This is a genomic window from Pseudarthrobacter sp. NCCP-2145 (genome assembly GCF_023708005.1).
GTDB lineage: Bacteria > Actinomycetota > Actinomycetes > Actinomycetales > Micrococcaceae > Arthrobacter > Arthrobacter oxydans.
Window position 1 is genome coordinate 1 of the sequence record NZ_BRCG01000023.1, and the last position, 56,623, is coordinate 56,623.

At 66.3% G+C, this 56,623-nt stretch carries 55 protein-coding genes and 1 tRNA gene (1 of these 56 cut by a window edge); 14 read left to right on the top strand and 42 right to left on the bottom strand.

Features of this window, described 5'->3' with window-relative positions:
- Positions 1-116 precede the first annotated feature (116 nt).
- A complete protein-coding gene (locus tag NFU08_RS17180; protein WP_174179199.1) occupies positions 117-1,127 on the bottom strand; it encodes an exonuclease domain-containing protein in 1,011 nt (336 codons plus the stop codon).
- 82 nt (positions 1,128-1,209) lie between these two features.
- Here NFU08_RS17180 and NFU08_RS17185 point away from each other — a divergent pair, with 82 nt between their 5' ends.
- Positions 1,210-1,986, top strand: a complete 777-nt coding sequence (locus NFU08_RS17185) for a VTT domain-containing protein (RefSeq protein ID WP_174179209.1) — start codon at positions 1,210-1,212, stop codon at positions 1,984-1,986.
- A gap of 89 nt (positions 1,987-2,075) precedes the next feature.
- On the opposite strand, the gene rdgB is transcribed toward NFU08_RS17185, so the two are convergent.
- The 6 genes from rdgB to clpS all read right to left on the bottom strand — a co-directional run bounded on the left by rdgB (position 2,076) and on the right by clpS (position 6,411).
- Positions 2,076-2,735: an RdgB/HAM1 family non-canonical purine NTP pyrophosphatase gene (rdgB, locus tag NFU08_RS17190; RefSeq protein WP_251424871.1), complete on the bottom strand. Its 660-nt coding sequence runs from the start codon at positions 2,733-2,735 to the stop codon at positions 2,076-2,078.
- Positions 2,732-3,490, bottom strand: coding sequence for a ribonuclease PH (gene rph / locus NFU08_RS17195; protein ID WP_104184889.1), 759 nt, complete (start codon positions 3,488-3,490; stop codon positions 2,732-2,734). The genes rdgB and rph overlap by 4 nt, the downstream gene beginning before the upstream one ends.
- A gap of 74 nt (positions 3,491-3,564) precedes the next feature.
- On the bottom strand, positions 3,565-4,362 hold the full coding sequence (locus NFU08_RS17200; protein ID WP_174179195.1) for an MBL fold metallo-hydrolase: 798 nt from the start codon (positions 4,360-4,362) through the stop codon (positions 3,565-3,567).
- Entirely contained in the window at positions 4,359-5,357 is a 999-nt protein-coding gene (murI, locus tag NFU08_RS17205) for a glutamate racemase (RefSeq protein ID WP_174179193.1), read from the bottom strand. The genes NFU08_RS17200 and murI overlap by 4 nt, the downstream gene beginning before the upstream one ends.
- Before the next feature lie 123 nt (positions 5,358-5,480).
- A complete protein-coding gene (locus NFU08_RS17210) occupies positions 5,481-6,047 on the bottom strand; it encodes a DUF2017 domain-containing protein (protein WP_174179191.1) in 567 nt (188 codons plus the stop codon).
- Positions 6,040-6,411, bottom strand: a complete 372-nt coding sequence (gene clpS, locus NFU08_RS17215; RefSeq protein WP_251424873.1) for an ATP-dependent Clp protease adapter ClpS — start codon at positions 6,409-6,411, stop codon at positions 6,040-6,042. The genes NFU08_RS17210 and clpS overlap by 8 nt, the downstream gene beginning before the upstream one ends.
- 171 nt (positions 6,412-6,582) lie before the next feature.
- On the opposite strand from clpS, the gene NFU08_RS17220 reads away from it, so the two are divergent.
- From NFU08_RS17220 to NFU08_RS17230, 3 genes are all read left to right on the top strand, one after another.
- Positions 6,583-7,911, top strand: a complete 1,329-nt coding sequence (locus NFU08_RS17220; RefSeq protein WP_174179189.1) for a nicotinate phosphoribosyltransferase — start codon at positions 6,583-6,585, stop codon at positions 7,909-7,911.
- A gap of 9 nt (positions 7,912-7,920) precedes the next feature.
- Positions 7,921-8,559, top strand: a complete 639-nt coding sequence (locus NFU08_RS17225) for an isochorismatase family protein (protein ID WP_174179187.1) — start codon at positions 7,921-7,923, stop codon at positions 8,557-8,559.
- A 106-nt stretch (positions 8,560-8,665) separates the two neighbouring features.
- Positions 8,666-9,700 carry an AAA family ATPase gene (locus NFU08_RS17230; RefSeq protein ID WP_251424875.1) on the top strand — a complete coding sequence of 345 codons (1,035 nt, stop codon included), beginning with the start codon at positions 8,666-8,668 and terminating at the stop codon, positions 9,698-9,700.
- Positions 9,701-9,778: 78 nt separating this feature from the next.
- Here NFU08_RS17230 and NFU08_RS17235 read toward each other — a convergent pair whose 3' ends face one another.
- From NFU08_RS17235 to NFU08_RS17275, 9 genes are all read right to left on the bottom strand, one after another.
- Complete coding sequence (locus NFU08_RS17235) at positions 9,779-11,560, bottom strand: DEAD/DEAH box helicase (protein ID WP_251424877.1); 1,782 nt, start codon at positions 11,558-11,560, stop codon at positions 9,779-9,781.
- Entirely contained in the window at positions 11,560-11,901 is a 342-nt protein-coding gene (locus NFU08_RS17240) for a DUF3039 domain-containing protein (protein WP_174179181.1), read from the bottom strand. The genes NFU08_RS17235 and NFU08_RS17240 overlap by 1 nt, the downstream gene beginning before the upstream one ends.
- A 97-nt stretch (positions 11,902-11,998) precedes the next feature.
- A complete protein-coding gene (gene nagB, locus NFU08_RS17245) occupies positions 11,999-12,781 on the bottom strand; it encodes a glucosamine-6-phosphate deaminase (protein WP_251424879.1) in 783 nt (260 codons plus the stop codon).
- A 22-nt stretch (positions 12,782-12,803) separates the two neighbouring features.
- The gene (locus NFU08_RS17250) at positions 12,804-14,375 is read right to left on the bottom strand and encodes a transporter (protein WP_251424881.1); all 1,572 of its coding nucleotides are present in this window, start codon (positions 14,373-14,375) and stop codon (positions 12,804-12,806) included.
- On the bottom strand, positions 14,357-15,232 hold the full coding sequence (locus NFU08_RS17255; RefSeq protein WP_174179175.1) for an ABC transporter ATP-binding protein: 876 nt from the start codon (positions 15,230-15,232) through the stop codon (positions 14,357-14,359). Before NFU08_RS17255 ends, NFU08_RS17250 begins: the two co-directional genes overlap by 19 nt.
- 114 nt (positions 15,233-15,346) lie before the next feature.
- Complete coding sequence (locus tag NFU08_RS17260) at positions 15,347-15,682, bottom strand: DUF3253 domain-containing protein (protein ID WP_251424883.1); 336 nt, start codon at positions 15,680-15,682, stop codon at positions 15,347-15,349.
- A 10-nt stretch (positions 15,683-15,692) separates the two neighbouring features.
- Positions 15,693-16,790, bottom strand: a complete 1,098-nt coding sequence (locus NFU08_RS17265; RefSeq protein WP_174179171.1) for an NADH:flavin oxidoreductase/NADH oxidase — start codon at positions 16,788-16,790, stop codon at positions 15,693-15,695.
- Complete coding sequence (locus NFU08_RS17270; RefSeq protein ID WP_251424885.1) at positions 16,790-17,776, bottom strand: tetratricopeptide repeat protein; 987 nt, start codon at positions 17,774-17,776, stop codon at positions 16,790-16,792. The genes NFU08_RS17265 and NFU08_RS17270 overlap by 1 nt, the downstream gene beginning before the upstream one ends.
- A 52-nt stretch (positions 17,777-17,828) precedes the next feature.
- On the bottom strand, positions 17,829-19,535 hold the full coding sequence (locus NFU08_RS17275) for a hypothetical protein (RefSeq protein ID WP_251424887.1): 1,707 nt from the start codon (positions 19,533-19,535) through the stop codon (positions 17,829-17,831).
- A gap of 191 nt (positions 19,536-19,726) precedes the next feature.
- Here NFU08_RS17275 and NFU08_RS17280 point away from each other — a divergent pair, with 191 nt between their 5' ends.
- Positions 19,727-21,061 (top strand): AI-2E family transporter, encoded by a 1,335-nt coding sequence (locus NFU08_RS17280; RefSeq protein ID WP_251424889.1) that lies wholly within the window; start codon positions 19,727-19,729, stop codon positions 21,059-21,061.
- A gap of 75 nt (positions 21,062-21,136) precedes the next feature.
- Here NFU08_RS17280 and NFU08_RS17285 read toward each other — a convergent pair whose 3' ends face one another.
- A complete protein-coding gene (locus NFU08_RS17285; protein WP_174179163.1) occupies positions 21,137-21,937 on the bottom strand; it encodes an alpha/beta hydrolase in 801 nt (266 codons plus the stop codon).
- Positions 21,938-21,980: 43 nt separating this feature from the next.
- Entirely contained in the window at positions 21,981-22,337 is a 357-nt protein-coding gene (locus NFU08_RS17290; protein WP_174179161.1) for an ATP/GTP-binding protein, read from the bottom strand.
- Between the two features lie 104 nt (positions 22,338-22,441).
- On the opposite strand from NFU08_RS17290, the gene nucS reads away from it, so the two are divergent.
- Together nucS and NFU08_RS17300 are read left to right on the top strand one after the other, a co-directional pair.
- Positions 22,442-23,137 carry an endonuclease NucS gene (gene nucS / locus NFU08_RS17295; protein ID WP_174179159.1) on the top strand — a complete coding sequence of 232 codons (696 nt, stop codon included), beginning with the start codon at positions 22,442-22,444 and terminating at the stop codon, positions 23,135-23,137.
- A gap of 301 nt (positions 23,138-23,438) precedes the next feature.
- Positions 23,439-23,642 carry a cold-shock protein gene (locus NFU08_RS17300; RefSeq protein WP_011692441.1) on the top strand — a complete coding sequence of 68 codons (204 nt, stop codon included), beginning with the start codon at positions 23,439-23,441 and terminating at the stop codon, positions 23,640-23,642.
- Positions 23,643-23,808: 166 nt separating this feature from the next.
- On the opposite strand, the gene NFU08_RS17305 is transcribed toward NFU08_RS17300, so the two are convergent.
- The 14 genes from NFU08_RS17305 to NFU08_RS17370 all read right to left on the bottom strand — a co-directional run bounded on the left by NFU08_RS17305 (position 23,809) and on the right by NFU08_RS17370 (position 37,264).
- The gene (locus tag NFU08_RS17305) at positions 23,809-26,346 is read right to left on the bottom strand and encodes a DUF2156 domain-containing protein (protein ID WP_251424891.1); all 2,538 of its coding nucleotides are present in this window, start codon (positions 26,344-26,346) and stop codon (positions 23,809-23,811) included.
- Positions 26,343-27,653 (bottom strand): alpha/beta hydrolase family protein, encoded by a 1,311-nt coding sequence (locus NFU08_RS17310; RefSeq protein WP_251424893.1) that lies wholly within the window; start codon positions 27,651-27,653, stop codon positions 26,343-26,345. Before NFU08_RS17310 ends, NFU08_RS17305 begins: the two co-directional genes overlap by 4 nt.
- A gap of 5 nt (positions 27,654-27,658) precedes the next feature.
- Entirely contained in the window at positions 27,659-28,090 is a 432-nt protein-coding gene (locus NFU08_RS17315) for a DUF2550 domain-containing protein (RefSeq protein WP_174179153.1), read from the bottom strand.
- Between the two features lie 10 nt (positions 28,091-28,100).
- Positions 28,101-28,385, bottom strand: a complete 285-nt coding sequence (locus NFU08_RS17320) for a F0F1 ATP synthase subunit epsilon (RefSeq protein WP_174179151.1) — start codon at positions 28,383-28,385, stop codon at positions 28,101-28,103.
- A 1-nt stretch (position 28,386) separates the two neighbouring features.
- Positions 28,387-29,841: a F0F1 ATP synthase subunit beta gene (gene atpD, locus NFU08_RS17325; protein WP_104184908.1), complete on the bottom strand. Its 1,455-nt coding sequence runs from the start codon at positions 29,839-29,841 to the stop codon at positions 28,387-28,389.
- An 83-nt stretch (positions 29,842-29,924) separates the two neighbouring features.
- Complete coding sequence (locus NFU08_RS17330) at positions 29,925-30,815, bottom strand: F0F1 ATP synthase subunit gamma (RefSeq protein WP_104184909.1); 891 nt, start codon at positions 30,813-30,815, stop codon at positions 29,925-29,927.
- A gap of 73 nt (positions 30,816-30,888) precedes the next feature.
- Positions 30,889-32,526, bottom strand: a complete 1,638-nt coding sequence (atpA, locus tag NFU08_RS17335) for a F0F1 ATP synthase subunit alpha (RefSeq protein ID WP_066277086.1) — start codon at positions 32,524-32,526, stop codon at positions 30,889-30,891.
- Positions 32,527-32,605: 79 nt separating this feature from the next.
- Positions 32,606-33,433 carry a F0F1 ATP synthase subunit delta gene (locus NFU08_RS17340; RefSeq protein WP_174179149.1) on the bottom strand — a complete coding sequence of 276 codons (828 nt, stop codon included), beginning with the start codon at positions 33,431-33,433 and terminating at the stop codon, positions 32,606-32,608.
- Positions 33,433-33,984 carry a F0F1 ATP synthase subunit B gene (locus NFU08_RS17345; protein WP_066277091.1) on the bottom strand — a complete coding sequence of 184 codons (552 nt, stop codon included), beginning with the start codon at positions 33,982-33,984 and terminating at the stop codon, positions 33,433-33,435. Before NFU08_RS17345 ends, NFU08_RS17340 begins: the two co-directional genes overlap by 1 nt.
- A 52-nt stretch (positions 33,985-34,036) precedes the next feature.
- On the bottom strand, positions 34,037-34,240 hold the full coding sequence (atpE, locus tag NFU08_RS17350) for an ATP synthase F0 subunit C (RefSeq protein ID WP_009356484.1): 204 nt from the start codon (positions 34,238-34,240) through the stop codon (positions 34,037-34,039).
- 107 nt (positions 34,241-34,347) lie between these two features.
- The gene (gene atpB, locus NFU08_RS17355) at positions 34,348-35,148 is read right to left on the bottom strand and encodes a F0F1 ATP synthase subunit A (protein ID WP_174179147.1); all 801 of its coding nucleotides are present in this window, start codon (positions 35,146-35,148) and stop codon (positions 34,348-34,350) included.
- 81 nt (positions 35,149-35,229) lie between these two features.
- Positions 35,230-35,568 (bottom strand): hypothetical protein, encoded by a 339-nt coding sequence (locus NFU08_RS17360; RefSeq protein ID WP_174179145.1) that lies wholly within the window; start codon positions 35,566-35,568, stop codon positions 35,230-35,232.
- Positions 35,561-36,043, bottom strand: a complete 483-nt coding sequence (locus NFU08_RS17365) for a hypothetical protein (protein ID WP_251424895.1) — start codon at positions 36,041-36,043, stop codon at positions 35,561-35,563. Before NFU08_RS17365 ends, NFU08_RS17360 begins: the two co-directional genes overlap by 8 nt.
- A gap of 108 nt (positions 36,044-36,151) precedes the next feature.
- On the bottom strand, positions 36,152-37,264 hold the full coding sequence (locus tag NFU08_RS17370; protein ID WP_251424897.1) for an MraY family glycosyltransferase: 1,113 nt from the start codon (positions 37,262-37,264) through the stop codon (positions 36,152-36,154).
- Positions 37,265-37,548: 284 nt separating this feature from the next.
- Between NFU08_RS17370 and NFU08_RS17375 the strand changes: the two genes are divergently transcribed.
- Positions 37,549-38,445: a glycosyltransferase gene (locus NFU08_RS17375; protein WP_174179139.1), complete on the top strand. Its 897-nt coding sequence runs from the start codon at positions 37,549-37,551 to the stop codon at positions 38,443-38,445.
- A 25-nt stretch (positions 38,446-38,470) separates the two neighbouring features.
- Here NFU08_RS17375 and NFU08_RS17380 read toward each other — a convergent pair whose 3' ends face one another.
- The 10 genes from NFU08_RS17380 to argS form a co-directional block, all read right to left on the bottom strand.
- Positions 38,471-39,244: a WecB/TagA/CpsF family glycosyltransferase gene (locus tag NFU08_RS17380; RefSeq protein ID WP_174179137.1), complete on the bottom strand. Its 774-nt coding sequence runs from the start codon at positions 39,242-39,244 to the stop codon at positions 38,471-38,473.
- Entirely contained in the window at positions 39,244-40,125 is an 882-nt protein-coding gene (locus tag NFU08_RS17385; RefSeq protein WP_251424899.1) for an L-threonylcarbamoyladenylate synthase, read from the bottom strand. Before NFU08_RS17385 ends, NFU08_RS17380 begins: the two co-directional genes overlap by 1 nt.
- A 12-nt stretch (positions 40,126-40,137) precedes the next feature.
- A complete protein-coding gene (prmC, locus tag NFU08_RS17390; RefSeq protein ID WP_251424902.1) occupies positions 40,138-41,010 on the bottom strand; it encodes a peptide chain release factor N(5)-glutamine methyltransferase in 873 nt (290 codons plus the stop codon).
- A gap of 21 nt (positions 41,011-41,031) precedes the next feature.
- The gene (prfA, locus tag NFU08_RS17395) at positions 41,032-42,105 is read right to left on the bottom strand and encodes a peptide chain release factor 1 (RefSeq protein ID WP_174179130.1); all 1,074 of its coding nucleotides are present in this window, start codon (positions 42,103-42,105) and stop codon (positions 41,032-41,034) included.
- Between the two features lie 223 nt (positions 42,106-42,328).
- Complete coding sequence (gene rho / locus NFU08_RS17400) at positions 42,329-44,506, bottom strand: transcription termination factor Rho (RefSeq protein WP_251424904.1); 2,178 nt, start codon at positions 44,504-44,506, stop codon at positions 42,329-42,331.
- Between the two features lie 296 nt (positions 44,507-44,802).
- A complete protein-coding gene (gene thrB / locus NFU08_RS17405; protein WP_251424906.1) occupies positions 44,803-45,777 on the bottom strand; it encodes a homoserine kinase in 975 nt (324 codons plus the stop codon).
- A 2-nt stretch (positions 45,778-45,779) separates the two neighbouring features.
- Positions 45,780-46,886 (bottom strand): threonine synthase, encoded by a 1,107-nt coding sequence (thrC, locus tag NFU08_RS17410; RefSeq protein WP_174179124.1) that lies wholly within the window; start codon positions 46,884-46,886, stop codon positions 45,780-45,782.
- Positions 46,887-48,215 (bottom strand): homoserine dehydrogenase, encoded by a 1,329-nt coding sequence (locus NFU08_RS17415; RefSeq protein ID WP_174179122.1) that lies wholly within the window; start codon positions 48,213-48,215, stop codon positions 46,887-46,889.
- Positions 48,216-49,697, bottom strand: a complete 1,482-nt coding sequence (gene lysA, locus NFU08_RS17420; RefSeq protein ID WP_251424908.1) for a diaminopimelate decarboxylase — start codon at positions 49,695-49,697, stop codon at positions 48,216-48,218.
- A 5-nt stretch (positions 49,698-49,702) separates the two neighbouring features.
- Complete coding sequence (argS, locus tag NFU08_RS17425) at positions 49,703-51,367, bottom strand: arginine--tRNA ligase (protein ID WP_251424910.1); 1,665 nt, start codon at positions 51,365-51,367, stop codon at positions 49,703-49,705.
- Positions 51,368-51,547: 180 nt separating this feature from the next.
- Between argS and NFU08_RS17430 the strand changes: the two genes are divergently transcribed.
- The 6 genes from NFU08_RS17430 to NFU08_RS17455 form a co-directional block, all read left to right on the top strand.
- A complete protein-coding gene (locus NFU08_RS17430; protein WP_251424912.1) occupies positions 51,548-52,021 on the top strand; it encodes an FMN-binding protein in 474 nt (157 codons plus the stop codon).
- A gap of 3 nt (positions 52,022-52,024) precedes the next feature.
- The gene (locus tag NFU08_RS17435) at positions 52,025-52,897 is read left to right on the top strand and encodes an FAD:protein FMN transferase (RefSeq protein WP_251424914.1); all 873 of its coding nucleotides are present in this window, start codon (positions 52,025-52,027) and stop codon (positions 52,895-52,897) included.
- Positions 52,894-54,438, top strand: a complete 1,545-nt coding sequence (locus NFU08_RS17440) for a ferredoxin--NADP reductase (protein WP_251424916.1) — start codon at positions 52,894-52,896, stop codon at positions 54,436-54,438. The genes NFU08_RS17435 and NFU08_RS17440 overlap by 4 nt, the downstream gene beginning before the upstream one ends.
- A gap of 115 nt (positions 54,439-54,553) precedes the next feature.
- A tRNA-Arg gene (locus NFU08_RS17445) sits at positions 54,554-54,629 on the top strand.
- A 335-nt stretch (positions 54,630-54,964) separates the two neighbouring features.
- Positions 54,965-55,693 carry a hypothetical protein gene (locus tag NFU08_RS17450; RefSeq protein ID WP_251424919.1) on the top strand — a complete coding sequence of 243 codons (729 nt, stop codon included), beginning with the start codon at positions 54,965-54,967 and terminating at the stop codon, positions 55,691-55,693.
- A gap of 123 nt (positions 55,694-55,816) precedes the next feature.
- Positions 55,817-56,623, top strand: partial view of a M4 family metallopeptidase gene (locus tag NFU08_RS17455; protein ID WP_251424921.1) — the 5' portion only. The gene runs 246 nt beyond the window's last position; the window shows 807 of its 1,053 coding nt (coding positions 1-807); the start codon lies at positions 55,817-55,819; its stop codon lies beyond the right edge, outside the window.

Here is a 56,623-nt window from a genome sequence, read left to right on the forward strand (position 1 = left end):
TCCACATCCAAATACCCGCGTTGCGCGTCCTCGCGTCCCTGCATAAGACCAGTCTTAACCACCAGCCTCACCAGTCCAGCCGACGCGCCTAAACCAGCGGATATTTCAGCAGTCTCCTAGGCGATGGCTGCTGCCGCGAAGTCGCCCACCATCTGCAGGAACTCACCTTCGGACAGCACTTCGATGGGCTGGCCGCGGTCATGGAGCTCCAGGACGCGCCGGGCTTTGCCGGTCAGCCGGCCGGAGCGGAGGTCGGAGGCAACAAAGCCGTCCCCCACCACCAGGACGGTGGTGCGCCCGGTCACCCGGCTCTCCGGCCGGGCGCCGACGTCGGCAGAGCGCCTTTTGGCTTCCGGGCGCCCTATGGACAGCGCCCCGGTGAAGACGACGGTCTGGCCGTACAGTGGGTGGCCCGGCTCGGCATCGGGGTTGGGAAGCGGGTTGGCTCCCTCCTCCGGCCAGCCCGACTGGAAAGGCCGTAGCGGCGCAGCCGTGCCGCTGCCGGCAGCGGCAAGGGCCGCGATGCTGGACTTGGACAGCCCGTCCGTGGCCGGGTCGAAGGCCTGCTGGCGCGGCATCACCAGCCCCAGCGAAAGGTAGAGTTCGCCGATGCTGTTGGCCTGGTTCCGCCGGGCTATGTCGATCAGGATTCCCGCGCAGGCCCGGGCGTCCTCAGCGGCGTCGTGGTGCTTCACCAACGGCACGCCGGCTTCCTCGGCGGCGAACGGCAGGGAGTTGGACACCAGCGAGTAGCACCGCCGGGAAAGCATGACGGTGCACACATAGTCGTAGGCGGGCCCCGGCAGGCCGGAGACCTCCAGGCCCGACCGGATCACTCCCAGGTCGAAGGCGGCATTGTGCGCCGCGAGGATGTCATCACCAATGAAGGCGCCGATTTCGGGGAAGAGTTCCCCGAAGCGGGGGTGCCCGGCCACGTCGTCAGCCCGGATGCCGTGGATCCGCACGTTGTGGTAGTCGAAGTGGTCGTGGTTCGGCGGGGGCCGCATCAGCCATGAAGCCTCGTCCACGATCTGCCCGCCCCGTACCTTCGTCAGGCCCACCGCGCAGGGAGAGCCCCGGAAGCCGTTCGCAGTTTCAAAGTCGATCGCCGTAAAGTCCAAACCCACGGCCCAACCTTACCGCCGGAATGCTGCTCCTCCATGCAGGCACGGCTCTGTCAAGTACCCTTGAGAGGTGAACTTTCCTGTGATGAATGACCTCGCCGTGTCCATGCTGGGCGGCGCAGGACCGGTGCAGCCCCAGCTGGCCTCCTTCCTGCCCGACTGGCTGAACCCCCAGGTCTTCCTGGCTGATCCCGCCCTGGCGCCGTGGGTGGTGCTGCTGGTCTGCGGCATCGTCTTCGCGGAGACCGGCCTGCTGGTGGGCTTCTTCCTGCCCGGTGATTCCATGCTGTTCACAGCTGGCCTCCTGGTGGCCACGGACACCATCAAGTTCAACGTGTGGGTCTTCGCGCTGCTGATCATCATTTCGGCCATCGTGGGCAACCAGACCGGCTACCTCATCGGGTCGAAAGCCGGGCCCGCCATCTTCAACAAACCCAACTCGCGCCTGTTCAAGCGGGAAAACGTGGAGAACGCGCACGCCTTCTTCGAAAAGCACGGCGGCAAGGCATTGATCCTGGCACGCTTCGTCCCCATCATCAGGACTTTCGTCCCCGTCATCGTGGGCGTCGCCCAGATGAACAAAAAGAAGTTCTTCCTCTTCAACGTCATCGGCGCAGTGCTGTGGGGCGGCGGCGTGACGCTGCTGGGATACCTGCTGGGCGACCGTATCCCGTGGGTCCGTGACAACCTGGACATCATTTTCATCGCGATCGTCCTGGTGTCCGTCCTGCCCATCGGCGTGGAGGTCCTCCGCGGCCTGTCCGCCAAGCGCCAGGCGAAGGCCTACGGCACCGACCCCGTGGAGGAGTTCATCGAGGAGCACGCCCCCGAGGACGAGCAGAAGACCCCCCGCCTTCCGTAAGTGCCCGTAAACCAGGGAAGGTGTGTTCCCCGCCGCGGCGGGGAACACACCTTTTTGGTTAACCGGCAACTGTGGGGCCTTGCGTCCCGTCAGGCCTCTGCCCGGCGCAGCGCCTCGACGATGGCCGGCAGCAGCGCGCGGAAGGCCTTGCCACGGTGGCTGATGGCGTTCTTTTCCTCTGCGGACAGCTCTGCGCAACTGCGGTCCTCCCCCGCCGGCTGCAGCACGGGATCGTAGCCGAAGCCCCCGCTGCCCCGCGGCTCGCGGAGCAGCACGCCCTCCAGCTGTCCGTATTCCACCACCTCGTGGCCGGGCCTGCCGTCCGTGTCCGGCACAGCCAGCGCCGCCGCGCAGACGAAGGCCGCACCCCGGTGGATGTCCGGCACGTCGGAGAGCTGGCTGAGCAGGAGCCGCAGGTTGGCGGCGTCGTCGCCGTGGGTGCCGGCCCACCGGGCCGAAAAGATCCCGGGCGCTCCGCCCATCACGTCCACCGCAAGGCCGGAGTCGTCGGCAATGGCCGCCAGGCCGGTGGCTTCCGCAACGGCACGCGCCTTCAGCAGCGAATTCTCGGCAAACGTCACACCGGTTTCGACGACGTCAGGGGCACCTGCCGCTGCCGCGTCCACCACCTGGGTGTCGACGTCGAGCCCCGGGACCTGTCCCCGCAGCAGCTCGCGGAGCTCCCGCACCTTGCCCTTGTTGTGGGTTGCCAGGACCAGGCGGGGAGCATCTCCGCCGGCCGGGTTCACAGCGTGTCCGCCAGGGTCTCCCGCTGGATGGCGGCGAGCTGGGTGGTGCCCAGCAGTGCCAGGTCCAGGAGCTGGTCCAGCTCGGCCCGGTCAAAGGGTGCGCCCTCGGCCGTTCCCTGCACTTCCACGAACTTTCCCGAGCCGGTGACCACAACGTTCATGTCGGTTTCTGCCCGGACGTCCTCGACGTACGGCAGGTCCAGCATGGGCACGCCGTCGATGATGCCCACGGACACAGCGGCAATGGTGTCGATCAGGGGCTGGGCATTTTTTGCGATCAGCTTGTTGTCGCGGGCGAAGCGGATGGCGTCTGCGAGCGCGACGTAGGCGCCGGTGATGGCTGCCGTGCGGGTGCCGCCGTCCGCCTGGAGAACGTCGCAGTCCAGCACGATTGTGTTTTCGCCCAGGGCCTTGGTGTCGATGATCGAGCGCAGCGAACGTCCGATGAGCCGGGAGATTTCGTGGGTGCGGCCGCCGATCTTGCCTTTGACGGATTCGCGGTCGGAGCGGGTGTTGGTGGCCCGGGGCAGCATGGCGTACTCGGCGGTGACCCAGCCGCGGCCTTCCCCCTTGAGCCAGCGCGGCACGCCTGCGGTCAGGGATGCGGTGCACAGGACCCGGGTGTTGCCGAACTCGATCAGGGCGGATCCCTCGGCCTGGGTGGACCATCCGCGGGTGATGCTGATGGGCCGGAGCTGGTCGGGGGCGCGGCCGTCGGCGCGCACGATGGGTACTGCAGTTGCTTCAGAAGTCATGTCTTTAGCTTATCGACTGCACGCCCGGCCGATGCCGGTCCCCTGGTCGAAGCCGTGGCAGGGACCCCGGGGGGCTAGATGGTGTAGTGCACTCCGGCAACCGCTACCGCCACGTCGCCGCCGAACACCGGGCGGGCTTCGGCCATCACCGTGGTCTGTGATGTCCACACGGGAATGTGCGTGAGCAGGAGCCGGCGGGCCCCCGCAGCCGCAGCGGCTTCCCCGGCGCGCTTTCCGGTCAGGTGGACGTCCTTGATGCCGTCGTCGCGGCCTTCCTCGAAGGCTGCCTCGCACAGGAACAGGTCGGCGTCCTTGGCTGCTTCCTCAAGCCCGGCACAGGAATCGGTATCACCGGAATAGGTCAGGGTCCGGGAAACAGGCGTACCGTCCTTGTCCGGTTCCACCACTTCCACCCGCAGGGCGTAGGCCTCCTCCACGGGGTGGTTGACGGCGAAGGGTGTCACGGTGAACGGCCCCACGGTCACGGACTCGCGTTCCGCCCAGTTAGTGAAGTCGAATTCCTCGTGCATTCCGGGGTCCAGCTCCAGGCCGTACGCCGTGGCCATCCGGTCTGCCGTGGCCGCAGGCCCCCAGACGGGGATCCGGCCGCGGCCCCAGCCGCCGGGCTTCCACCGGACCGCCACGTGCAGGCCGCACAGGTCCATGCAGTGGTCGGGGTGCAGGTGGGTGAGGAAGATCGCGTCGATATCCTCCAGGTCGGTGTACCGCTGGATGGCACCCAGCGCCCCGCTGCCCAGGTCCATGACCACTTTCCAGGTCCGCTCGCCGTCGTTCGCGGTCAGGAGGTAGCACGACGCCGGTGACCCGGGGCCGGGAAAGGACCCCGTGCAGCCTACGATGGTGAGCTTCACTGGCCGCTGCCCCCGGTCGCTGAAGTGCCCACGAAGTTGGAGATCCGCGGCCGCGCCGCAGCGTTCTGGGCGGCGGCGATCATTTCCGGGGTGATCCTGGCGAGGCTTCCCGTGGGGTACTGGGCGGACACGTGGTCCACGTGCCGGACGGAGAGGACCTCGGGCCCCAGGAACCGCCGGGCCAGCGCCTCGAACTGGCCGGCGTCCCCGGTGGCCACGAAGTGGTGCTCCGGCGGCGTTGCGTCCGTGCGCTGCAGGTTGTGGGTGGCCAGGGCGCGGTAGACGTCCTTGGCGGTTTCCTCGGCGCTGGACACCAGGGTCACGTCCGCCCCCATGACGTAGGAGATGACGCCGGTGAGCAGCGGGTAGTGCGTGCAGCCCAGGACCACCGTGTCCACGCCGGCCGCCTTGAGCGGGGCGAGGTATTCCTCGGCGACGGCCAGCAGCGCCGGACCGGTGGTGATCCCTGCTTCGACGTAGCTGACGAATTCCGGGCACGCCACGGAGGTGATCGCCAGGTCCGGCGCCGCGGCGAACGTATCCTCGTAGGCCCGGGAGCCGATCGTGGCGGAGGTGCCGATCACGCCCACCAGCCCGCTGCGGGTTGCCGCCACTGCCCGCCGCACCGCCGGCTGGATGACTTCGATAACCGGGATGCCGTACTTGGCCGTGTACCGCTCGCGGGCGTCCCGCAGGACAGCGGCCGACGCCGAGTTGCAGGCTATGGTGAGCAGCTTGACGCCGGAGTCCACCAGTTCGTCCATCACGCCCAGGGCGTTGGCCCGCACCTCTGCGATGGGCAGGGGGCCGTACGGTCCGTGCGCCGTGTCCCCCACATAGAGGATTGACTCGTTGGGAAGCTGGTCGATGATGGAGCGGGCCACCGTGAGGCCGCCAACTCCGGAGTCGAATACGCCGATGGGCCGCGACTCCAAGGCGGCGGCGGGCAGGTCGCTGGCGTCGGACCCCGTGGCAGCGCCGGCTGACGGATCCATGCTTGAGGCTCTACTCATGATTATTCGAGGATAGGTCTTCCCCGCGGCTCCAGTCATGAACCTGTGGCCGGGAGCTCATGTCTGGTGTGTCACAGCGCAGGGACGGGGGGCGGTCCGCGCCGCTCACCGGCGCGACTCCATGGACTGCAGCATGGCCTGGACCAGTGACTCCTGGAGCCACGTGGCGAAGTTGTAGACCAGGGCCAGGTAGCTCTCCACGTCCTCGGCCTGGGACCAGTCCTGCATCAGGTGGACGTGCTCGGCGTCCTCCTCGTCCTGGATATCCAGCCGCTCGGCAAGGACCAGCCGGACATCGTTCAAAGCCATGGACCAGTGCCGTGCCGCGTCGGGCGTCAGCACGATCTCGTCCTTGTCCAGGTCCAGGGCCGCGGCCCGCAGGGCGCCGATCTTAGTTTCCCGCAGCGAGCGTTCGGTGAGCTGGCGGAACTCCAGGGAGGCGCCGGCGTCGTCCTTCATGACATTGGGGAGCAGGCGCTTGACGGCGCGGTCGGAAGGCTCTGCCACGTCCATGTCCAGGCCGATCAGGGCGGCCAGCGGATCCTGGCCGTCACGGTCCTCCGGCTGGAGCATTGAGATGACGTCATGGATCAGGCTGCGCAACAGGTCGCGTTCCGCGGGCTCAAGGTAGCCGGTGATGCCTTTGAGTCCGTACTTGAATGCCTTAGCCACGTTTCCCCTTGCCCTGGCCTCCGCCGGAGTTGCCGTTGTTTCCACCGCTGGCTTTTTCCACGGTGGCCCACAGCCCGAACCCGTGCATGGCGACGGCATGGCGTTCCACCTGTTCCTTGCTGCCCGAGGCAACAATGGAGCGGCCCTTCTTGTGGACCTCCATCATGAGCTTGTTCGCCTTGCTCTCGGAGTAGCCGAAATAGCTTTGGAAAACATAGCTCACGTAGCTCATGAGGTTGACGGGATCGTTCCAGATCACCAGGTTCCAGGGGATGTCCGGCGCGGTCAGGGAATCTGTGGATTCCGCTGTTCCGGTCCGGGTGCCCTCCTGTGTATCAGGGCCGAGCGCAACGCCTAAGGTCATCTGTCCATTCTATGGGGATGCCGGGCCACCGCCGGATCGGGCCCACGCCGGCGAGGGGCCCGCGGCGAAGCGAAGCGAGACGTGGGAGCCGGCGGGTGGGCCCACGCCGGCGAGGGGCCCGCGGCGAAGCGAAGCGAGACGTGGGAGCCGGCGGGGACTAGAGTGATTTTCGTGAGTACCTCCGCTGGCTGGGAGCATCCCCGCACCTCTTTTTACACCGACCACTACGAGCTGACGATGCTGCAGGCATCGCTGCATTCGGGGGCCGCGCACCGCAAGTCGGTGTTCGAGGCTTTTGCCCGGCGGCTGCCGGATGGCCGGCGCTACGGCATCGTGGCCGGCACGGGACGGCTGCTGGAGGGCATCGCCAATTTCCGCTTCGGGGATGCCGAGCTTGAGTTCCTGGAACGCACCAAGGTGGTCAACGCGCAGACGCTGGAGTACCTGGCGTCCTACCGGTTTTCCGGCGACATCTGGGGCTACCCCGAAGGCGAGGCGTACTTCCCGAACTCCCCCATCCTGATTGTCGAGGCCACGTTCGCGGAGGCCTGCATGCTGGAGACCTACCTTCTGTCCGTGTTGAACCATGACAGCGCCATCGCCTCGGCTGCTTCCCGGATGGTCACCGCGGCCGGCGGCCGGCCCTGCATTGAGATGGGCTCCCGGCGCACCCATGAGGAAGCAGCCACCGCTTCCGCCCGGGCAGCAATCATCGCCGGGTTCGACAGCACCTCCAACCTCGAGGCTGGAATCCGCTACGGGATCAAGACGGTGGGCACCGCCGCCCATTCCTTCACGCTCCTGCACGACACCGAGCGGGACGCGTTCGAGGCCCAGATTGCCTCGCTCGGGGACCATACGTCCCTGCTGGTGGACACGTACGACGTCGAAGCGGCCGTCCGCACGGCCGTGGACCTTGCGGGTCCGCGCCTGGGGGCGGTCCGGCTGGACTCCGGCGACCTTGTGGCGCAGGCGCAGTGGGTGCGCAGGCTCCTTGACGACCTCGGCAACGAAAACACCAAGATCGTGGTCACGTCAGACCTCGATGAGTACGCCATCGCCGCCCTGCAGTCCGCCCCCGTGGATTCCTACGGCGTGGGCACGTCCCTGGTCACCGGCTCTGGCGCCCCGACGGCCAGCATGGTGTACAAGCTGGTCAGCCGCACGGACGACGACGGAACGTTCGTCTCCGTGGCCAAGGCGGCCAAGAACAAGGCCAGCGTGGGCGGCCGCAAGTACGCGCTGCGCAAGTTGAACGAGCGCGGCATTGCAACTGCCGAGGTGGTGGGCGTCGGCCACCGGCCGGAGGATGACGGCAATGACCGGCCCCTCCTGCAGCAGTTCATGAAGAACGGGGAGCTGCTGCCGGGCTGGACCGGCCACGAGGGCGTGCTCCGGGCCCGCCAGCGCCATGCGGATTCCATGGCGGAGCTGCCGCCGGTGGTCAACCGCCTGCAGCGCGGGGAGGCCGCCATCCCGACTCTCTATGAAGAAAACTGAGGAGAACCGATGTCCCGGGCACTGATCATCGTCGACGTCCAGAACGATTTCTGCGAGGGCGGTTCTCTGGCCGTTTCCGGCGGCGCGGATGTGGCCGGCGCCATCAGCGAATATGTGGACGCCCACCACGGCGAGTTCGACCACATCGTTGCCACCCAGGACTGGCACATCGATCCCGGAGAGCATTTCTCGGACATGCCGGACTTCAAGGACAGCTGGCCGCCGCACTGCGTGGCGGGCACCCCCGGGGCTGAACTGCATCCCGACCTGGACACCGAATACATCCAGGCCTACTTCCAGAAAGGGCAGTTCTCCGCCGCCTACTCCGGCTTCGAGGGCCTGCTGGCCCCCGAAGATGCGGTGCCCACCGGAGAACGGCAGCCCGGGGCCCTGCCCGGTCCCGCGGACGCCGGGAGGTTCGCTCCGGACGAAGACGCGATCGGGCTGGACGACTGGCTGCAGAGCCATGACGTGGAGGACGTCGTCGTTGTGGGAATCGCCACGGATTACTGCGTGATGGCAACGGCCCTGGACGCAGTCCAGGCCGGCTACTCCGTCACGGTCCTCCGCTCCCTGACGGCCGGGATCGCCGAGGACCTGGAGGAAGCAGTGGCCGAAATGGAACTCGGCGGCGTGGACGTAGCCTAGGGCACCACCGGGTGGGGCCCGGCGCCGATGATCAGCAGGCCCTTCGCCGTTTCACCCGCCCCTTGATCCCAGGGCAGGAACGGGACCCGGGTACTACAGTGGAGGCATGGCTGCCAGTCGCAATCCGCTCGACGACCTGCGCGAGACCATCGGCCGCCTTGCCGACCAGCTCAAGCTGCCCGGCTCGGAACGCGTCGACGACCTGGTCGGCGATCTCGTGGGTCCGAGGCCCGGGCCGGCCCGGCCACTGTCCGAGGTGCAGGCCGAGCTCGACGCGCTGGTCGGCCTGGAGACAGTGAAGGAACAGGTGCGGGCGCTCGTGGCACTTCTCCAGGTCCAGGCCCGCCGTAAGGCGCACGGTCTGCCGGAGGTGGCCACCTCCCAGCATCTGGTCTTCCTCGGAAACCCGGGCACGGGCAAGACCACCGTGGCGCGGCTCCTGGCCGAGATGTACCGCGCGGTCGGCCTGCTGCAGAAAGGCCACCTGGTCGAGGTCGACCGTTCGGGCCTGGTGGGGCAGTACGTCGGCACGACCGCCATCAAGACGGACAGGGTGATCCGGCGTGCGCTGGACGGCGTCCTGTTCATCGACGAGGCCTACGCGCTGGCACCGGAGGACGGCCGGATGGACTTCGGCCCCGAGGCGATCGAGGTCCTTCTCAAACGGATGGAGGACCACCGCCACCGCCTGGTCGTGATCGTGGCCGGGTATCCGCGGCTGATGGAGGCATTCCTGCTCTCGAACCCCGGACTGCGCTCCCGGTTCGCCCGCGAGATCACGTTCCCCGACTACTCCGTCGACGCACTCCAGACGATCTTCCACCGGATGCTTTCCCAGCACGAGTACAGGCTGGAGCCGGATGCGGACCAGATGCTGCGACGCATCTTCACAGGGCTTCACGCGGGCGAGGACTCCGGCAACGCACGGTTCGCCCGCACGCTGTTCGAGCAGGCGCTCAACCGCCAGGCGCTGCGGCTGTCGCTCGACGAGGAACACAGTCTTGATGCCCTCGATCGTGAGGCCGTCATGACGCTGACCGCGGACGACCTCGTCGAGGCCGCGCTGGCGCTGGGCGAGGAACCGGAGCCGGAACCGGCGCCCGAACCGGAGCAGTCACGCTGGTGGCGCTGGCTGGCCTGACCGGATCTGCGGCGGCTGCCGGGCGGACGTTCGGGGAGCAGTCCGCAAAGCACCGGGCCGGCTTTGTCACCATCGCCGCTATTTCCGGCCGATGAACCAGTCCTGGAGTTTCCGCAGGCGCGACTGCAGCTGCTCCTCGTTCGCCTGGGCCACGGGCGGTCCGCCGCACACTGTCCGCAGCTTGGTGTGCACCACCCCGTGGGGGGTCCCCGTGCGGGCAGACCAGGCAGCCACGTTTTTGGCCAGCTCGTTGCGGAGGTCCATCAGCATCCGGTGGTCCGGGACGGCCGGTGCCGGGGTTTCCGCCGCCGCAGGAGCCTTCCGGTTCTTGCGGTTCAGCTGCTCATGCTGGCGCTGCCGCAACAACGTGCCCACCTGCTCAGCGTCCAGCAGCCCGGGAATGCCCAGGAAGTCCATCTCGTCGTCGGACCCCACCTCGCCACCGGTGCCGAACTCGCCGCCGTCGAACAGCACACGGTCAAAGGATGCCTGTGAATCCAATGCCTCGAACTTGCCCTTGGTGAGGCTGTCCGACGCCTTGTCCTCGCGGTTGGCCTCTGCCATCAGCGAGTCCTCGGGATTGAACAGGCCGTCCGCGTCTTCCTTCTCCGGGCGGTCCAGGGCGTGGTCCCGTTCCGCCTCCATGGAGTTGGCAAGGGCCATCAGCTGCGGCACCGAGGGCAGGAAGACCGATGCCGTTTCGCCCCGCTTGCGGGCACGCACGAAGCGGCCCACCGCCTGGGCGAAGAACAGGGGGGTCGAGGTTGACGTGGCATACACGCCGACGGAAAGCCGCGGCACGTCCACACCCTCGGACACCATCCGGACGGCCACCATCCAGCGTTTCTCGCTGGCGGTGAATTCCTCGATCTTGCTCGAGGCCTTCGCGTCATCAGAAAGGATGACCGTGGGCGACTCCCCCGTGATCCTCTTGAGCTGTCCGGCATACGCACGGGCATCCTCGTGATCCGTGGCTATCACCAGGCCGCCGGCATCGGGAACGGTGCGGCGCACCTCGCTGAGGCGCTTGTCCGCGCCCGCAAGCACAGCCGGAATCCACTCGCCTGCGGGGTTCAGGGCGGTACGCCAGGCGTGGGATGTGATGTCCTTGGTCACCGCGGCCTCACCCAGCGACGCCGCCATCTCCTCGCCGGCACTGGTCCGCCACCGCATCTGCCCGGAATAGGCCATGAACATCACCGGGCGGACCACGTGGTCGCGCAGCGCATTGCCGTACCCGTAGGTGTAGTCGGCCTTGGAGCGGCGGATGCCGTCCCGGTCCTGGCCATACTCGACGAAGGGAATGGGAGAGGTGTCGGAACGGAACGGCGTTCCCGTCAGCGAAAGCCGCCTGACCGCGGGGTCGAAGGCTTCACGCAGCCCGTCGCCCCAGGACAGTGCCTCGCCGCCGTGGTGGATCTCGTCAAGAATCACCAGCGTGCGCGCAGCTTCCGTCTTGGCGCGGTGGAGCAGCGGCTTGCTGGCCACCTGCGCATAGGTGACGGCAACGCCGATGAAGCCGCGGCCGTGCTGGCCGTCGGAGTTCTTGAAGTTGGGGTCGATGGCGATGCCCACCTTTGCCGCCGCATCCGCCCACTGCCGCTTCAGGTGGTCGGTGGGCGCCACGATGGTCACCCTGTTAACGGCGCCGGAGTCGATGAGCGTGGACGCCACCCTCAGCGCGAAGGTGGTCTTGCCGGCGCCGGGCGTTGCCACGGCGAGGAAGTCGCGCGGGCTGTTGCGCAGGTACAGGTCCAGGGCTTCCTGCTGCCAGGCACGGAGTTTCGGGGCGGTTCCCCAGGCTGCACGTTCCGGATAGGCCGGAGGCAGGGTGGGGCCGCCAAAGAGCGTCTCCGTCACTATTTGTTGTTGCCCGAGTCCCCTCCGGGACCCTTGCCGCCGTCGTTGCCCGGGCGGAGGCCTTCATAGACCTCTTTGCACATCGGGCAGACCGGGAACTTCTGCGGATCCCGTCCCGGCGTCCAGACCTTGCCGCACAACGCGATGACGGGTTCCCCGGTCAGCGCGGACTCCATGATCTTTTCCTTGCGCACGTAGTGCGAAAAGCGTTCCCGGTCCCCGGGCTCCACTTCCTGGCGCAGTTCCTCGCGCTCAATGGTGGCTGTGGACGTTCCAGCCCCGGAAAGCTCGCGCATCGGGTCGTTTTCGAGAGGGTCCGTCGTGCTAGTCATGCCAACCATCTTAGCTGTTCCACCGCCTGGACGTTCGACGGCGGCGCGCCCCCGCCAGCCGCCGTCGGACTTTGCGGCGGCGTGCGCCGGCAGCGGGCGGGTCGGGCTAAATCCCCTGCCAGGAGGGCTTGTGGTCGTAGGTGTGGCGGTAGAAATCCGCCAGTTTCAGTGCCGACGCCGCGGCCTCGTCCAGCAGGACGGTGGCGTGCGGGTGGAACTGCAGGATCGACGCCGGGCAGATGGCGGCGACGGGGCCCTCCACGAAATCCCGCACAGCCTGGGCCTTCCGCGCGCCGGTTGCCAGCAGGATGACGTGCCGTGCGTCCATGATGGTTCCCAGCCCCTGGGTGAGGACGTGGTGCGGGACATCCGCCAGGCTGGAGAAGAACCGGGCATTGTCCCTGCGGGTCTGTTCGAGGAGGCTCTTGATGCGGGTCCTGGAAGCGAAGGAGGATCCCGGTTCGTTGAAGGCGATGTGGCCGTCCGTTCCCACCCCGAGGATCTGCAGGTCCACTCCGCCGGCAGCCGCGATCGCCTCCTCGTAGGCGCGGCAGGCAGCCGGGATGTCCGCGGCGGCACCGTCCGGTCCGTGGACGTTCTCAGGCCGGATGTTGACCCGGTTGGTGAACTCCCGGCGGACCACTTCCCGGTAGGACTCGGGGTGCCCTGGTGGAAGTCCCACGTACTCGTCCAGGGCAAAACCTGAGGCCCGGCTGAAGTCCAGGCCGTCCCGCTCATGGCGGGCAGCCAGCTCATCGTAGACCGGAAGCGGGGTCGAACCCGTCGCCAGGCCGAGGACGGCATCGGGCTTGCGCCGGAGCAGGTCCTCGACGGCATCGGCGGCCAGCCTGGCAATCTGTTTGCTGCCGTTGAGGATGACGACTTCCATGCTGGTTCCTTCCGAAAGCTGGTCAGCGGTTGACGGACACCTGGGCCAGGAGCTCGGGCCCGCGGGCGTCCAGCCATTTTCCGCCCAGCCTGACGCCCAGGACAAACAGGACCAGGCCCAGGACCGTTCCCGCGGAGAGGTTGATCCACCCGAAGAGGTAGTTGCCGGTGACCACTTGGGCAACCAGGAGCCCTGCCTGGGGCAAGACCAGGACCATGAGGACCAGCAGCCCTCCGAACTGTACGGCGAGGGTCTGGCCCACGTTGCCGGGCGGCTTCTTGAACGGGCTGTCGCCCGGCAGCGGAACGGCCACGGTATAACGGGCCGAAACCACCGACGACAGTCCCAGCCCGGTGAACAGGATGCCCAGGCTCAGGCCCAGCTGGCCGGGCAGGCCCGCCCAGTCCCCTGTCAGGGCGGAATACCCGAGGGCGAACACCAGCACCACCGGCAACGCGAAGGCCAGGCAGGCCAGGGCGCGGCCCAGCCGGTCCGCCACTCCCCTGACACCGGTGGCAAGGTGCAGGGCGAAAGCGGTGTTGTCGTAGGACACGTCCGCGGAGATGGACCAGGCGAGGATGAAGGCGGAGAGCGGGGCAAGGATGCCCAGGCTGGTGAAGTCCCCGGCCTGGCTGCCCTGGAAGGCGAGCACCACCGGAAGCAGGGGAATCACCACAAGGGATCCTGAATACCGTGGATCCCGGAACCAGTACGTGAGGGACCTCGCCATCACCGCACCGGCCGGAGTGGCGGGCAGCACTCCCAGCAGTCCCAGCCTGCCGCCTTTGCGCCTGCCGCTGCCCGCGTACGGCGGAGTCACCAGCGCCCGTTCCAACAGGGACTTCCACGCCCACGCGAGCGCGGCCAGCGCTGCAACGGATACCAGCAGCTTCAATGCCGCCTGCCCCGGCTGCCCGGCTGCCACATCACCGCCCAGCGACCACGGTGCGCCCAGCGGCGTCCACGACAGCGTCCTGGCAAAGCCGGGCAGGAACCCGGTGGAGGCTGAGAGGCCCTGGCCTATTCCGGCCACAATGGGCCCCATCAACACCAGCGGCACCATGAACGCGATGGCGCTGACGTCCTTGAACCGCCGCGATGCGGCCAGGCTTGCCGTTGCGGTGGTCACCACTTTGGCGAGCACCACGCAGGTCAGTACGCCCAGCACTGCCCCCGCGAACGCGGCGAGCGCAGGAAGGACACCGTGGGACCAGGTGGCCACCGTGGACAGCGCCACCAGCGAAGTGGCCAGTCCCGGGATGCCGATGAGACCGCCCAGCGCCAGTCCCGCCAGCATCTGACGCATGGGGATCGCGAAGGTGGTGAACCGTGCGGGATCCAGGGTCATGTCCGTGGCAGAGGCCACCACCGGCACGATGCCCCAGCCCAGGATGGCGGCGGATCCGCCGAGGACCACGGCGGTCTGGGCAAGGTCGTGCGGTGCGTTGCGCAGCATCACCAGTGCCATCACAAGCGTTGCCACCATCCCCAGTGCGTAGAGCCCGGCGAAGGCCATTCCCGCCAGTTGCCACGGGCTGCGCCGCAGGCCGTTGCGCAGCAGTGTCAGCTTGAGCCTTAGAAGGTGCGCAACCATTCCAGCCCTTCCGTGTGGCTGCGGCCGCCCACCAGCTGCACGAACCGGTCCTCCAGCGAGGCCCCGGCGCGCACCTGGTCGACGGTGCCGGCGGCGAGCAGGCGTCCGTTGGCCACTACTGCCACGTGGTCGCACATGCGCTGGACCAGGTCCATGACGTGGCTGGACACGATGACCGTGCCGCCCGAGGCGACGTAGCTGTCAAGGATGGAACGGATGTTGGCCGCGGAAACCGGGTCCACCGCTTCGAAGGGTTCGTCCAGGACCAGCAGCCGGGGTGCGTGGATGAGGGCGGAGGCCAGCGCGATCTTCTTGGTCATGCCCGCGGAGTAGTCCACCACCAGGGTGCCGGCGTCCTCCTGGAGATCCATGGCGGCGAGGAGGTCCGCAACGCGGGTGGCCACCGTCTCCCGGTCCATTCCGCGCAACAGCCCTGCATACGTGATGAGCTGTTCGCCGGTGAGCCGGTCGAACAGCCGCACCCCGTCCGGCAGGATGCCCATCAGCCTCTTCGCCTCCAGCGGCCGCTGCCAGACGTCCACGCCGTGGACTGCAGCTGTCCCGAAGTCCGGACGCAGGAGGCCGGTTGCCATGGACAACGTGGTGGTCTTGCCGGCACCGTTGGGGCCCACAATGCCGTAGAAGGATCCGGCCGGCACGTCAAGGCTGATGCCGTCCACAGCGATCTTTCCGCCGAACCGCTTGGCGAGCCCGCGGATGGACAAGGCCGGCACCTGCGGCGCAGCTCCTGGGTGCAGACCCGGCGGGGAGTCCAGTGCATGGTCTGGTTGCGGGGCCGTGTCGGGGCGCATTACCGGGTCGGGGTGCAGTGCCGGATCAGGTTGCGGGGCAGTCATGAAGCCAGACTAGCCCTCGGGCCGCCGCTGCGGGGTCCTCCCGGAGGAGTAGCTGGAAAGGCGTAGGAAACCGCCTCCGGTGGGACGCTGTCCGGCGACATCGTGCCGGGGTACCTACCGCGCCTTCCGGATACGGATGGGCCCCTTGGCCGTGGCGGGGTCCACCACCGAGCCGCCCTGGGTGACCTGGACCTCGCCTGCGTCGACCAGCCGCCGCGCAGCCCTGCGGGCCGGCTCCATGAGGTCACGCCACGTCCCGCCACCGACAGCGCGGGCGGCTTCCGACGGGCAGATGGTGGAGGTGGCGGCTCTGTTGGCCAGCAGTTCCAGGATGGCGGCTTCCAGCTGCTGGTCGACCCCGCCGCCCGGCGCCGGCTCCCTCCCAGGGGCCGGCGTCCCCTGGGGAACCGGCGCGGACTTTGGCGCAGTGCGGCGGTCCCGGCCGGCCATCACGGGACCATCAGAAGGTGCGCCGCGGAACGGCGCGCTCGTACTGCGGAGGCCACGCAAGGTCGTGGCCCAGCTCGAAGGCGGCCCTCAGCCACCAGTGCGGGTCCCGCAGCGCTGCCCTCGCGATGAGGACGCCGTCAGCCTGTCCCGTGGCGACGGCATGTTCGGCCTGGCCTGCCGAAGTCAGCAGGCCCACGGTGCCGGTGGCCACACCGGCTTCCTTCCGGATGGCCGCTGAAAATCCGGTCTGGTAGCCGGGGCCGGCTTTGATCTGCTGGTGGGCAACGGCACCACCGCTGGACACATCGATGAGGTCCACACCGTGTTCGGCGGCCTGCCGTGCCAGGCGAACGGAAGCGGCCAGATCCACGCCGCCTTCGGCCCAGTCGCTGGCGGAGATCCTCAGGAGCAGCGGCATGGACTCCGGTATGACGGCTCGGACGGCGTCAACCACAGTCAGCATCAGCCGGTTCCGGCCCGTTTCGTCGCCGCCCCAGGCATCGGTCCGCGTGTTGATCAGCGGGCTTTGGAACTGGTGCAGGAGGTACCCGTGGGCACCGTGGATCTCGATGGTGTCAAAGCCCGCGTCCACCGCCCGCACGGCGGCGTCGGCGAAGTCGCGCACCACGCCGCTGATCTGGTCCGCGCCCATCGCCGCGGGGCTGGCGTACCCTTCGAAGGCCAACGGTGAGGGCCCCACAGTGGTCCAGCCGCCGTCGGACTCCGGAACGCTGCCGCGCTTGCCGGAAAAGGGCCAGTAAGTGGACGCCTTCCTGCCGGCATGGGCAAGCTGCACGCCGATCTTGGCCCCTGCGGCGCCGTGCCGGTGGACGAAGGAGGTGATCCGCTGCCACGCTTCGGCCTGCCCGCTGTTGTAGAGGCCGGCGTCGCGGGGGCTGATCCGGCCTTCCGCGTTCACGGCGGCGGCTTCGGTCAGGATCAGCGCCGCGCCGCCGGCAGCGAAGGACCCCAGATGCATCAGGTGCCAGTCGTTCGGGACTCCCGGGGCGTCGTCGGGATCGCAGCTGTACTGGCACATCGGCGACACCCAGCCCCGGTGCTGCAGCTCCAGCGAGCGGAGCCGCAGGGGCTGGAACAGCGCCGGCACTAGAAGAGCACCCTCGCGAGGGCCTGGCGCGCCTTGGCCACCCGTTCGTCCGCGGCGCCCACTACGTCGAACAGCTCCAGAAGCCGGACGCGGGCAGCCTCACGCTCCGGGCCGAAGTTCCTGCCGATGAAGGAGACCAGCCGGCTCAGCGCATCCTCTACGTGGCCGCCGGCCACATCAAGGTCTGCCACCCCCAGCTGGGCCTCAAGGTTGTCCGGCTCGTTGGCCGCGAGCGTGCGCAGGGCTTCGCTGTCCTGGGCAGAAAGCGGCTGCAGCCTCCCCATCAGCTCAACCTGGGCAAGTCCTGCCTTGGCCTCATGGTCCGCGGGCATCTCGGTCAGCGCCTGGCGGTACGCCTCTGCCGCAGCAGCATAATCTCCCGCTTCGATGGCGTCGAACGCGGCCTGGTGCAGCGGCGGCAGCGGCGCGGGAGCGTCCTCTTCCGCCCGTCCGGCTCCCAGGCTCCCGGTCACGCCGTTCGCCGCGGCTACTTTCAGCAGTTCGTCAAACAGGCTGCGCACCTGCTGCTCGTCGGCGCTGCCCTGGAAAAGCGGCACCGGCTGGCCCTTAAGGACGGCCACAGCAGTGGGGACAGCCTGCACCTGGAAGGCCTGGGCAAGCTGCGGGAAGGCTTCGATGTCCGCGGAGCCAAGGACCAGCCGGCCGCCGTAGCCGCCAACCACCCGCTCCAGGACCTCGAGCACGGCTGCCGACTCCGGCGAGTAGGAGGCCCACAGGGCGAACACCACAGGCACCTGCGCCGACAGCTCCACGAGCTGCTGGAAGTTGCCCTCGGTGACGTTGACCTTCAGTTCCTGGGCGCCGGGAGCGGCACCCGGCTGGGCGCCTTCCTGCGGCGTTCCGGTCCCGGCCGGTGAAGCCGGTGAGGCCGGGCGCTGCTTCAGGCTGGAAAGATCGACGGCGCCGCGCAGGTTAAGCAGGTTGGCAGCGGCAGGAGGGACTGGGCGGGAAGCTGGCGAACTCATGCTTTCCACTCTAGCCACTCCGGCCGCTGCCGGGGCTACTGCAGGACGGGGATTACTTGAAGCTGGCCCCCGTCAGGCCGCGGGTTGCCGCCACAAGCTTCATCGGGTCCGTGGATCCTGCCGGCGGCACGTACACGGCCACCGACTCGGCAAAGCTCAGGACCATGCCGGTGGTGGTTTCCTTGCCGCCGGCCAGTGCCGCTGCGTCGTCACCGATGGTGAGCTTGTCGCCCGCGGCCTTGGGGGTCCCCTCGAAGCCGAAGTTGATCCGTCCCAGCACCAGCGCGCCGCCGTCAGCCGTGCGGAAGACAACAGTGCCTTCCGGGACCACCTTGTGGGTGAAGGAGAAGTTGCCGTTCTCGCCGGACTTCACCACTTCAGCCTGGTAGGACAGGGTGTCCGCGATGTACGGCGAGGACTCCCCTTCCACCAGCTTGTCCTTGAAGGCCGAGTCTTCGGAGGTGAGGCGGTCGGCCAGGCCGGACAGGGCTTCTTCACCGCTGTAGAGCAGGCCCGTCTTGTCCGCGGGTGCCAGCGTCTCGGTGCCGTCCCGGCTGATGGTGGGGAATGTGGTGCCGGGCTGCAGCGGGTTGGTTTCCACGAGCTTGTAGTTCTCGCGCGGTGAGGCCTGGACCAGGGTCAGCAGCTGCGGCACCACGTTGCCCTCACCCTGGGTCACGGCCATGACGGACCGCGGCCATTCGCGCTCGCTGGTCACCACGGTGGTGAGGAGCTTGGTGGACCGCACCGGCATGCGCGGCTCGTAGGAGCCCACCTGTGAACGGATCTTGTAGTTCTGGGTGCGGACTTCCAGTTCGGTTCCGCCAACCCGGTCGGACAGCTTCGCGGCGTCCTTGGCCGCATCGCCTGCGTCAACGGCGCTGGAGACCTGCTCCAGGATCCGGCGGAACTGGGCATCCAGCAGGACGGGCGAACTTGCCTCCTGCGCGGCGGGCGACGCCGATGCCGCATCCGATGAAGGCGCGGGCGCGGGAGAAGTAGCGCTTGCGGCGACGCCGGTTCCGGCGACCACGGCAGCGGCGACCACGCCGGCAGCAGCCATGGTCACGCGCGAGGACGACTTGGCCTCGCTGCGGGCGCGGGCGCGCCGGGCGAAGCCGCTGCCCTCGCCGCCGCCTTCACCGTTGCGCCGGCGGGCAGAGAGCAGGGCCAGCACGATCCCGGCGACAACCAGGAGGGAACCAAGGACCATCAGGGGTACGGCCCAGGGTGTGGAGGTGTCGTTGGGGAACGTCATGGAGATGGAGGCAGGTGCGGGCTGGGTTCCGTCCGAGGCCAGCAGCAGGGTCCAGTCGCCGTCAGCCGGCGGCGTCCAGGAGTATTCGAGCTCGCCGCTGGCATTCTCGGTGGAAACCCAGAGGTCCGAGCCGGCGGGGTTGGGTACGGTGGCCTCGCCGTCGGTGTGTTCAACCTGGAGGGACGCCCGGTCCCCGGAAACGCCGCTAATGGTGTTGTGCGCGGCCTGGCCAACCCAGGCGTCCACGTCGTCCGGTCGGCCGGCCGCCAGCATGAAGTTGCCGTCGCCCTCGATGTCGATCTTGACTGTGCCGCCGTGAAGGGTCCGCAGGTTCTGGTCGATCACGGTAATCGGCGCAGCGGCAGCATCGGCCGGCGCGGAAGCCGTAAAGGTCTCGGAGGGGGCCCAGATGGTCCTCTGGCCGATGCCGGCCAAGAGTGTCAGGAGGCCGAGCAGCACGAGTGCGACTGCAGTCTTTAAACGCAAGGGAACACCTATCATCAGCGGGGGTTTAGTTTCAATAGTATCCGTTTTGTTATCGCGGGCCCGGATCGGGGCTTCGCGCAGGATCGCCAGCGGGCCGCTGAGCAGGCACTTCAGCTGTTGTTGACAAGGCTGCTGATAGTGTTTGCGATGATCATCACACCCGCCCGCACCCGCGGCGCCACGTACGGAACAGGCCCCCAAAACCAGTGACAGACAAGACGGACGAATCCTCCGCGGCACCAGAGAACCCGGGGGGTACGCAGCCGCCGGCAGCCGCCGCCAACGGTCCTGGAATAGGTCCTGGTCAGGGTCCTGGAACTGCCCGCCGGAAGAGGCCCGCCGCGGCCGCACTCGGGATGCTGGCCCAGCGGCTGCGCCAGCCTTTGCCGGGCGCCCAGCCACGGCTTCGTTTCGAGATGCCGCCGGAGTACACGCGCCAGGACGGTGACGGCGGTGGCCAGGACAGCGGGGTGGAGCCGCAGTTCGGCAGTCCCGGCCCCCGGATTTCGCCGCAGCATCCCCTGTACCTGGGGTTCATGGGAACCGTGGGCGTTGGGCTTGCACTGCTGGTCTACTGGATCGGCTCCAACACCACGCAACTGCTCCTGTGGATCGTTGCGGCGCTGTTCATCGCGCTGGGACTGGAGCCTGTCGTCAGTTGGCTGGAGGGCCGGAAAATTCCCCGCCCTGCCGGGATCCTGGTGTCCGTCACAGTGCTGGTGAGCGCCGTCGTCGGCTTCTTCGCCACCCTTATTCCCACCATCGTGCAGCAGGTCACGCAGATCGTCGAGCAAGCACCGGTGTGGATCCGTGATTTCATCGATTCCGAGTTCTTCCGCAGCCTGGACGACCAGTTTGGTGTGCGTGACCGCGTCACGGAAGAGCTGGACAAGTTCGTCAACGACCCCGCGGCGATGGGCGGAATCTTCGGCGGTGTTGTCGGCTTTGGCTCCACCGTGGCCAACGGACTTTTCGGCACGCTGATCGTCCTGGTGCTGAGCCTGTATTTCCTTGCCGCCCTGCCTGCGATGAAGAAGTGGGGCTACCGGCTTGCGCCGCGGTCCCGGCGGCACCGTGTGGAGGCCCTGTCCGAGGAAATCACCCGGTCGGTGGGCAACTACGTGATCGGGCAGGCGGTGGTCGCCCTCCTGAATGCCACCTTTGCCTTCATCGTGATGTCAATCGTGGGAATACCTTTCGCCCTGCTGCTGGCCTTCGTGGTGGCCCTGCTCGCGTTCATTCCGCTGGTGGGCGGCATGATTGCCGGGATCGTGGTGCTGCTGGTCTCGCTGACGGAGGGCTGGCAGACCGCTGCCATCTACGGAATCTGCTACTTCGCGTACCTGCAGTTCGAGGCCTACTTCATCTCTCCGCGCATCATGCAGAAGGCCGTGGCCGTTCCCGGCGCCGTGGCGGTTATTTCCGTCATTGCCGGCGGCAGCCTGCTGGGCGTGCTCGGTGCCCTCATCGCCATTCCCACGGCGGCTGCTGTCCTGCTGCTGGTCAGGGAGATCTACATCGTCCGCCAGGACCAGCACTAACGCAGGAGCAGCACCACGGCAGGTCCAGCACCGGGCCGGCGCGGTGGGGCCGAACCCGCGGCGGAACCAGGGGTCCTAGGCGGAGGCTGTTGCGACGGGCCCGTCCCATTCCTGCGGCAGTCCTGCGGCGCCTGATCCTGCCTCGCTGACCTCATCCACAATCTCGTTGAGGACCCGGGCAGCATACTTCTCCCCCACCCACAGGTGTTTGGCCCCGTCCACGCCCACCACGCGGGCCTGCGGCACCAGGCTGAAGCGTTCGGCCGCCTCGGCAGGTTTGAGGAAATCGTCGTGCTCCGGCACCAGGACCGTGAGCGGCTTTCCGGATGCGGCCCACTGGAGCAGGTCCTTGTCCTTGGCGCGGTGCAGCGGCGGCGAAAGCAGGATTGCCCCCTCGACTTGGGACGCCACCGGCTCCACGGCTCCGTACATCAGGGCGAGTTCCGTGCCGAAGGACCAGCCGACCAGCCAGCGGTTGGGCAGGCCGCGTTCGACGGCGAAGCGGACCGCGGCCTCCATGTCATGGCGCTCCCCGACGCCTTCGTCGAAGGCCCCGCTGCTGGTTCCGTGCGGGGATGCGGTTCCGCGGGTGTTGAACCGCAGCACGGCGATGCCGGCGAGGGCAGGCAGCCGGTAGGAAGCCTTGCGGTAGACATGCGAGTCCATGAACCCGCCGTGCGTGGGAAGGGGATGCAGGGTTATCAACGTGGCCTTCACGGGGCCGGATTCCGGCAGCGCCAGCTCGGCCACCAGGGTGTGGCCGTCTTCCGTGTCCAGCTTCACCAGCTCGCGCCTGGCGGGCAGCACGGTGGAGGCACGGATGGGAGTGGGGCCTGGGCCCTGGCGGAATTCGTACGACGCCGGATCAAAAGTCATGCCTGCCAGCTTAGCGACAGCCGGCGCATCTTCGCCCGCCCGTTCAGCGGTAGCGGTAACTGCGCGACATCCAGCAGTTGGTATGCCAGTGTCGCCGCTCGGCCAGTCCGGCGGCAGCGCCGAACAGGTGGTCGTCCTTCCAGACCACCAGGTGGGCCACACCGGGCGGCACGGCCGTGGAGCACTCGGGGCAGATGTAGGTTTTTTCGGCATTCCTGGCGGTCATGGTGCGCACCATCCACTCGCCGTCAGGGGCGCTCTCCCGCCGCGCGATGCCGGCACGCGCCCGTTCCAGGTCGAGCTCGGGCACCTCCCGGCTGCCCTTCTTTCCAGCGCCCGCCCTCCCGGACACAGCCCCCTTTCCGGACACTGGACGGCGGGGTCGGTTGGAGCGCGGCATGCCTCCATTCTGCCCCAGCCGCCGTGCATATTCCTGCGGGCAAGCCCGGGGGCGGTGGGCACCGGCTGCCAGCTGCGTCCGCTGCAGACGGTAGTCTGTACGGCGTGCGACTTGTCATAGCCCGATGCTCCGTTGATTATGTTGGCCGGCTCAAAGCCCACCTCCCGCTTGCCACCAGGCTCCTGCTGGTGAAGGCCGACGGCTCCGTCCTGGTCCATTCAGACGGCGGTTCCTACAAGCCGCTCAACTGGATGAGCCCCCCGGCCACGCTCAGGGTTTCCTCCCCGGAAGACGTGGATCTCGAGCTGGGGGTGATGGAGCAGTGGACCGTCCAGTCGGCCAAGACCGATGACCGGCTCATCATCAACATCCATGAAAAGCTCGATGAATCGTCCCACGACCTCGGCGTTGACCCCGGGCTCATCAAGGATGGCGTGGAGGCAGACCTGCAGCGGCTCCTGGCCGAACAGATCGAGACCCTGGGGACGGGGTACTCCCTCATCCGCCGTGAATACTTCACCGCCATCGGTCCGGTGGATATCCTGGCGCGCGATGCCGAGGGCGCCACGGTTGCCATTGAGCTGAAGCGGCGCGGCGATATCGACGGCGTGGAGCAACTCACGCGATACCTCGAGTTGCTCAACCGCGATCCGCTGCTGGCCCCGGTGCGCGGAATTTTCGCGGCCCAGCAGATCAAGCCGCAGGCCAAGGTCCTTGCCAATGACCGAGGCATCGATTGCGTCACGTTGGACTACGACGCCATGCGCGGCGTTGACGACAGCGAGTCCCGGCTTTTCTGACGGTGCCGCCCGGTGGTCCTTGTCCGGTGAAGGATGCCCTGACGTGCGCATTAACCTCCTCTTTGTCCAAAATTTATCCGTTTTGAAGCCCAAACCGTTGACCTGCGGGAATGGGCATGAAATTCTTATCTCAGTCTTTGTGTAGGTGTTTTTTCATGCTCGCAAGACATGTTGCGAGCGCGAAGCTCCTGCACCGCCGGTTCCTTTTCCAGGGGCGGCACACCAGGATTCTTCTCGCGGAGTGACCAAGGCCGGCACGAGGTGTGCCGATCTTAAAAAGTTCCACAATGAGGAGAAATAAATGGCACAGGGAACCGTCAAGTGGTTCAACGCTGAAAAGGGCTTCGGCTTCATTACCCCGGATGACTCGGACGGTGACGTCTTCGTCCACTACTCCGAAATCCAGACCGGCGGCTTCAAGACCCTCGACGAGAACCAGCGCGTCCAGTTCGAAATCGGACAGGGCGCAAAGGGTCCGCAGGCTACCGGCGTAACGCTGGTCTAGTCTCCGCCCGCCGCCCGCACCAGCGGTTGGCAGCAAAATGGTCCCCGGCATTTATGCCGGGGACCATTTTTATGTTCAGTTCCAGAAGCCGGAGTTGCAGGACAAAAGGCGCGGATTCCCGGCCGCCCGTTTCGGAAGAAATGCATCGGTAAAGGCAGCGCGAGATTCATTTTCCTAAACTTCGCACCAGACGCGCGCCCTGCGCGAGGGAGAGCCCGGGGAGGTAGGCGCGGGTCAGCGCCCGGCCAATGGCCGGAAGGTGCAGCGGGTCCTGGTAAAAAAGGTAGAGTGCGCGGTACTCGGGCTTGAACCTTGATTTGAACGCCGCCAGGGACCGGAACCCGTAAACAGGTTCCAGCGCGTGCCCCACGAGGTCCAGGATTTTCACCAGGTTCTCCGGCCCCGGCTGCCCGTCCTCCCCGCCATCGGGAAGCCGCGCCAGCGGGGAGCCCGACAGGGAGATGACCTCCACCGAGCCGCGCAGCTCCAGGACCGCGGAGGCGATCAGGAACTCCATCACCCCGGGAAAACCCTCGGCGCCACGGCGCATGACGTCCAGTGTCCGGCTGACCGGCCGCCCGCCGTCGTACACGGGAAGCCAGCTGGTGACGCCGTGGACGGTTCCGTTGCCGTCCACGGCGAGGCAGCACAGCACCTCCTCGTCCTCAAGCTCGTCCACACCGCCCAGGGTGAAGCCCATCTCGGGGACAGACTTTCCTGCTGCCCACTCTTCGGACACCTCGCTCAACCGTGACCGGAGCGCCGCCGGCAGCGAGTGGTAAGGCCCCCACACGGCACGAACGCCCAGCTTGGCGGCCCGGTTCAGCGCTGTCCGGACGTTCTGCCATTCCTTGCCTTTGAACTCAAGCTCGCGGATCGGCAACCGCGTTTCCTGGGCAACGGCCACCCGGGCGAACCCCTGCTCCTGAAGTGCCGGCCACAATGTGTCATCGCACGAATACAGTGCCGGAATCAACGCGTGGCTCCTGCAATAGGCCAGGAATTCGCCGGTGACGCGCTGCTGGGCTTCCTTCGGTCCGAAGGCTCCGCCCAGGGTGAGGGCAACGCTGCCGTGCTGCTGGAAGGCGACGGCACCCTTGCCGTCGGAACTGAACCAGTAAGTGTTGGGTTCCCACAGCGCCATCCACGAGAGCGGGCCGCCGCCCTGGCGCAGGAGCGACCGGGCCCTCTCCCTGTCCTCCACGCCGGAGTCTGTGCCATGGGCCTTGCCCAGCAGCACCCACCACACGGCGGCAAGCGCGATGACCCAAAACACCGGTCCGGAATAGGCAAACAGCACGGATTCCACGGCATTGCGGTCAGCGAAAACGCCGCGGTAATGCTGCGGGATGGGGATGGGGACATACTGCCTGGCCAGCTCGGCCAGCAGTCCCAGCAACCCGCCGTCGCGCTCCAGCCCTCCTGACCAGAACCAGGCCAGCGCGTAGGAGCCGGCCAGCGCCAGCCATGTTCCTCCCGCCACCGCCGCAAGCACCCGGCGGGCGTACGGCGCTGTCTGCACCCGGAACTGCCACCGGTTCAGCCACAGGACCAGCGCCAGCAGCAGCGGCACCACCACAAGGGGCAGCACGTGGGCAAACGCCGAGCCCAGCGGTCCGGCATTGGGCACCTGGCTCCTCGAGGGCAACAGCGCGAAGAGGGCAAGGTAGACGGCGGCCAGCGCCGTAACGGCCAGCTGGATGGCGATGGCAATGTTCAGGGCAAGGCGCCGGCCGCGGCGCATGCCGTCCGCGCAGATGAGCAGCAGGGCTACCGGGACCACCGCCAGGGCAAGCCCGACCGGACCGGCAAAACCGGCCCGGCCCTCTTCCAGGCAGGAAGCCTCAACCGTGGCGCCGCAGTTGAATGCAAGCTGCCCAAGCGTCGGCAACGGATTCAGGACCACGTCGCGCAGCAGGGCCAGCGGACCCGTGGGCGCCCGGGCGATGCCGGTCAGGATCGGTCCCACGGCAAAGACGGCGACCGTCAGGGCCAGGAGGTTCCTGGTTTCGCGTCCGGTTGAACGGTGCCGGTGGAGCTGTCCCTGGTCCCCCTGGATCCACCACCCGGCCAGGAGCCCCAGCACGGCGCCCAGCAGTCCGATCACGGTTTCAGCGTGGCCCACGTACAGGACCAGCAGGAGCGAGATGGACAGCACGGCTGTCCGGAGCCTGCGCTGCCACAGGACCGGCAGCCGCGCGCTTCCCGCCAGTCCCGCCGTCAGCAGCGGGGCGTAAGGGCCCACCAGGACGTCATCCGACATCCGGTCCAGCCAGCCGTCCCCCACGTACCCGGCAACCTGAGTCACCAGGAGGAACAGCGTGACGGCGGCGAACTGGCCTCCCAGCAGCAGCGCGATGGCCGCCCGCGTTCCCAGCCTGCGTTCGGCGGGCCCCAGGAAGACCACAATCATCAGTGCGGCCACCAGGTAGGCCAGCGGATTCGTGGCGAAGAAGAGGCTGGTAAAGAGGGACCACCAGGTGCCGTCCCGAAGCCCCGGCCCGCTGACGCCCGCAAGTCCCAGCAGCTGTTCGGGCGGGCCTGCCGCGAAGCTGCCGGTCACTGCCCCCACGGCGAGGAAAAGACCGAGCACCACAAGCGTAAAGGGGGCCGATTTCAGGGCTGCCTTCACGTCATGGAGGGCAGGCAGCACCACCGTGGACCAGGCGAGGCGGGCAGTACGCACCTGCCTGTCAGCGTTCACCTCTCCAGCCCCCACCGCTCGGCCAGGAAATCGAGTGCGTCGCCGATACGTTTCGAGGAGGTATCCCAGGAGTGGCCGGTATGCTCCACCTCGTAGGCGCGCACCGTAAACCCGGCATCCTCCGCCGCTGCGGCCAGGGTGCGGAGGTAACCGACGAATTCCGGGTCGTCCTGCCCGGCGGTCAGGTAGAGTCCGCTGCCTTCAAAGCGCCGATCTTTCATGATGGCCAGGGGAGTCTGCCGTACGAAGGCTTCGGGGTCCCCCGGAAAGGACGCCTCGATGGTCTTGTGGCGCTCCTTGGCAATCGCGGGCTCCGCCTCGCCGGAGAAGGACAAGACCGAGGGGAAGAGGTCCGGATGCCTGGTTCCCAGCTGCAGTGCGCAGGTGCCGCCGAAAGAGAACCCCCCGGCCGCCCACCTGCGATGGTCTGTGTCGACGGCGAGCGTGGACTTTATCCAGTGCGGGACGTCCTGGGAGAGGTAGGTGTCCGCGCGTGCAATCCGGCTGTCCATGCACATGGTGTTGGCGGACTGGGACCCGTTGGGGTCGGGCACCACCACCACGGGCGCCACTCCCCCGTGCGCGGCGGCAAAGGCGTCCATGTGGGACTGCAGCGCACCACCGGTCAGCCAGTCCGCCGGGCCGCCCGGCTGACCCGCCACCAGCACCAGCACCGGGAGGGCGGGACGGTTCTGTGCAAAGTAGGCGGGTGGAAGGTAGATGTAGGCTTCCCGGGTATCCATTCCGGAGACATCCCCCGGGATCACGGACCGGCGCAGCGCTCCGCCGCCCGGCATCTCCCCCTCCGCGGTCCAGCCCTGGAGCGTGGCACCGTCGGCCTCGCCAGGCTGGCGCATCAGGTCCCGCTCCAGCGCGGGGACCCTGGCCAGTGCCGTGCCGAAGAGGTCACTGACGGTGCGGTTGAGGCCATAGTAGGCATTGATCTGTACCGCCGAGAGAGCCGCGACCAGGAGGACTGCGGCGAGCCCGGTTCCACGGCTCCGCCAGGTGCCGCGGGGCACCCGCAGGACCAGGAGGATGAGGGCGGCGACGGCGGCCACGATCCAAAGCAGGACAGCGTCCGGGATGTTCGCGGTGAAGACGGAGAAGACGTTGATGAGGGCCCAGTGCACGGCGAAGACCAGTGCAATCGCTGCAGCTGCGCCTGCCAGGACCCGGAGAAGCCAGGGCCGGGGAAGGATGCCGGAAGGGGGCACCAGGAGGTACAGCGCCCCGGCGAGGCCCAGGATGAGGGACAACCAGTAGACCGGCCCGTCCACGAGCCGGACCTCGAAGAGCCAGTCCACGTCAGCTAGCGCCAGGTGCCGACGCCGATGACCGGACCGGCCTCCAGCCAGGACGAGAGGCCTGTGTAGGCATCGAATTTCATGGCGAGGCGCAGGTCCTTGCCTTCATAACGCAGTTCAACGATCACGACGTCGGGCTGGACCTTCACGGCCTCGGCCTCCGTGGGTTTGCGGCGGCCCAGCAGTTCAAGGCTGTGGCGCTTGAACTTGTGTTTGGGCCGGACGCTGAGGGAGAGCAGCCGGAACCACTCGAGGTCGTTGTCCTGATAACGACAAACCCCCATCTGCCAGCTGTTTCCAGCCATGCAAATGGAGGCGTCCACCGTGCCGAGGGCACGCCGCAGGTTGAAGCGGCGCACCCCCGAAAGGCACAGTGCAAAGATCAGCAATCCAAAAGCGATTGCCATGGCGATGAACGGAAGACTGGATGCGTCCATCAAGGTGATGCTAGCGGATCCCAGCGGTAACCGAGCCGCCCAGCTGGGCGTTGTCAGCAACGATGACCACGCGGTTGTTGTCCACGGAGAAGAACCCGCCGTCGACTTCTACCGCGATACGGTCTCCCGATACCGGCTGGATCGCCAGTTCACCCTCGGCCAGGATCGCCAGCAGGGGCGAGTGGCCGGGCAGGATTCCGATTTCACCATCGCTGGTGCGGGCCTTGACCATCTTGGCCGCTCCGGACCACACGAAGTGGTCCGCTGCGACAATCTCAACCTCAAGCTCAGCCATATTACTTGGTCTGTTCCTGGATCTTGGCCCACTGGCGCTCGACGTCGTCGAGGCCGCCGACGTTGAAGAACGCCTGCTCCGCGATGTGGTCGAGGTCGCCGTCGCAGATCGCTGTGAAGCCTTCAACGGTGTCCTTGATGGAAACCGTGGAGCCCTCGACGCCGGTGAACTGCTTGGCGGTGTAGGTGTTCTGGGAAAGGAACTGCTGGATGCGGCGTGCACGCGACACGACGATCTTGTCCTCTTCGGAGAGTTCATCCACACCGAGGATGGCGATGATGTCCTGGAGTTCCTTGTTCTTCTGCAGGATCTGCTTCACGCGGACAGCCGTGTTGTAGTGGTCCTTGCCGATGTACTGGGGATCCAGGATGCGGGAGGTCGACGTCAGCGGGTCAACGGCCGGGTACAGACCACGGGAGGCGATTTCACGGGAAAGTTCCGTGGTCGCGTCCAGGTGTGCGAAGGTCGTTGCCGGAGCCGGGTCGGTGTAGTCATCTGCGGGAACGTAGATGGCCTGCATCGAGGTGATGGAGTGGCCCTTGGTGGACGTGATGCGCTCCTGCAGGAGGCCCATCTCGTCTGCCAGGTTGGGCTGGTAGCCCACGGCGGACGGCATGCGGCCGAGGAGGGTGGAAACCTCGGAGCCTGCCTGGGTGAAGCGGAAGATGTTGTCGATGAAGAGCAGCACGTCCTGGTTCTGCACATCGCGGAAGTACTCCGCCATGGTCAGCGCCGACAGGGCCACGCGGAGGCGCGTTCCCGGCGGCTCATCCATCTGGCCGAACACAAGGGCGGTGTCCTTGAGGACGCCTGCCTCTTCCATTTCAACCCAGAGGTCGTTACCTTCACGCGTACGCTCGCCGACGCCGGCGAATACCGAGGTACCACCGAAGTTGCGGGCCACACGGGTGATCATTTCCTGGATCAGAACGGTCTTGCCCACGCCGGCGCCGCCGAAGAGGCCGATCTTTCCACCCTTGATGTACGGGGTGAGGAGGTCGATGACCTTGATGCCGGTTTCAAGCATCTCGGTGGAGCCTTCGAGCGAGGCGAAGTTCGGTGCCTTGCGGTGGATCGGCCAGCGTTCGCTGATGTCCAGTTCCGACTCTGCAACGTCCAGGGGCTGGCCCAGCACGTTGAAGATGTGGCCCTTGACGCCGTCGCCAACGGGTACGGAGATGGGGGCGCCGGTGTCCACGACGTTGGTGCCGCGGACCAGTCCGTCGGTAGCCTGCAGGGAGATGGCGCGAATGAGGTTGTCGCCCAGGTGCAGGGCGGTCTCGAACGTGATGGTCTTGGTTACACCGTTGAGAGTAATCTCGGTGGTGAGGGCATTGTAGATGGACGGGATTGCGTCGGCCGGGAATTCGACGTCGACAACCGGGCCGATTACGCGCGCAATGCGGCCGGTGGCACCGGACGTTGCGGCTACGTGTTCGGTAGCAGTGGCAGTCATCTCTCTCACTTCACTCAGTAGATGGCGTGGGTTTAAGTTTATCTGTGGTGGTGCAGGTCCAGCGGAATCCGGTCTGCTGCTGGCTAGGACGCGAGGGCGTCCGCGCCGGCAACAATCTCGGAAAGCTCCTGCGTAATTTCAGCCTGGCGGGCCGTGTTGCGCAGACGCGTGTACTTCTTGATGAGGTCCGTGGCGTTGTCGCCGGCGGACTTCATGGCCCGCTGGCGTGCAGCAAGCTCGGAAGCTGCCGCCTGCAGCATGGCCGCGAAGATGCGTGACTCGATGTAGCGCGGCAGCAGAGCGTCAAGAACGCGCTCAGTTTCCGGCTCGAACTCGTACAGCGGCAACAGGTCCGATTCAGAAGCGGCCTGCTCTTCCACTACTTCCAGGGGAAGCAGGCGGATGACCGTGGGCTCCTGGGTGACCATGGACTTGAAGCGGGTGTAAACCACGTGGATCTCGTCCACGCCGCCCTCTTCGTAGTCGGTCGCGAACTCGGCCAGCAGTGCTTCGCCGATTTCACGCGCGGTGGTGAACTCAGGCGCATCTGTCCCTCCGGTCCAGACCCGTGCGTATTCACGGTTCCGGAAATCGAAGTAGGCCTGGGCCTTACGTCCAACGACGTAAGTCTTAACTTCCTTGCCTTCTTCGTGGAGCAGCTCGATGAGACCTTCCGCCTGCTTGAGCACGCTGGCCGAGTAGGAACCTGCCAGTCCGCGGTCCGCGGTAATTACCAGGACGGCGGCACGGCGGATCTGCTCCGGCTCAGTGGTCAGCGGGTGGTCGATTTCGCTTTGGCTTGCGACAGCAGAAACGGCGCGCGTGATCGCGTTCGCGTAAGGCAGTGAAGCTGCTACGCGCGCACGGGCCTTGCCGATGCGCGAGGTAGCGATCAGTTCCATCGCCTTGAAGATCTTGCGCATCGACGTGGTCGAGCTGATCTTCTGGCGGTAGACCCGGATCTGGGCTCCCATACTTATCCTTTCCTAGCGTTCCGTAGGCCGGGTGTGCCGGGTCCCGTGGACCCGGCACACCCTGCCAATGGAACTAGCGCTTCTGCTTGACGATCTTTTCCTGGTCAACCTGGCCCTCGTCGATGGCGGCATATTCCTCATGCCCCGCACCCACCAGGTGGTTGTCACCCTCGCCGAAGAAGCCCTTCTTGAAGTCGACGATTGCCGACTTGAGAGCTGCCGCGGTGTCATCGTCCAGCACGTTGGTCTGCGCCAGCGTGGTGAGGATCGAGGACTTGTGCGTCAGGTGCTCCAGGAACTCGGACTCGAAGCGGCTGATGTCCTCAACCGGAACGTCGTCCAGGTAGCCGTTGGTGCCGGCCCAGATGGAGACGACCTGGTTCTCAACCGGGAACGGTGAGTACTGGCCCTGCTTGAGCAGCTCCATGAGGCGGGCGCCACGGGTCAGCTGCTGGCGCGATGCGGCATCCAGGTCCGAGGCGAACATGGCGAATGCCTGCATGTCGCGGTACTGGGCGAGGTCCAGCTTCAACGTACCGGAGACCTTCTTCATGGACTTCACCTGTGCGGCGCCGCCCACGCGGGACACGGACACACCCACGTCAACAGCGGGGCGCTGGTTGGCGTTGAAGAGGTCCGACTGCAGGAAGATCTGGCCGTCGGTGATGGAGATGACGTTGGTCGGGATGTAGGCGGAGACGTCGTTCGCCTTGGTCTCGATCAGCGGCAGGCCCGTCATGGAACCGGCACCCAGCTCGTCGGACAGCTTTGCACAACGCTCCAGCAGGCGGGAGTGCAGGTAGAACACGTCGCCCGGGTAGGCTTCGCGGCCCGGCGGGCGGCGGAGCAGCAGCGACACTGCACGGTAGGCCTCAGCCTGCTTGGAGAGGTCATCGAACACAATAAGGACGTGCTTGCCGCCGTACATCCAGTGCTGGCCGATGGCCGAACCGGCGTACGGTGCCAGGTACTTGAAGCCTGCGGGGTCGGATGCCGGAGACGCCACGATGGTGGTGTACTCCAGTGCCCCGTTGTCCTCGAGGGTCTGGCGGATGGCGGCGATGGTGGACGCCTTCTGACCGATGGCCACGTAGATGCAGCGGACCTGCTTGGTCACATCGCCCGAAGCCCAGTTGGCCTTCTGGTTGATGATGGTGTCGATCGCGATGGCCGACTTGCCGGTCTGGCGATCGCCAATGATGAGCTGGCGCTGGCCGCGGCCGATCGGGATCATGGCGTCGATGGCCTTGAGCCCGGTCTGCATCGGCTCGTGCACCGATTTGCGCTGGGTCACGCCGGGAGCCTGGAGCTCCAGTGCGCGGGTGGTTTCGGCCTTGATCTCGCCGAGGTCGTCGATGGGCATGCCCAGCGGGTCGACAACACGGCCAAGGAAGGCGTCGCCCACGGGAACGGACAGAACCTGTCCGGTGCGGTGGACTTCCTGGCCTTCTTCGATGCCGGTGAAGTCACCGAGGATGATGACGCCGATTTCGCGGACGTCGAGGTTCTGGGCCAGGCCCAGCGTGCCGTCCTCAAAGCGAAGCAGCTCGTTCGCCATGACCGAGGGAAGGCCCTCAACACGGGCGATGCCGTCACCAGCGGTAGATACGCGGCCGACCTCTACGCGTTCTGCGTTTCCGGGTTCGTAGGACGCCGCGAACTCGTTCAGCGCATTACGGACGTCGTCGGCGTTGATGGTCAATTCGGCCATCTGCAGTCCCTGCTCTCCTGTTTTGTGATCACCGTTGCCGGTGACCGGGGTTTCTATCAGTTTGTTTGTGCTTGTCCGGCTAGCCGGCCAGCTGGCGTTGCAGCTCGCCCAGCCTGGTGAGTACCGAAGCGTCGAGCACTTCGTCACCGACCTGGACGCGGATGCCGCCAATGAGTGCCGGATCAACGTTGAGGTTGATCTTCAGTTCCCGCCCGTACATGGCGTTCAAGCCCGCCTGAAGGCGTGCAAGCTGCGTCTGCGTCAGGGGACGGGTCACATTGACCGTTGCAATCCAGCGCTGCTGCCGCTTGGCTGCAAGCTCCGCAAAACGTTCCACCAGCCGGGTGGGCTTGATGCCGCGGGGTTGGGTGACGGCCTGCCGGATGAGGACTTTGGCTTCCTCACTGGCGCCGGGCACCAGCTTTTCGGCGAATGCCGACTTGGCTGCGGCGCTGGCCTGTGTTTCGGACAGAGCACGTTGTACCTCGTGGCTGGAGGCAACAGCCTGGTTGAAGGAGAACAGATCGTTCTCCAGTTCTTCCAGGCCAGTGATTCCGGAGGCAGAAACGGCCGACTTGTTTTCGGCAACGGAAATGACCACCGTTGCGGCAAGAGTCTCGAGTGCATCGCCGATGTCACGGGCAGTTGCCCAGCGCAGGCTGGCCAGTCCGCTCGCGATATCTGCAGCATCAGCGGAGACTTTTCCGCTAACCAGCTGCCTGACCAGCGCCGACTTTTCGTCACCGTTGCGGGACGGGTCAGTCAGGGCGCGGCGCAAGCCAGCCGAGCTGTCCACCATTCCCAGAATTCCGAAGAGTTCCTTTGCCAGCTGCAGCGACGCCGTCGGAAGCTTGGCTTCCAACGCAGTCAGCGCTGTTGCCAGCGATTCGCTCGATACGCCTGCCATTACTTAGCTGCACCTGCGTTCTGGGTCTCCAGATCTGCCAGGAAGCGGTCCACGACCCGAGCTGCACGCTCATCGTCGTTGAGCGATTCGCCGACGATCCGGCCGGCCAGGGTGGTGGCCAAAGTGCCGACCTCGGAGCGCAGGGACACAACGGCCGCCTGGCGCTCGGATTCGATCTGGGCGTGCGCCTGGGCCGTGATGCGGGCAGACTCTGCAGCTGCCTTCTCCTTGAGATCCGCGAGGATCTGGGCACCTTCGGCGCGGGCTTCCTCACGGATGCGGTTGGCTTCGGTGCGGGCGTCGGTCAGCTGCTGCTTGTACTCTTCGAGTGCAGCAGAAGCCTCAGCCTGGGCCTTTTCAGCCTTTGCAATGCCACCTTCGATGGCCTCGGCACGCTCGGCGAAGGTCTTTTCGAACATCGGGACAACGAACTTGACCACGATGAACATGAGGATGGCAAAGCCCACGAGGACAACGCCCATTTCCCAGATGTTGGGAACCAGGGGGTTGACTTCGCCCTCAGTGGCGGCTGAGATGATCAGCTGATTCATATTTCACCCGTCCTTTTCTACTCGGTTCTGTAAGTTCGCTTCGCTCTAAGGACTAGAGAACGAAGGCGAAGACCAGGCCGAGGATGGCGAGGGCTTCGGTGAGCGCAAGGCCGAGGAATGCGATCGGCTGCAGGACGCGCTGTGCTTCCGGCTGACGTGCAACGCCGTTGATGTAGGCAGCGAATACGAGGCCAACACCGATACCACCGCCGATTGCGGACAGACCGTAACCTACGAGGTTGAGATTGCCTTCCATTTTTCTTCCTTTCAAGATGCCACCCGTGTGGCAGGTTGTTTGGGTTGCTCTATCCCCGCGAGGGGAAGTTTTTGTGTGCCTGCGGCGCGATGCCGTGCGGCGGGTGCCTAGTGGCTGTCGGCGTGAAGCGCGCCTTCGATGTAGATCGCGGTCAGCAGGGTAAAGACGTACGCCTGCAGGACCATGATCAGGGCTTCAAGCATGTACATGGCGATCGCGCCGGCGAGGACCAGGAGCGAGGATCCCTTGAGCAGGATGTTCTCCTGCATGACGAGGAACTCGATGCCGTAGCCTGCGATCATCACGATGAGGTGGCCTGCCAGCATGGTGGCGAACAGACGGAGGCTGTGCGTGACCGGCCGGACCAGGAAGTTGGAGATGATCTCGATCGGGATCACGATCGGAAGGATGTACCACGGCACGCCTGAGGGCACGGTGGCCAGCTTGAAGTAGCGGAGCCCGTTCTTCTTGACGCCGATGGCGATCCAGGTGAAGTAGACGATGCCGGCCAGCACATAGGCTCCGCCCACGTGCGAGAACGTGGGGAGCTGGAAGAACGGGATGGCGCCGTAGATGTTGTTAACCAGGATGAAGAAGAAGAGGCTGAACAGCAGCGGGACGTACTTGATGAAGTCCTTGCCACCGATGATGTCCTTGGCGATTCCGTTGCGGACGAAGCCGTAGGCGGCCTCGCCGGCGAACTGGAGCTTGCCGGGTACCAGCTGCTGCTTGCGTGCAGCGAGCACGAAGAAGACGGCGATAAAGACGACAGAGAGGAGGACCAGCAGCATCTGCTTGGAGAATCCTTCTGCGGCACCCCACGGCAGGATTGCCGGCAAATGCATTTCGTTAATACCAGGAGGAGTGAACTCTCCTGAATCTTGGGCCGGGAGCGCAAGCGCGATCAACGCGTTTCCTCTCTGCAGTGTCCATCATTGGGCGTTGGGCGGGGATCGGCAGCCTGATGGCCTGCTGTTCCCCTTGTGAAATTATTTGGCATTAGTGTCGCCGTCCTGGGACGGCCCGCTGGCAGCATGGCGCTCCCCAGCGTTGTTTCGAGAACTGGTAAGGCCATGCATGTGGGAAAGGTAAAAACCTCCGACGGCTCCAAGCAGAGCGCCTGCGAGCACAATCCAGCGCGTTCCCCACACGTAATCCAGTCCCCACCCTATCAAACTCCAGACGATGATTCCGCCAATGATGTAGCTGAATACGGCCATGCCGGCGTTGTATCCGCCGCTGGTTCCGTCGCCTGATACACCGGGAGCGGGACCGCTCGATCCGCCGTTGCCGGTGTTGCCTTGGCTGGGCTTCTTCGGATCACGCATCGGGGTTTTCCTTGGGTTCTGGATCGTTGTAGATCTGGAGGCGCGCCTTGCTGAAACCGTAGATCTCAGCAGCCTGCCACAGCACCACCGCGGTGACGGCGCCGGCCACAAACCAGCGCCCGTCCAGCCACTGCGGTGCTCCCACGACGAACAGGACGACGGCGAAACCGACCACCTTGACGAAGTAGGTTGCCACGAACATGCCAATGGCACCGGAAGGATTGCTGCGGCCCACGAAGTGACCTACGAGGAGGCTGATGCCGAAGAACAGCATCACCAGCAGGCCACCGGCCGTACTGGACAGCACCCCGGTCACGCCATCCAGCAGCATGGCCGGTACAGCGCAAAGCAGGAGTCCGCACGCCGACGCGATCGAACTCAGCTTGAGGAGGTACAGCCAGAGCGACGGCGTGGGGCCGGATGCGCCAACGCGTCCATTGCCGGACAGAGGTCCGGACTCGGCGTTGGAGGTCATTCGATCCCAATCGTCGGCACCTGCGGCAGATCGTCAACAGGCTGTGTGGAGGGGCAGCTTTGGCTGCCCCTAAATTCTACACGAGATAGAAATATTTCCGCACGGACGTTACGCCCGGGTCTCTTCCCCCCGGCGGGCCAGGTAGGGCCAGGCGGTGATGAGGCCCATGACCAGGGTGGCGAAGAGGTCGATGGACAGCACAATCTGCCACGGAAAGATGGCGAAGGCCAGTCCCCCGAAGGAGAGGATGGCGGTCCAGAGGTACATCAGGATAACTGCGGTGCGGTGCGAGTAGCCGATGTCCAGGAGCTTGTGGTGCAGGTGGCCGCGGTCGGCGGACCAGGGCGATCGGCCCCGGGCAGTCCGTCGCACCACCGCCAGGCCGAGGTCCAGCAGCGGAAGGAAGAGGACCGCGAACGGAAGCAGGATGGGAATCACCGTGGAGATGCCGTTGACCCTGTCGTAGAGCCCCGAGGTGATCTGTCCCGTGGACACCACGCCCGCCGAGGCCATCAGCAGCCCGATCAGCATGGCGCCGGAATCGCCCATGAAGATCTTGGACGGGAACCAGTTGTGCGGCAGGAAGCCCAGGCAGCTGCCCACCAGGACTGCCGTAATCAGGGTCGCGAGGTCTGAATAGTCCAGCAGGACAGCGTTGCGATGCACCCAGTAGGCAGTGAAGAAGAACGCCGTGCCGCCGATGATGGCCACTCCTGCGGCAAGGCCGTCCAGCCCGTCGATGAAGTTGAAGGCATTCATCGTGGTGACGATCAGTCCGGCAGTCAAAAGGACCCGGACGGTTTCATTTTCGAGGTAGATCGGCTCCGGAACCCAGGGGACAATGGTCATCTGGACCCCCCAGACGGCCACGGTCAGGCCCGCAATGCTTTGGCCAATCAGCTTCACCCACCACCGGATGTCCAGCAGGTCATCGGCGACGCCCACCAGCACAATGACGGCTGCGCCTGCGAGGACGCCCCATGGCGAGAAGTTGTTCCGGTAGATGTCCTTCACGAAAAAGGACTGGCTGGCGACGATGAGGGCCACCATGACACCGAGGAAGATCGCCACGCCGCCCAGGCGGGACACGGGAATGGAATGCATATCGCGGCTTCGGATGGGCATGTGGAGTTCGAGCCGGTGGCCGACGACCCGTGCTCCCCATGTAGCCGCATAGGACACGACAGCAGCCGTCAGTCCCATCAGCAGGTACATGATCATGGGGCGGGTTCCGTTTCCGGGGAAACACTGCCGCCGGGCAACGGCAATGGCAGCTGGTCCTTGGCTATGGGGCTCACTGGCCGGGAATCTGTTCTTCGATAAATGAAACTTCTCCGTCGCCGAGCGCAGCAGGCAGTGCGTATTTCCTCATACGCGGTGCCTTACAGGGCTGTATTACAGTGGACTCTAGTCAAAGATACTAGCGCCAACAGCTTCATGGCTTCGCGCCACACTGGCGCATTGCGAGCGGGGAAATCCCTGTCAGCCATGCTGAAAGGACCCCCATGACCCCCCGCATAGCAGTTGCTGCCGTGACCTTCGACCGGCCGAAGGAACTGGCCGTCCTGCTGGATTCCATCAATGCCCAGACGGCCGCAGTGGACACCATCTGCCTGGTTGACAGCGGCAAAACCCCGGCCCGTGACACAGCCGATGAACATCCGAACGTTGATTACGTCCGCTCGGAGGCCAACCTCGGCGGCGCTGGCGGCTTCGCCCTGGCAGCGCTCAAGGCAGTGGCGAGCGGAGCCAAGTGGATCTGGATGATGGATGACGACGCCGAACCGGCGGATCCGGAATGCCTCGCCACGCTGCTGCGTGAGGCCGAGGCAAGGGACCTGGAGGCGGTGGTTCCGCTGGTGACCGCGCCTGGCCAGCCGGACCGGCTGTCCTTTTTCTTCCGCCTTGACGGCAAGGTGACGCACAGCCGCGCCGAGGTGGAGAAGCTTGGCTTCCTGCCCAACGACGGGCACTTCTTCAATGGCGCGCTGATCCGCTCCGACGTCTTCTTCAAAGTGGGACTGCCGGACATGCGGCTGTTCATCCGCGGCGACGAGGTGGACTTCACCATTCGGCTGCGCAAAGCGGGCATCAGGTTTGGCACCGTGACCACCACCGCCATCAGCCACCCGCATGCGTTCTCGGAAACCCAGCATGTGTTTGGCGCAGGCTGGCACGTCATCGTCCCGGAGTCAGCGTTTAAGCGGTACTACTATTACCGGAACCGCGGCTACCTGATCCGCCGGTACTTCCGCGTCCGGTCCTTTATTGCGGACGTAGGCGGGTATGCAGGCTATTTCGCGCAGCGGCGGGACTTTAAAGGTTTCCTGGGGTGGGCCAGGTCCTTCTCCACCGGCCTTCGCGGCAAGGGCTTTGCCCCGCTGGAAGACCAGAAGTTCTAGAAAGGGCTTGCGGTCCCGCCCCCATTTACTTGCCGGGCCCGGGAAGGGCCCGCTTCACTCGGCGGCTCCCAAGGAGCCACAGCAGGACCCAGGGCTCTCCGAGCACGCGGTAGGCAACACGGCGGGGATGCAGCAGCAGCCGCCAGGCCCATTCCAGCCCCATCCGGCCCAGCCAGCGTGGGGCAAGCTTCTGGAAGCCGGCCAGCTGTTCGATGGCTCCCCCCACCGCGCAGTAGATAGCCGGCGGCATGTCGGCGAGGCGCCGCTGCAGCACTTCCTCCTGGAGGGGCATGCCCAGGCCCAGCAGGACGAGCTGCGGCTGCTGCGCGTGGAGCCATTCAACAGCCCGGTCTTCGAGATCCCCGTTCCAGCCCTCCCCGGGCAAGCCCGCCACCCGGGCAGCAGGGACAATCAACTCAAGTTGCCTGACGGCCGCGGCATTTGCCTCGGGGCCTGCGCCGATCACGGCAATCCGCTCAAGACCCTGCACCTCTCCCAAAGCTGGGAGCCAGTCCGTGGTACCCAGCCGGTAGTCCATGACGGGTCCTTGGGCTTTGCCGGTCCTCCCCCACAGCCAGAGCACGGGAGCGCCATCCAGCAAAACCACATCACTGCGCTGGTAGAGGTCCCGGAAGCCCTCATCCGAGAGGGTCAGGGTGACGCTGTGCAGGTTGTGCCCCAGCACCGTGCGGGTGGAGCCTTCCTCGACGAAGCGGCTGAGTTCAGCCATCAGGTCCGGCACGCGAAGCGGGGTCGCATCGACCTCCAGCACCGGGATCCGCTGGCGGTCAAGCGCCATCACGGTTCAGGGTTCCGAACCGGAGCCGGGACAGCTGTATGCTCCCCGGAAGGAGATTCCACAGCGGCAGTCTCATCAATCGGAGACCCGCAGGCAGGTGCGGCTTGGGCACGTGCAGCTTCGTCAGGTGCCGGTGCTGCTTCGGCATGTGCAGCTTCTGCCGGGGCCGCTTCGTCAGGTGCTGCTGCTTCTCCTGCCGGTTCCTCCTCGGCCATGGGGATCTCGCCCATGCCAAGGACTCCGGGTACGTGTTCGCGAAGCTGGTCCAGGGTGACCGCACCGTTCCGGACCACGCGCAGGCGCGGACCCGTGGCGTCCACAATCGTGGACGGTACTGCGGCCTCGCCTTCCAGCGGCCGGAAGCCGCCTTCGAGGTAGACCTCCACGGAGTCGGCCAGCTGCTCGCGGGCCGCAGCAGCTGTCTGTCCGGGGGCATGGCCGGTGCGGTTGGCCGAGGATACGGCCAGGGGTCCGGTAAGGGTCAGCAGTTCCTGGGCAATCTCATCGTCCGGCATGCGGAGGGCCACAGTGCCCTTGGTCTCGCCAAGGTCCCAGTCCAGGGATGGCTGTGCGTGGAGGATGAGGGTGAGGCCTCCGGGCCAGAACGCTTCCGCCAGTTTGCGGGCGTCGGCCGGGACGTCCGTGGCGAGGCCGTCCAGGGCGTTGATCCGCGGGATCAGCACGGGCGGCGGCATGGCCCGGCTGCGGCCCTTGGACACCAGCAGCATGGTCACGGCCTGGGGCGAGAAGGCGTCGGCTGCAATCCCGTAGACCGTGTCCGTGGGAAAGACGACGCACTTCTTTTCGCTGATGGCCCGCTGGGCGTGCTCAAGTCCCTTGGCACGCTCGTCATCGCTGGTGCAGTTGTAGGTAGTGGTCACTCGCCTATCCTTTCATTCGCTGTGGTCCGGATCCGCGAGCACGGCGCTGGTGGCGCGCTCCTTGCCGTTAAGGTCCAGATGCGTCCTGATCCCGGTCCAGTTTCCTGTACCCGCCAAATGGTCCGAAATCCAACCCGCCTGGACTTCTGCGTGCTCCATCACAAAGTAGCCCCCCGGCCGCAGGAGGCGGGCAGCGGAGGCAGCGGCCGCCGTCGGAAGTTCCATTCCGTCCGCTCCCCCGCCGTACAGCGCCTCCGGCGGGTCATGAAGGGCGACTTCCGGCTCGGTGGGGACGGCTTCGGCGGGAATGTACGGCGGATTGGACACCACGACGTCGAAAGTCCCGTTGAGCTCAGGCAGCGCGTCCCGCAGGTCCCCGAGCACAAGCCGGACACCCAGCGGGGCCAGGTTTTTTGCTGCCCAGGCGTGGGCGAAGGGGCTGAACTCGACGGCGTGCACCTCCGCACCAGGGACCTCGTGGGCGATGGAGCCTGCGATGGCACCCGAGCCCGTCCCGAGGTCGACGATCCGCGGGCGGGCCATCCCGCGGACGTGGTCGATGACCAGCTGCGCCACCGATTCGGTCTCAGGGCGGGGTACGAAGACGCCGGGGCCAACGGCCAGCTCGAGGTAGCGGAAATGCGCCACTCCGGTGATGTGCTGCAACGGTATGCGGCTGGCGCGCTCCGCCACCAGCGCCTCGTAACCCTCCGGCGCGGGCGCATCCCCCAGCATCATGGCACGCAGGCGGCCGAGCCCCACGTTCAGCAGGTGGTCGGCCAACAGCTCGGCGTCCACCTGCGGACTGGGGACGCCGGCGTCGCGGAGGATATCCGTTGCCGCGCTGACAGCATCCGCGAGCGACTGGCCTGGCTCGAGTGTCATGTCTGGAAGGTACCGAAGGGACTAGTCGCCGATGGCGTCCAGGCGTGCCTGTTCGTCCATCTCGATGGCGGACTGGATGACCGGCTCCAGGTCGCCGTTCATGACCTGGTCCAGGTTGTATGCCTTGTACCCGGTACGGTGGTCCGCGATGCGGTTTTCCGGGTAGTTGTAGGTGCGGATGCGCTCCGAACGGTCCATGGTGCGGATCTGGGATTTCCGCTGTGCCGAGTTTTCGGCGTCGATCTGCTCCTGCTGGTGCGCCAGGATGCGTGCCCGGAGCACACGCATACCCGCTTCACGGTTCTGCAGCTGGGATTTTTCGTTCTGCATGGCCACCACGATGCCCGTGGGAAGGTGGGTGATGCGCACGGCGGAATCAGTGGTGTTCACGGACTGGCCGCCGGGGCCGGAGGACCGGTAGACGTCGATCTTGAGGTCGTTCTGGTTGATCTCAAGCTCTTCGGGCTCATCCACTTCGGGCAGGACCAGGACGCCGGCAGCCGAGGTGTGGATGCGGCCCTGGGATTCGGTGACGGGAACGCGCTGCACCCGGTGCACGCCGCCCTCGAACTTGAGGCGGGCATACACGCCCTCGGCAGGATCGTTCGAGCTGCCCTTGACGGCAACCTGGACGTCCTTGTAGCCGCCAAGGTCGGATTCCGTGGCGGAGATGATCTCGGTCTTCCAGCCGCGGGACTCCGCGTAGCGCGTGTACATGCGCAGCAGGTCGCCGGCGAACAGTGCGGCTTCGTCGCCGCCTTCGCCGCCCTTGACCTCAAGGATCACGTTGCGGGCGTCGTCGGGATCGCGCGGGATGAGGAGGCGGCGCAGTTTCGCGGCAGCCACCTCAAGGGCAGCTTCCAGCTCAGGCACCTCAGCGGCAAACTCGGGGTCTTCGGACGCCATCTCCTTGGCAGCAGCAAGGTCATCCCGGAGGCCTTCCCACTTGTGGTAGGCCTCAACAATGCCATTGAGCTGAGCCGAACGGCGCCCCAGTTTCCGGGCAAGCCGCTGGTCGGCATAGACAGCAGGATCCCCCAGCTGCGCCTGGATAGCATCATGCTCATCAAGCAGGCCCTGTACGGACTCAAACATTTAAAACCTCTTTCGACTCTTACAAGTCTAGTAACAAACAGACACGGGCCACGGCTGGCGACCTAACGACGAAGCCGCGCGGGTTTTCCGCCCCGGGAGTGGCATCGGGCCTGCCGAAGCGTGGTGGCCAAGTCCGTCAGGACATGGCCACCACGCGAAGGGGCGGGGGCGGAAAACCTGCGTGGCGAACCACGCGAGTCAACCGCACCCGCCCCTGGTACAGCTATTTGTCGTTATCCGACTTCGCACCAAGCGTCGTCTTCTGGACCTGCATGAGGAACTCAACGTTGCTCTGGGTTTCCCGGATCTTGTTGGTCAGCAGCTCAAGGCTCTGCTGGGTCTCGAGTCCGGAAAGGACGCGGCGCAGCTTCCACATGATCTTGACTTCCTCGGGCGAGAGCAGGTTCTCCTCGCGGCGGGTGCCGGACGCGTTGACGTCCACGGCCGGGAAGATGCGCTTGTCAGCCAGCTGGCGGGACAGGCGGAGCTCCATGTTGCCGGTGCCCTTGAACTCCTCGAAGATGACCTCGTCCATCTTGGAACCGGTCTCCACGAGCGCGGTGGCCAGGATGGTGAGCGAGCCGCCGTTTTCGATGTTGCGGGCTGCACCGAAGAAGCGCTTGGGCGGGTACAGCGCCGCGGAATCCACACCACCGGACAGGATGCGGCCGGAGGCCGGTGCTGCCAGGTTGTAGGCGCGGCCCAGGCGGGTCATGGAGTCCAGGAGGACCACCACGTCCATGCCCATCTCCACGAGGCGCTTGGCGCGTTCGATGGAAAGTTCGGCCACGGTGGTGTGGTCGTCTGCGGGACGGTCGAAGGTGGAGGCAATGACCTCGCCCTTGACGGTGCGCTGCATGTCCGTGACTTCTTCGGGACGTTCGTCAACCAGCACCATCATGAGGTGGACCTCAGGGTTGTTGGTGGTGATCGCGTTGGCGATGGACTGCAGGATGAGCGTCTTGCCGGCTTTCGGGGGCGAGACGATCAGGCCGCGCTGGCCCTTGCCGATGGGGGCAACCAGGTCGATGACACGGGGACCGATCTTTTTGGGATCGGTTTCCAGCCGCAGGCGCTCTGACGGGTAGAGCGGAACCAGCTTGGCGAATTCGACGCGGTCCTTGAGCTCTTCGGCGGTCTTGCCGTTCACCGAGGTGACGCGGACCAGCGCGTTGAACTTCTGGCGGGCGGACTGCTGGCTGCGGTCCTCGCCTTCGCGGGGTGCGCGGATTGCACCGACGACGGCGTCGCCCTTGCGCAGGTTGTACTTCTTGACCTGTGCCAGGGAGACGTAAACGTCGTTGGGGCCCGGCAGGTAGCCGGAGGTGCGGATGAACGCGTAGTTTTCCAGGACGTCGAGGATGCCCGCCACGGGCAGCAGGACGTCGTCCTCGGTAACCTCGACGTCGTCGACGTCGGGTCCCTGGGAACGGCCGCGGCGGCGGTCGTTGCGGTCACGGAAGCGGTCGTTGCGGGAGGTGTTGTCCCGGTCCTGGCCGCCGGAGCGGTCATTGCGGTCGTTCCGGTCCCGGCGGTTGCGCCGGTTGCGGCGGCTTCCGCCGTCTGAATCATCGCTGTCGCGGGTGTTGTCGCGGTTGTCGTCCCGGCGGGCACCTTCGCGCTGGCCTGCCTCGCGGCTGCCGGCGTTGTCGCGGCCGCCTTCGGTATTCTCGCGGGCAGCGTTGTCGCGTCCGGCGTTGTCACGGCCGCGGGTGCGGCCGCCTTCGCGGCGGTCGGCGCGCTGGCCTGAGTCGCCGGCCTCCGCGGGAGCTTCGGTGCGCTGTTCCGGGGTGCGCTGTTCTGAGGTCCGCTGTTCGACGTCGGCCTGTTCAGCGGGTGCTTCGGCGGCATCGGCAGCCTGCGGCGCAGCGGCGGCTTCGCCGCGGCGGCGGTTGCGGGTGCGCGGCTGGCGGCGTTCGCCAGCGCTTTCGGGCGCTTCGGTGGCCTCGGCGGCAGGTGCCTCAACCGGAGCGGCGGTGCTGGTGTCGGCGGTGGCAGGCTCGGTGGTTGCCGGTGCCACAACCCCGTCGCTGACGGCGCGACGGCTGCGTCCGCGGCCACGTGCCCGGGTTCCTTCCGCGGGAGCTTCCGTTGCTTCAGCGGCGGCCGGGGAGGTCACTGCGGTGGCAACTGCCGGCGCCGCCGTGGTGTCCACGGACTTTTCGGTTGCCCTGGCGGGAGCCTTGGTCATGGGGGTACCGGCGCGGTGGGCGGAGATAGCCGAAACCAGGTCCCCCTTGCGCATCCGGGAACCGCCTGAAATGCCGAGCTGGCTGGCAAGTGCCTGCAGCTGGGCGAGCTTGAGGCCGGCAAGGCCGCTGCTCTTGGCGGGAGCTGCCGGTGATTCGGCAGCAGAAGATGATAGTTCCACAGCTGGCGACAGCTCAGTGGTTTCGGTCACGAAGGATCCTTCCCCCTCGACGGCGTCCAGACTGGGAGCTGGACGCGATGATTTGATCTGGGCTGCAGTTCAGATCTGCAGCCGGATTGTTCGGCCTTGCCGGTTGGATTTCGGCCAGCAGGGCCGGATACTGATTCACCTTGCGCTCCACCCATGGCGGGACGCCGGACTGACGCTTCAGGGGCAGTTTGAATGCTGCAGATTCCTGCGACAGACCCAGGAGGCGGCACCGGAATGGATTGCGCAGTAAGAGACCAGGCGGCAACTAAGTGCAATAGCAGATCAGATAGGCGGAATTACCGCCGGTGCAACTCCACCTTAGCACCTTCGACGTCCACTGCCAGCTTCAGTACGCGCCAGGCAATATCCGGCGTGTTGGCTGCCGTGAACTGCCTGATGAAAGCCACGGCAGCGGCGGCTTCGGCCTCTCCGTTGGCAAGGACCAGCACCGTGGGCCCGGCCCCGGAGACGACGGCGGCGTGCCCTGCGGTGCGCAGTGCACTGATGAGGGCTGCGCTGGGCCGCATTGCCTCGGCACGGTAGCTCTGGTGCAGGTAGTCCTCGGTGCCGGCCAGCAGGAATTCCGGCTTGTGCGTCAGCGCGTGGATCAGCAGGGCTGCGCGTCCGGCGTTCATGGCAGCGGCGTGGTGGCCCACTGATGCGGGCAGCAGGGCACGCGCTGCTTCCGTGGACAGTTCGTAATCCGGAACCGCCACAACCGGGATCACCGAATCCGCCACCGTGGCGCTGGTGCTGCTGTACTGGTCACTGTCCTGCCAGGATAGCGCCAGTCCGCCGAAAATGGCGGGAGCGACGTTGTCAGGGTGGCCTTCGATTTCACTGGTCAGCTGCAGGATCCAGTCCCGGCCCCGGCGGTCCGCCTCGGGAACCATGGCGTTGGCCGCCGAGACCGCGGCCACCACCGCGGAGGCGGAGGATCCCAGGCCGCGCCCGTGGGGGTTGACGTTGTCAGCGGTCACCTTCAGGCCGCCATGGCGGAAGCCCAGCCGTTCGAACGCCACCTCCATGGCCCTGATCACCAGGTGGCTCGCATCCCGGGGCAGGGTTTCCGAACCCTCGCCGCGAAGCTCGAAGAGGAGTTCGTCCGTTTCCAGGCTCTCCACCGTCAGGGTGTCGTGCAGGGCCAGGGCCAGGCCCAGGCTGTCATAGCCCGGGCCCAGGTTGGCCGTGGTTGCCGGCACCCGAACGGTGACGATCTGGCCGGCCTCGATGGGTTGCAGTCCGACGGCGGCCGGCGAGGTGGTTTCCAAGGCTATTTTTCTTCCAGTCCCAGTTCAGCGGCAACGGTGACCACGTCGTTGGGTACCTTGACCGGCTGCACGTCGCTGCCGTCCTCGGTGCGCAGGGCCCACTGGGGGTCCTTGAGCCCGTGGCCCGTGACGGTGATGACGATGGTTTTGCCGGAAGGGACTTCCCCGGCGGCGTGCTTCTTCAGGAGCCCTGCCACGCCGGCGGCCGATCCCGGCTCGACGAAGACGCCTTCGCGGGCGGACAGCCAGCGGTGCGCGCTGAGGATTTCCTCATCGGTGACGGAGTCGATCAGTCCGCCGGATTCGTCGCGGGCGCCGATGGCACCGTCCCAGGAGGCGGGGTTGCCAATCCGGATGGCCGTGGCGATGGTGTCGGGCTCGGTGATGGGGTGGCCGGCGACGAAGGGCGCCGCACCTGCCGCCTGGAAGCCCCACATCGCGGGCGTCCTGGTGGAGACGGCGGGAAGGGTGCCCGCGGTTTCGGACTCGAACGGAGCGGAGTACTCCTTGTAGCCCTTCCAGTACGCGGTGATGTTTCCGGCGTTGCCCACCGGCAGGACGTGGATGTCCGGGGCGTCGCCCAGCGCGTCGACGATTTCGAAGGCACCGGTCTTCTGTCCCTGGATGCGTGCAGGGTTCACCGAGTTCACCAGGAACACCGGGTAGGACTCCCCCAGCTTCCGGGCGATGTCCAGGCAATTGTCAAAGTTGCCGTCCACCTGGAGGAGCGTGGCGCCGTGGGCGATCGCCTGGCTGAGCTTGCCCATGGAGATCTTGCCTTCGGGCACCAGGACCGCGCACGTGAGGCCGGCGGCGGTGGCATAGGCAGCTGCGGAGGCGGAGGTGTTTCCCGTGGAGGCGCAGACTACCGCTTGCGCGCCGGAGGCCACGGCGGCTGTCATAGCCATGGTCATGCCGCGGTCCTTGAAGGACCCGGTGGGGTTCATGCCCTCCACCTTGAGGTAGACCTCGGAGCCGGTGAGCTCAGAGAGCTTCCGGGCATGCACCAGCGGGGTCCCGCCTTCGCCCAGGGTGATCACCCTGGTGGATTCCGTCACGGGCAGACGGTCAGCGTATTCGCGGATGACCCCGCGCCATTGGTGAGCCACTTAGACTCCTTCTACCCGCAGAACGGATGTAACTGAATTGATGACGTCCAGGCCTTTCACGGCCTCGACGGTGGCCGCAAGGGCAGCCTCTGACGCACGGTGGGTGACGATCCGCAACTCGGCGGATTCCACGTTGGACTCCGCGTCGCGGTGGATGGTCTGCCGCATGATCTCGATGGACACGCCGTGCTCGGCGAAGAGCTGGGCAATCCTGGCCAGGACGCCGGGCTGGTCGGCGACGTCCAGGCCGATGTAGTAGCTGGTGACGGCCGCGTCGATCGGCAGGGCCGAAACCTGGCCGGTGGTGGTTTCCGTGCGGCCGGGGCCGCCGAGGACCAGGCTGCGCGCGGCCGAGACAAGGTCGCCCAGGACAGCGGACGCCGTGGGTGTACCGCCGGCTCCCTGCCCGTAGAACATCAGTTCGCCGGCGTTCTCGGCTTCGATGAACACCGCGTTGAAGGCGCCGTGGACGGCGGCCAGCGGGTGTTCACGGGGAAGCAGCGTGGGGTGCACGCGCACGGAGACGCCCTCGCCGCCGTCCGCGTCCGTGCCTGCGGCGGGAAGCTTTTCCGCGATGGCCAGCAGCTTGATGACAAAGCCGGCGTCCTTGGCCGCGGCAATATCCGCCGCGGTGACCGAGGTGATTCCTTCGCAGTGGACGTTTTCCAGGGCAAACCGGGTGTGGAAGGACAGCGAGGCAAGGATGGCGGCCTTCGCGGCGGCATCGTGGCCTTCGACGTCGGCAGTGGGGTCCGCTTCTGCGTAGCCAAGGCGCTGCGCTTCGGCGAGGGCATCGGCGAACTGGGCTCCGGTGGTGTCCATCTGGTCAAGGATGAAATTGGTGGTGCCGTTGACGATGCCCAGGACGCGCGTGATGCGGTCGCCGGCGAGGCTGTCGCGGATGGGCCGCAGGATGGGGATGGCACCGGCGACGGCGGCCTCATAGGAGAGCTGGACGCCCGCCTTGTCAGCTTCCTCGTGCAGGGTGGGGCCGTCCTGCGCCACGAGCGCCTTGTTCCCCGTGACAACGCAGGCACCGTTGCGGAGGGCCGAAAGGATCAGCGTACGGGCAGGCTCGATGCCGCCCATCAGCTCGATCACCAGGTCCGCGTCCTTCACCAGGGTGTCGGCGTCGGTGGTGAAGAGGTCCTGCGGGAGGTCCACGTCGCGTTTGGCGTGGACGTCCCGCACGGCGATGCCGCTCAACTGCAGCTTCGCGCCCGCGCGGGCGGCAAGGGTGTCGGCGTCCTCGATGAGAATCCGCGCAACCTGGGCCCCAACGTTGCCACAGCCCAGCAGGGCCACTTTCAGGGTTCGCAATTCGGTCATTCAGACTCCCATGTCGCGGTTCAGCAGATCTTCCTCGGTTTCCCCGCGGACAATCAGCCGGGCAGATCCGTCGCGCACCGCGACAACGCCCGGCCGGGCCAGATAGTTGTAGTTACTCGACAGGGCCCAGCAGTAGGCGCCGGTACCCGGTACAGCAAGCAGATCACCGGCTGCCACGTCCTCGGGCAGATATACATCTCTAACAACTATGTCGCCGCTCTCGCAATGTTTGCCCACCACGCGGGACAGCTGCGGGCCGGCGGCGGAGGTGCGGGACGCCAGGATTGCCGAGTAATCCGCGTCGTACAGCACCGGGCGGGCGTTGTCGCTCATGCCGCCGTCCACTGAAACATAGCGGCGCGGATGCGTAACGTTGTTGTCTGCGTCACCATTGTTCGACGCAGTCGCATCCACGCGCACTGTCTTGAGGGTTCCCACTTCATACAGGGTGAAGGTGGTGCTGCCCACAATGGCGCGGCCGGGTTCGATGGAGATGCGGGGAGAGTCGATCCCCAGTTCAGCGCAGGTGGAACGCACGACGACGGCCATCGCCTCCGCAATTTCCGCTGCGGGGCGGGGGGTGTCCACCGGCGTGTAGGCAATGCCGTATCCGCCGCCAAGATCCAGTTCGGGCAGGACGATGGAGTACTTTTCCTGCATGGCGGCAAGGAAACGGAGGAGCTTCTGGGCGGCCAGGGCAAAACCGTCCGGCTCGAAGATCTGGGAACCGATGTGGCAGTGCAGCCCCAGCAGGTCGATGCCCGGATGCGCCGACGCAGCCGCGACGGCTTCCTCGGCAGCCGACAGGCCGGCGTGTTCGGTGGTGTCCGCAGCCATGGAAAGGCCGAACTTCTGGTCCTCATGGGCAGTGGCGATGAACTCGTGGGTGTGGGCGTGCACGCCGGGTGTCAGCCGCAGCATGACTTTTGCCTTTTCCCCCCGGCGTTCGGCGATGTCGCCCACCCTGACCAGCTCGCCGAGGCTGTCCACCACAATCCTGCCGAGCTTCATGTCCAGCGCACGGTGGATCTCAAGGTCGGACTTGTTGTTGCCGTGCAGGGCAACGTCTGCTCCGGGAATACCGGCCTTTGCCGCAACCGCGAGCTCACCGCCGGAGGCGGTGTCCAGCCGCAGGCCCTCCTCTTCGACCCAGCGCACCACGGCGGTGCACAGGAACGATTTCCCGGCGTAGTAGACGTCCACTCCCCCGCAGATGTCGGCAAACGCGTTGTTGAAGGCATCGCTGAAGGCGCGTGCCCTTGCGCGGAAATCGTTCTCGCTCATGACGTACAGCGGAGTCCCGTACTGCCGCTGAAGCTCGCTGACCGGAATACCGCCCACGGTGAGTTCGCCGGCATCGTTCCGGGCTGCGTCCTGTGCCCACATCTTGGGCTCCAGGGCATTGAGGTCGGCTGGGACCGATAGCCAATCCGGTGCCAGCGGGGAACCCTGGCGCCGGGAATCTTCGCGCTGCGGTGACATGTGACTCACATCCGTTCCGGGGCGGAGACGCCCAGCAGATCGAGGCCGTTGGCCAGGACCTGGCTGGTGGCGTCGTTGAGCCACAGGCGGGTGCGGTTGACGTCGGTCACCGCTTCATCGCCCATCGGCGCAATTCGGCAGGCGTCGTACCAGCGGTGGTAGGCCCCGGCAATCACTTCGAGGTGCCGGGCCACCCGGTGCGGCTCGCGCAGCTCGGCGGCCTTGGCCACGATCGAGGGGTAGCTGCCCAGGTACGAGAGCAGTTCGTTCTCCGTAGCGTGGTCCAGCAGTGAGGCGTCAAAGGAGTCCTGGCCATCCACCTGGCGTTCCACACCGGCCGCCACGGCGTTACGGGCGGCGCCGCGGGAGCGGGCATGGGCGTACTGGACGTAGAACACCGGGTTTTCGTTGCTGTGCTTCTTCAGCAGCTCCGGGTCGAGGGTCAACGGCGAATCCGCAGGGAACCGGGCCAGGGAGTAGCGGACAGCGTCCTTCCCGAGCCAGTCAATCAGGTCCTTAAGCTCGATGATGTTCCCGGCACGCTTGGACAACTTGGCTCCGTTGACGGACACGAGCTGTCCGATCAGCACCTCGATATGGAGGTCGGGATCGTCGCCGGCGCAGGCCGCAATGGCCTTGAGCCGGTTGATGTAGCCGTGGTGGTCCGCGCCCAGCAGATAGATCTTCTCGGTGAAGCCCCTGTCCTTCTTGGACAGGTAGTAGGCGGCGTCCGCGGCGAAGTAGGTGGGTTCGCCGTTCGCGCGGATCATCACCCGGTCCTTGTCGTCGCCAAAGTCCGTGGTCCGCAGCCAGACCGCACCGCCGTCGTCGAACACGTGGCCCTGCTCGCGCAGCCGCGCCACGGCACTTTCGATTGCGCCGGCGTCGTGCAGTTCCTGCTCGGAGAAGAAGACGTCGAACTCCACGCCGAAGTCCGCAAGGGTGGACTTGATGTCCTTCATCTGCGCCTTGTAGGCAGCGGCGCGGATGACGGGAAGGGCAGCAACCTCCGTGAGCTCGCGGATGTCCGGGTGCTCGGTGAGCACCTCGTGGCCAAGGTCGGCGATGTACTGTCCGGGGTAGCCGCCGTCGGGCACGGGAAGACCGTGGAGCCGGTTGTAGACGGAGTGGGCAAAGACGTTCATCTGCGTGCCGGCGTCGTTGATGTAGTACTCAGCGGTGACGTCGGCGCCGGAGGCGCGCAGGACGCGGGCGATCGAATCCCCCAGGGCCGCCCAGCGGGTGTGCCCGATGTGCAGGGGCCCGGTGGGATTGGCAGAGACGAACTCCATGTTCACGGTGTGGCCGGCGAGCGCCGTGTTGGTGCCGTACTGCTTTCCGGCTTCGACAATCGCCTTGGCGAGCGCACCGGCGGCAGCGGCATCCACCGTGATGTTCAGGAACCCCGGCCCGGCGATGTCCACGGCGGACACGCCGTCGATGGACTTCAGCCGTGCACTGAGGATCGTGGCGAATTCCCGTGGGTTGGTGCCCGCCTGCTTGGCCAGCTGAAGGGCGATATTGGTGGCCCAGTCTCCGTGGTCCCTGCTCTTTGGACGCTCCACGCGCACCTCATCAGGCACAGCTGATGCAGGAAGGGCGATGTCGCCGGCGGCGACGGCTTCCTTCAGGCAGGCGGATATGGCGAGGGAGAGTTCTTCGGGAGTCACCCCTCTAGCCTACCGGGGGCCCAGTAACAGCAAGTAATTCGGGGCGTTTCTGATGCCACGGTGTTTACAGGAAACGGTGAATGCGGTCACAGGTTGAACCAATACGCTGGGTTCTGCGTTGACAACACCGTAACCACCCAGCAGTTCCCGCCCCGATCCACCGACGAAACGAGAGCCCTGATGAGACCCTCCGTCCGTAAAAGTGTTTATGCCGGAATCGCCAGCCTGTCCCTGGCAGGAACGGTGGCCGCGTGCGCCCCGTCTGCCGGAGACTCCTCCCCGGCTCCCGCAGCCTCCGGCACCAGCGCCACCGGAAGCACGTCCTCATCCGGCGCATCAACGCCGGCCGCTGGCGGATCCAGCTACAAGGACGGCACTTACAGCGCGGATGGAACGTACGTCTCCCCGAACGGCACCGAAACTGTGGGCGTGGAGCTGACCCTGGCGTCCGGGACCGTCACGGACGTGCAGATCACCCAGCACCCGTCCAACCCGAACACCCGCAAGTTCCAGGGCGAGTTCGCCGGCGGGATCGCCGGGCAGGTGGTGGGCAGGAACATAGATGAGCTCAACGTTTCCAAGGTTGCCGGTTCGTCCCTCACCAGCGGCGGCTTCAACCAGGCAGTGGAGCAGATCAAGTCGGAGGCCAGGTAGGACGTGCCGGGCGGCGGCTGGGAGGACTTTGCGTTTGAGGGCATTGGCACGCACTGGGAGATATCCTCGCCGCGGCCCCTTGATCCCCTCCTGCGGGCCCGCCTGCTCGGCCTGGTGGAGCGGTTCGACGCCGACTGGTCCCGGTTCCGGGTGGACTCCCGCGTCAGTGCCATGGCCAGGGAACCCGGACGGCATGACTTTCCCGCGGAGGCCGTCGCGTTGGGGCAGCTGTACCGGGCTCTGTATGAGGCCACCGGCGGGGCCATGACGCCGCTCATCGGCCCAAGCCTGGAGCGCCTGGGGTACGGCGCCGGCTACTCCCTTCGCCCCTCCGGCTCCGCGCTGCCGGCGCCGGCCTGGGACGATGTGCTGGAGTGGGCCGGCAGCACCCTCACCACCGCGGCTCCCGTTGTGCTGGACATCGGCGCTGCCGGCAAGGGGCTGCTGGTGGACCTGGTGGCTGCCGAACTGGAGGCGGATGGCGTGGACACGTTCATCGTTGATGCCAGCGGGGACCTGCTGGTGAAGGGCCCGGATGCCGTTCCGGTGGCGCTGGAACATCCGTACAACGCAACCCAGGCCATAGGGGTGGTGCAGCTGGCGGGCCGGGCGCTGTGCGCGTCTGCGGCCAACCGGCGCGCCTGGGGTGACGGCCTGCACCACATCCTGGACGGAAAAACCGGCCGGCCTGTCAGGACTGCCGTGGCGACGTGGGCGCTGGCCGACACCGCGATGCTGGCTGATGCCCTGGCAACGGCACTCTTCTTTGTCCCCGGCGCCGGGCTCCAGGAGGCCTTCGACTTCTCCTGGCTGACTGTCTTCTCGGACGGAAGTGCTGCCCACTCCGCAGAGTTTGAAGGGACACTGTTCACATGAGCCCTGTTGAAACTCCGAAGGCACCGCCGGGTTCCTCCCTGGGCGCCCGGCTGGACACCGCGCTGGGCCGGTTCACCATGTACCGGCTGGTCCTCCTTGTCCTTGCAGTCCTGGCTGTGTACAGCCTTGTGCTTGATGCCCTTGGGTGGCTGACGTTCGGTATTCCCGAAATGCTGGCGCACCTGGTGCTGTGCCTTGGCCTGACGTACGCGTCGAACAGGGCGCTGGCGCCGCTGTTCCGGGTCCGGCCGCACTCCGAGTCCTCGCTGATCACCGGCCTGCTGCTGTACTTCCTGTTCTGGCCCTCGTTCGCCCCGCTGGACGTGGCAGGCGTGGCTTTGGCCTGCGTGCTCGCGTCGGCATCAAAGTACGCGCTCGCCTGGCGCGGCCGGCACATCTTCAACGCCGCCGCGGCGGGAGCCTTCGTGGCCGGGCTCACCGGGCTCAACATCGCAACCTGGTGGGCAGCCACCCCTGCCATGCTGTGGGCGCTGGCGCCCGGTGTCCTCCTGGTCCTGTACAGGACCAGGAAGTTCCTGATGGCCTCCGTGTTCCTTGTGGTGGCCACCGCCATCATCACCTCGGAGCTGCTGCAGGCCGGCATGTCCGCCGGCATGGCATTGTGGCAATCCCTTGCCCAGCGGCCGCTGCTGTTCTTTGTTGGCTTCATGCTCACCGAACCTCTCACGCTGCCGCCCAGGAGGTGGCAACAGCTGGCGCTGGCTGCTGTGGTCGGCGTGGTGTTCGCGGTCCCCTACAACTTCGGATTCATCGCCAATTCTCCCGAGGCAGCGCTGCTGCTGGGCAATGCGATCGCGTTCCTGATGGGGCAGCGGGGCAGGGTGACGCTCCGTTTTACCGGAACCAGGCCTTTGACGCCGAGCACCACCGAGTTCAGTTTCGAGCCGTCCCGGCCTGTCCGTTTTGTGCCGGGACAATACATGGAGCTGGACCTTCCGCACGCAAAATCGGACGGGAAAGGACGACGCCGAATGTTCAGCCTGACGGGTTCGCCCAGTGAAAGCCTGGTCAAGTTCGGGGTGCGGACCGCGGAGCCCCTGTCCGCAGCCAAAAAGGTCCTCCTGTCGCTGAACCCGGGAGACGAGGTGACGGCCACGTCGGTCGGAGGGGACTTTGTCCTCCCCCGCGATCCGCGCAAGCCTGTCCTGCTGATTGCGGCCGGGATCGGCGTCACGCCCTACCTCTCGCACGTGTCCTCCGGAGGGTTGCGGGAGCGGGATGCAGTGCTGCTTTTGCTGGCCAGGAGCGCAGACGAGGTTGCCTATGCGGATGAGTTGCGGGCTGCCGGCATCCGCGTCCTGGTCCGCGTGGCGGACGGTTCCGTGCCGCCTTCGGGATTGGCCAGCGCTTCCTGGGATGGCACGCGGGTGGACGGCGAGGCCATCCGTGCCCTGGTCCCCGACGTGGCCGGCCGGGAGGTGTACGTCTCGGGTTCCCCTGCGAGCGTCGCGTCACTGCGGCGGGCCGCCAAACGGGCCGGGGCGGCAAAAGTCCACGTTGACTCGTTCTCCGGCTACTGACTTCTTACCGTTCGGAGGTTCCTGGGGCAGTGAGGCAGCACCGATTTTCCCTTGCGGGCCACCTTACTGCTAAGCTCTAGGACGTCCCGCCGGCAACGGCAGGAAACCCCGGATTGCCCTCGTAGCTCAGGGGATAGAGCGTCTGCCTCCGGAGCAGAAGGTCGTAGGTTCGAATCCTATCGAGGGCACCAACGAGAGCCACCAGAAATCACGGATTTCTGGTGGCTCTCTGCGTTTTGGCGGGTGCTGCATCCAGTTGGCACCCCAGGCCCGGAACCCTTTGCTTGGGAACTATTGGCCCGGGCCGTGAATTAAACCTTTCAGCAGTGCCCCCCTACCCATACACCGGAGCGCTGGCACCCAACGAAAGGCGCATCATCGTAGGCCGAAACGCCGTGACCAGTACCAAAGCTTCCGGGCCGGGCCTGCCCCCGGGGCTGGCCACTCCCACCGCCGATATCCCGTTGCGGCATGCCTGTGTGGTTCCATGCTGAACCGCGACAGGACTCAAGGAGGCCGCCGCGGCGTGCTTCGGCTGCTCCCGGGCTTTCTCGTTGTTGTGCTGCTCGCGTCAGCGCTGGCGCTCCTCGCACCCGGCCTGCTCAGCGGTTTGCGCGGTGCCGGCGGCTCGCTGGGGTGGAACCCGGAGTGCGTTGTCGAGACCCCCGACGGGAAGGTAGGGATCAGCCGCGAGGAGGCGCAACGGGCCACAACAGCCGTCGCACTCCTTGCCCGCGGCCTGGAGCCACCGGACACCTCCGGCATCGACGCGGCGGCATTGCAGCAGCTGGCCGCCGGGCCACCCGGAGACGCCGGCCCTTCCCTGGGCTGCCGGGGTTCGGCCGCCGCCGGCCTGGAGGAACAGCAGCCGGGCGACACCGGGCTGACACCCCGCGCCGAACAGATGCGCGGGGCCATGACCGAGGTGTTTGGCACCCAAAGCCTGGGCGGGTTCGCCCCGGGCGGCGTTGGCCAGGGACATGGAGCTGAATCCACGCACTACGACGGCCGCGCTGTTGATGTCTTCTTCCGCCCGGTGACCGAGGAAAACCGGCGTGCAGGGTGGATACTGGCCCACTGGCTGGTCGCCCACGCCGACGGACTGGACATCCAGTACGTCATTTTCGACGACCGCTTCTGGAGCGTGCACAGCTCCCGGGGGCTGTGGCAGGAGTACCGCGCCCCCGAGCCCCGCAACGAGATCCTGCGCCATCTCGACCACGTCCATGTGGATGTGCTCGCCGGAGGGTCCTGACCACGGCAGGGAACGGGACGGAACCAGTCTGGATTCCTACCACAGACCAGGTGCGGCGTGAGCCTGCCAAGGATTGTCGGTGGCTCCTCGTAGTCTGAATCCACCAAGTCGAGGGGGTACGCCATGCACGGTCCGTTCTGTTCCATCGTCCCGCCCTACATGCTGAGGAGGCTGGCCAAACAGGGTGCGCCGGAGTTTTCGTCGGCGGCCAGGGCAGCCAGGGAAGCATTAGGCCATGTCGAGTCGTTTCGTTCAGCGCGGTCCCAGCCCGCACCGGACATTCCGGCAGGCGTCCGCCAGGCCAAGCCCGGGCCACCACACCGGACCGTCTTCGACGCAAACAGCGCGGAGATCCTCCCTGGCACGCTGGTGCGCAAGGAAGGCGAGGCACCCGTGGGCGACCCCGCGGCCGACGAAGCCTATGACGGGCTTGGCCACACACACCGGCTCTACGCCGACGTGTTCGGACGCAACTCCATCGACGGACGGGGGCTCCCCCTGAACGCCACGGTCCACTTCGGCCAGCTTTATGACAACGCCTTTTGGGACGGGAAACAGATGGTTTTCGGCGACGGGGACGGTGAGGTCTTTGAACGGTTTACCAAATCGCTGAGCGTCATCGGGCACGAACTCGCCCACGGCGTTACGCAGTATTCAGCTGCGCTCGTGTACCGGAACCAGGCCGGTGCCCTCAACGAATCAATGTCCGATGTCTTCGGCGCGCTGGTGGAACAGTACGTCAACAACCAGTCCGCTGCTGAGGCCAGCTGGCTTATCGGCGAGGGCATCTTCACTCCTGACGTGGAGGGCCGCGCCCTGCGCTCCCTGAAGGCCCCCGGGACGGCGTACGACGACGACGTGCTGGGTAAGGACCCCCAGCCGGACTCCATGGACACTTACGTGAGGACCAGCGCGGACAACGGTGGCGTC

What these genes read in the sequence shown, in the direction of transcription:
- NFU08_RS17185 (WP_174179209.1), top strand. Translation starts at nt 1,210, where the DNA reads ATGAATGACCTCGCCGTGTCCATGCTGGGCGGCGCAGGACCGGTGCAG.
- rph (WP_104184889.1), bottom strand. Translation starts at nt 3,490, where the DNA reads ATGACTTCTGAAGCAACTGCAGTACCCATCGTGCGCGCCGACGGCCGC.
- murI (WP_174179193.1), bottom strand. Translation starts at nt 5,357, where the DNA reads ATGGATCCGTCAGCCGGCGCTGCCACGGGGTCCGACGCCAGCGACCTG.
- clpS (WP_251424873.1), bottom strand. Translation starts at nt 6,411, where the DNA reads ATGACCTTAGGCGTTGCGCTCGGCCCTGATACACAGGAGGGCACCCGG.
- NFU08_RS17225 (WP_174179187.1), top strand. Translation starts at nt 7,921, where the DNA reads ATGTCCCGGGCACTGATCATCGTCGACGTCCAGAACGATTTCTGCGAG.
- NFU08_RS17230 (WP_251424875.1), top strand. Translation starts at nt 8,666, where the DNA reads ATGGCTGCCAGTCGCAATCCGCTCGACGACCTGCGCGAGACCATCGGC.
- NFU08_RS17240 (WP_174179181.1), bottom strand. Translation starts at nt 11,901, where the DNA reads ATGGTTGGCATGACTAGCACGACGGACCCTCTCGAAAACGACCCGATG.
- nagB (WP_251424879.1), bottom strand. Translation starts at nt 12,781, where the DNA reads ATGGAAGTCGTCATCCTCAACGGCAGCAAACAGATTGCCAGGCTGGCC.
- NFU08_RS17250 (WP_251424881.1), bottom strand. Translation starts at nt 14,375, where the DNA reads ATGGTTGCGCACCTTCTAAGGCTCAAGCTGACACTGCTGCGCAACGGC.
- NFU08_RS17255 (WP_174179175.1), bottom strand. Translation starts at nt 15,232, where the DNA reads ATGACTGCCCCGCAACCTGATCCGGCACTGCACCCCGACCCGGTAATG.
- NFU08_RS17260 (WP_251424883.1), bottom strand. Translation starts at nt 15,682, where the DNA reads ATGGCCGGCCGGGACCGCCGCACTGCGCCAAAGTCCGCGCCGGTTCCC.
- NFU08_RS17270 (WP_251424885.1), bottom strand. Translation starts at nt 17,776, where the DNA reads ATGAGTTCGCCAGCTTCCCGCCCAGTCCCTCCTGCCGCTGCCAACCTG.
- NFU08_RS17275 (WP_251424887.1), bottom strand. Translation starts at nt 19,535, where the DNA reads ATGATAGGTGTTCCCTTGCGTTTAAAGACTGCAGTCGCACTCGTGCTG.
- NFU08_RS17285 (WP_174179163.1), bottom strand. Translation starts at nt 21,937, where the DNA reads ATGACTTTTGATCCGGCGTCGTACGAATTCCGCCAGGGCCCAGGCCCC.
- NFU08_RS17290 (WP_174179161.1), bottom strand. Translation starts at nt 22,337, where the DNA reads ATGCCGCGCTCCAACCGACCCCGCCGTCCAGTGTCCGGAAAGGGGGCT.
- NFU08_RS17300 (WP_011692441.1), top strand. Translation starts at nt 23,439, where the DNA reads ATGGCACAGGGAACCGTCAAGTGGTTCAACGCTGAAAAGGGCTTCGGC.
- NFU08_RS17315 (WP_174179153.1), bottom strand. Translation starts at nt 28,090, where the DNA reads ATGGACGCATCCAGTCTTCCGTTCATCGCCATGGCAATCGCTTTTGGA.
- NFU08_RS17320 (WP_174179151.1), bottom strand. Translation starts at nt 28,385, where the DNA reads ATGGCTGAGCTTGAGGTTGAGATTGTCGCAGCGGACCACTTCGTGTGG.
- atpD (WP_104184908.1), bottom strand. Translation starts at nt 29,841, where the DNA reads ATGACTGCCACTGCTACCGAACACGTAGCCGCAACGTCCGGTGCCACC.
- NFU08_RS17330 (WP_104184909.1), bottom strand. Translation starts at nt 30,815, where the DNA reads ATGGGAGCCCAGATCCGGGTCTACCGCCAGAAGATCAGCTCGACCACG.
- atpA (WP_066277086.1), bottom strand. Translation starts at nt 32,526, where the DNA reads ATGGCCGAATTGACCATCAACGCCGACGACGTCCGTAATGCGCTGAAC.
- NFU08_RS17340 (WP_174179149.1), bottom strand. Translation starts at nt 33,433, where the DNA reads ATGGCAGGCGTATCGAGCGAATCGCTGGCAACAGCGCTGACTGCGTTG.
- NFU08_RS17345 (WP_066277091.1), bottom strand. Translation starts at nt 33,984, where the DNA reads ATGAATCAGCTGATCATCTCAGCCGCCACTGAGGGCGAAGTCAACCCC.
- atpE (WP_009356484.1), bottom strand. Translation starts at nt 34,240, where the DNA reads ATGGAAGGCAATCTCAACCTCGTAGGTTACGGTCTGTCCGCAATCGGC.
- NFU08_RS17360 (WP_174179145.1), bottom strand. Translation starts at nt 35,568, where the DNA reads ATGCGTGATCCGAAGAAGCCCAGCCAAGGCAACACCGGCAACGGCGGA.
- NFU08_RS17365 (WP_251424895.1), bottom strand. Translation starts at nt 36,043, where the DNA reads ATGACCTCCAACGCCGAGTCCGGACCTCTGTCCGGCAATGGACGCGTT.
- NFU08_RS17370 (WP_251424897.1), bottom strand. Translation starts at nt 37,264, where the DNA reads ATGATCATGTACCTGCTGATGGGACTGACGGCTGCTGTCGTGTCCTAT.
- NFU08_RS17375 (WP_174179139.1), top strand. Translation starts at nt 37,549, where the DNA reads ATGACCCCCCGCATAGCAGTTGCTGCCGTGACCTTCGACCGGCCGAAG.
- NFU08_RS17380 (WP_174179137.1), bottom strand. Translation starts at nt 39,244, where the DNA reads ATGGCGCTTGACCGCCAGCGGATCCCGGTGCTGGAGGTCGATGCGACC.
- prmC (WP_251424902.1), bottom strand. Translation starts at nt 41,010, where the DNA reads ATGACACTCGAGCCAGGCCAGTCGCTCGCGGATGCTGTCAGCGCGGCA.
- prfA (WP_174179130.1), bottom strand. Translation starts at nt 42,105, where the DNA reads ATGTTTGAGTCCGTACAGGGCCTGCTTGATGAGCATGATGCTATCCAG.
- NFU08_RS17415 (WP_174179122.1), bottom strand. Translation starts at nt 48,215, where the DNA reads ATGACCGAATTGCGAACCCTGAAAGTGGCCCTGCTGGGCTGTGGCAAC.
- lysA (WP_251424908.1), bottom strand. Translation starts at nt 49,697, where the DNA reads ATGTCACCGCAGCGCGAAGATTCCCGGCGCCAGGGTTCCCCGCTGGCA.
- NFU08_RS17430 (WP_251424912.1), top strand. Translation starts at nt 51,548, where the DNA reads ATGAGACCCTCCGTCCGTAAAAGTGTTTATGCCGGAATCGCCAGCCTG.
- NFU08_RS17440 (WP_251424916.1), top strand. Translation starts at nt 52,894, where the DNA reads ATGAGCCCTGTTGAAACTCCGAAGGCACCGCCGGGTTCCTCCCTGGGC.